Consider the following 53,025-nt stretch of genomic DNA (forward strand, 5'->3'; position numbering starts at 1 on the left):
GTCGCTGCGCTATTTCGGCAAGCGTGTTCTGCGGCTGCGGGCGACCCCGCACGCCATTGCGGCAGGGCTTGCCGCCGGCATTTTTTCCTCGTTCATTCCCATTCTCGGCGTGCATATCGCCGTGGCGCTGGCGATAGCCTGGATCATCGGCGGCAACATCGCCGCCGCCATCCTTGGCACGACGCTCGGCAATCCGCTGTTCCTGCCGTTTATCTGGGGCGCGACGCTGGAGGCCGGGCGGTTCATCCTGAGCGGCGGTCCCAGCGACGAGCCTTTCCCACACCACCTCGGCCATATGCTGCGGCATCTGGATTTCGCCGAATTGTGGGGCCCGATCGTCAAGCCGATGCTGATCGGTGCGATCCCCCTCGGTTTCATCGCCGCCCTTGTGGTCTATTTCCCGACCCGCTGGATCGTCGCCAGCTTCCAGAACCGCCGCAAGGCCGGTTATGCGCTGGAAAAGGTGGCCGAACCCTCATGATCATCGGGATCGGCAGTGACCTGATTGATATAAGACGCATTGAAAAGACATTGGAGCGGCATGGCCAGCGCTTCATCGATCGCGTCTACACGCCGGTCGAGCAGGCCCGCTCCGAACGGCGCAAGCTGCGCGCTGCTTCCTATGCCAAGCGTTTTGCCGCCAAGGAGGCCTGCGCCAAGGCGCTCGGGACGGGGCTGTCCGAAGGTGTTTTCTGGCGCGACATGGGGGTGATCAACCTTCCGAGCGGCGCGCCGACGATGCGGCTGACCAATGGTGCGGCCCGTCGGCTTGAGGCGATTCTGCCCGCCGGACATACCGCGCACATCCATGTGACGATCACCGACGATTTTCCGCTTGCGCAAGCATTCGTGATTATCGAAGCGCTGAAAATCGTGGAATAGCCGCAATCAAACGCCATTGAGCAGAGCTATGTAGCATTGCTCCCTGCAGATTCAGCGGTTAAGAGGGTGCAGCTTAGAAATTTGGAGATATGACGAGCGTGAGCGACAAATCTGTTGTGAAAAAATCTGGCGGTCTTGGCGAGACGATCAGCGTTGTCGTGCAGGCCCTGCTGCTCGCTCTGGTGATCCGGACCGTGCTGTTCCAGCCGTTCAACATTCCGTCCGGTTCGATGCGTCCGACCCTGCTTGAGGGCGATTATCTCTTCGTTTCGAAATTCTCCTACGGCTTCTCGAAATACTCCATTCCCTTTGCGCCGAACCTGTTTTCCGGGCGCATCTGGGCCAGCGAGCCGCAGCGCGGCGACATTGCCGTGTTCCGCAAACCCAACGATACATCGCTGGATTTCATCAAGCGCGTCGTCGGTCTTCCCGGTGACCGTGTGCAGATGCGTGGCGGCGTGCTTTACCTCAATGACGTCGCCGTGCCGCGCGTCAAGGTCGGCCAGATCAACAATCCCGATGTCACCGAAGTCAACCGCCCCGTGGATGTCTACCGCGAAACGCTGCCGAACGGCGTGACCTATGACACGCTCGATTTGACCCCCAACGGCCTCGGCGACGATACGCGTGAATTCGTTGTGCCTGCCGGCCATTATTTCATGATGGGTGACAATCGCGACAATTCCGCCGACAGCCGCTTTGACGTGGGCTACGTGCCCTTCGAAAACTTCATCGGCCGTGCCAACATCATCTTCTTCTCCATTGCCGGCAAGGCGAGCCCGCTGGAACTGTGGCGCTGGCCGTCGGAGCTGCGCTTTGACCGTCTGCTTCACAGCGTGAACGGAACCTCCTTCACCCCGAAGAGCCAATGAGCCGCCCATGACCCTGTCCGCTGACGCCGTTCGCAGACTGGAGGAGCAGACGAGCCACACATTTCGCGACCTCGCCCGCCTGGAGCGCGCGCTGACCCATGCCAGTGCCCGCCAGTCGGTCGGATCGGATTATGAACGGCTCGAATTCCTCGGCGATCGCGTTCTCGGGCTGGTCATTGCCGAAATGCTCTTCCGCGCCTATCCGACCGCGAGCGAAGGGGAATTGTCGCTGCGCCTGAACTCGCTGGTCAATGCCGATACATGCGCTGCTGTGGCCGATGAAATCGGCCTGCATGAATTCATCCGCACCGGTTCCGATGTGAAGGGACTGGCGGACAAGCGGCTGAAAAGCCTGCGTGCCGACGTGGTGGAATCGCTGATCGCAACGATTTATCTGGACGGCGGGCTGGAAGCGGCGCAACCTTTCATCCAGCGGTATTGGGATGCCCGCTCGCGCGAGATCAACTCGGCGCAGCGCGATCCCAAGACGGAATTGCAGGAATGGGCACACCAGCAGGATGGTGCCCAGCCCATATACAGCGTGGTCGAACGCACCGGCCCGGACCACGATCCACAATTTACGGTGAAGGTAGAGGTGAAGGGTTTTGCGCCAGCCACCGGCATGGGGCGCTCCAAGCGCATTGCCGAGCAGGAAGCGGCCGTTGCCCTGCTTTACCGGGAAGGCGTCCGTCAGAAGACGCAGGAAGAAGGACAGATATGACCGACCAGGACGTAACGCCGGAAACGGCCCAGCCCGAAGGCCCGACGCGTTCGGGCTTCATCGCCTTGATCGGCGCGCCGAATGCCGGCAAGTCGACGCTGGTCAACCAGCTGGTCGGCAGCAAGGTTTCGATCGTCACCCACAAGGTCCAGACCACGCGCGCGCTGGTGCGCGGCATCGTCATTCACGACCGCACGCAGATGGTGCTGGTCGATACCCCCGGTATTTTCAAGCCCAAGCGCCGGCTCGACCGCGCCATGGTGACGACAGCCTGGGGCGGCGCCAAGGATGCGGACCTCATTCTCGTGCTGATCGACGTGGAAGAGGGCATCAACGAAGAGGCGGAAGCCATTCTGGGTAGCCTGCACGAGAAGAAACGCAAGGTCATTCTCGTCCTTAACAAGGTCGACCGCATCGAAGCGCCGAAACTCCTGGAACTGGCGCAGCGCGCCAACGAGAAGGTGAATTTCGACAAGACGTTCATGATATCGGCCCTGAAGGGCTATGGCTGCAAGGATCTGTTGAAGTACCTCGCGGACAACCTGCCGGAAGGTCCGTGGTATTATCCGGAAGACCAGATTTCCGATATGCCGATGCGCATGCTGGCGGCGGAAATCACCCGGGAAAAGCTTTACCTGCGCCTGCACAATGAGTTGCCGTACTCGTCGACCATCGAGACCGAAAGCTGGGAGGAGAAGCCGGATGGTTCCGTCCGTATCCAGCAGGTGATCTATGTCGAGCGCGACAGCCAGAAGAAGATCGTGCTCGGCCACGAGGGGCAGGCGATCAAGGCCATCGGCCAGTCCGCCCGCAAGGAGCTGATGGAAATCCTCGAACAGAAGGTCCATCTGTTCCTGTTCGTCAAGGTGCGTGACAATTGGGGTAATGATCCCGAGCGTTACCGCGAAATGGGCCTTGAATTCCCGCACGGATAGCGCGAGTCTCGCCTCATGGAATGGCGGGATGAAGGAATCATACTCGGAACGAGGCGGCACGGGGAAACCAGTGCGATCCTCGAACTGATGACGCGCGCGCATGGCCGCCATATGGGGCTGGTGCGCGGCGGCCGCTCCCGCCGCATGCAGCCGCTGCTGCAGCCAGGCAACCGGGTGGATGTGATCTGGCGCGCGCGCATTGACGAGCATCTTGGCATGATGCAGGTCGAGCCGGTATCCTTTGCCGCCGCCCGGCTGATCGAACAGCCCGTCGGCCTCTATGCGCTGCAGCTGGCTGCCGCGCATCTGCGCCTCCTGCCGGAGCGTGATCCGCACCAGGGCCTTTTCGAGACACTCGCCATCATCCTCGAACATTGCGACGACCCGCTGATCTCGGGTGAATTGCTGCTGCGCTTCGAGGTGATGATGCTGGAGGAGCTGGGTTTCGGGCTCGACCTGAAACGCTGCGCGGCGACGGGCAGCGGCGACAACCTTGCCTATGTCTCGCCGAAATCCGGCCGGGCTGTATCGCGCGATGCCGGTGCGCCCTGGGCCGACAAACTTCTGGCGATGCCGCCATTCATGATCAGTTCGAAGGTGCGGGCGGCGTCGCTCGCCGAACTGACGGATGCTTTCCGTCTGACCAGTTTCTTCTTCACCCGTCACGTCTGGGAACCGCGGGCGCTGAAGGCGCCGGAGTCGCGCGACGGGTTTTTGACGGCGGTATCGCGCTCGATAGCAAGGACGGCAGGGCAGGGCCAGGCCGCACAGGAAAGGTCAGCACAATCATGAGTTCAGATACCATGCCTGCCATCGCGTTTCCCGGTGGCATCGGTACGCTGCCGCTTGCCGATCTGGCAAAGCGCAGCGGTCTCGACATCCTGCAGGCAATGCTGCGCGGGGAGTATCCCGCCCCGCCCATGGCCAAAACCCTGTCCTTCACCCTGCATGAGGTCGAGCCCAACCGGGTCGTCTTCACGGGCGTCCCGGCGCCGGAACATCTCAATCCGCTGGGCGGCATCCACGGCGGCTGGGTGGCGACACTGATGGATTCTGCGCTGGCCTGCTGCGTGATGACGACCCTGAAGCCGGGCGAAGCCTACACCACGGTGGAATTCAAGGTGAATCTGGTGCGGCCGCTGTCGCCCGATACCGGCCCTGTCTTCTGCGAGGGCAAGCTGGTGCATCGCGGCCGCACGCTGGCGACCTCGGAAGCCTTCCTGCGCGATGCCAACGGCAAGCTGCTGGCCCACGGCACCGAGACGTGCGCGATTTTCCCGCTCGAAAGTTTCATGCGCGGCGGCTGAGATGGCGAGGGACGCGGCTGTGCGGGCGATCCAACTCGTCGATCACGATCCGGAATGGGCGCGTGCTTTCGAAAACCAGCGCCAGCAGCTGCTGCAGACCATCGGCGCATACATTGACGAAGTTTATCACGTGGGGAGCACCTCCATAGCCGGGCTCTGCGCAAAACCGAAAATTGATATAGATTGTGTTCTCAGGGCAGAAGCCCTGCTGCCGCAGGCGGTCGAACGCATCAAATCTCAGGATGGTTACACCTTCCACGGCGACCCCTATCAGGATGGCATGTGGACGTTCACGCAGGGCCATGGTTCCTGGGGCACGCGCCTTTATCTTTGCGGGCCGGACAACCGGATTCACCGGGACAGGATGCTGTTCCGCGATTATTTGCGCAAAAATCCGGGGCGGGCGCAGGCTTATGGGAAACTGAAACGGCAACTAGCTGTCGATGCTGTCGGCGACTGGAAGCATTACACCGGCGGCAAAGCCGGGTTCGTTGCGGAAACCGTGCGGCTGGCTCTGCTGGATCAGAGCCGATAGCCTCATGGCGGCCTGATAAAACATATCGGCAAAGCGAATTATCGCGCGCTCGGCAAGCCGGTTCCCGACAGTCTCAGAACCTGGCGGATCAAGGCGTCGGCGTCAGCCCCGGCGTCCACTTGCCCGTCGATCATCAGCAATGCCAGCCCGTGGGTCAGCGACCATAGAAACAGGGCGGCTGCGGGAACCTCTTCTGCCGGCAGTCTTTTGTACAGGCCGGCTTTGACCTTTTCATAGGCGCGCTGGCGCAGCGCACGCACGGCCTCGCTTTCCCTCGAGGCACCGCGCAATCCTTCACCGAACATCAGGCGGTAAAGCGCCGGATTGGCGCGGGCAAAGGCGATATAGGCCTCGCCGGTCGGCGCCAGCATGCCCTTGGCATTGGTTGGGGCTGCTTCCAGCTGCTCGGCGAATTCCGTGAATCCCTGCTCGGCCAGCGACACGGCAATGGCATCGAGGCTGGCGAAGTGATGATAGGCCGAAGGCGCGGATACGCCGACCCGGCGGGCGATCTCACGCAAACTCAAGGCGCCGGGGCCGCGTTCCTCCAGCAGCCCGCGGGCGGCGGCAAGCAGTGCCCGGCGCAGATTGCCATGATGATAACCGGCGGGGTTTTGATCGTGTTCGTCCATGCGTATCCAGACTATCTTTACACTGTTAGGATTGTAGTTTATTTGAGATGAACTGACAATGAGAACGGATTTTGCCATGTCACATATCCCGGTCTACGTCTATTTTATCTTCATTGCATTGATGTGGGTCGGGGTTACGCGCTGCTTCCGACGCACGATCCGCATCCGGCGGCTTCTCATCATGCCCCTGTTGTTTGCGGCTCTCGGTTTTCGCGGGTTCTTCGGCCTGTTTCCGCATCCGGTGGATCGGGACATTCTCGCCGCGCTGCTGGGGCTCGTCATCGGGCTGGCGCTCGGCTGGCATCACGCCCGCCGCTGGACCATCGCAATCGACCGGCAGGCCGGACAGATCACCGTGCCGGGTGACATCATGATGTTCGCGATTATCCTTGGCAGCTTCGCCTTCGAATTCACCCTGCATTACGGCATCGAATCCCATGCTTCATGGGTTGCCGCTTGGCCGGTCCAGCCGATTGCCGCGGGTGTCTGGGCGTGGTTTCTCGGCATGACCGCAGGACGCAATGTCAATCTTGCGCTGCGGTATCGCGACCAGCAGGCAGTGCCGGTTCCAGAGGCATCTTGAACGCGCATTTTCGGGGTTTGCCGGCCTGAATGACCAAGCTTTTACCCTGTCTGTGAAAATCTGCCCAGGAACTGGGAAATTGCAGCGAAATCGCCGCGCACAAGTGTGAATTTCGGTCGAATTTTCGGAAAATCCGCTAGTTTTTCCCGCATATCCTGTCAAACATTGGCGCGACGCAAAAACAGCGTTTGGGGTATCGCAGCCGCAGGGTTGCTGGGGAGGTTTAAATGGACAGTTTCTTGGCGGGCCTGAAGGCTGCCGTCGACACGATGGGGCCGACGGTCCTCTTGCCGATCGTTATTTTCATCATTGCCGTGGTTCTTGGCGCCAAGGTGGGGCGCGCGTTCCGTGCAGCCGTCACCATCGGCGTTGCCTTTATCGGTATCAATCTGGTGCTCGGGCTGATGCTCACATCGATTGGCGATGTCGCCAAGGCGATCGTCACCAATACCGGCATTCAGCGTGATATCGTCGATGTGGGCTGGCCGTCGGCCGCTGCCATCGCCTTCGGATCGTCCGTCGGCCTGTGGGTGATCCCCATCGGTATCGCGGTCAATATCGTGCTGCTTTTGACGCGCATGACCCGCACGCTGAACGTCGACGTGTGGAATTTCTGGCACTTTGCCTTCATCGGCTCGCTCGCCGTCGCCGCCACCGACAGCCTGGCCTACGGCCTGATCGTCGCGGCGCTGATGGTCGCGCTCTGCCTGCTGTTTGCCGACTGGTCGGCCAAGGCCGTGCAGCAGTTCTATGGCATTCCCGGCATTTCCGTGCCGCATCTGGCCTCAGCGCAAATCCTGCCAATTGCCATTGTGCTGAACTGGATCATCGACCGGATTCCCGGCATCAACAAGATCGAGATCAACACCGAAACCTTCGAAAAGCGCTTCGGCGTCTTCGGCGAGCCGGTCATTCTCGGCTTGATCATCGGTCTCGTGCTCGGCGTGATCGCTTACTACAACGCCGGGGATTTCGGCGTGGTTCTCAGCAAGGTGCTGCAGACCGGCATGACCTTGGCTGCCGTGATGCTGCTGCTGCCGCGCATGGTCAAGATATTGATGGAAGGGCTTCTGCCGGTTTCCGATGCGGCGCAGGCTTTCGTCAAGAAGCGGACAGGCGACAGGGAATTGCTGGTCGGGCTTGATTCGGCAATTCTGATCGGCCATCCCGCGGCGATCTCTTCGTCACTGATCCTGGTGCCGATTGCCATCATCCTCTCGGTGATCCTGCCGGGCAACCGCGTCATTCTTTTTGCTGATCTCGCGGTCATTCCGTTCATCGTTGCCATGACAGCGCCGCTGTTGAAGGGGAATGTCTTCCGCATGGTCATCGTCGGCACCTTCACGCTGGCTGTCGGCTTCTATGTCGCCAACGCGCTGGCACCGCTGTTCACCAGCGCCGCCCAGTCGTCCGGCTTCAAGATGCCGGCCAATGCGGTGCAGATCACCAGCGTCGTCGACGGGTTCCTGTGGGTGTCCTATGCGGTGATCGCTGCGATCCGCGGTCTCGGCGCGGCGGGTCTTGGTGTCATTGCCATCGTCATCGCCGGTGCCTTCTGGGCCTATCACCGCAACACCGCTGCATGGGAACGTGCCGCCGGTGCCGATGAGAACGCCGACAAGACTGCCTGACAAGACGTATACTGGAGTAAGTGAATGGCGAAAGCCCTGATGAACTTTCTCGATCCCGGGGCGATTATCCTTGGGGTCGAGGCCGGGAATGATCAGGACGTGATCCGGATTCTTTCCGATCGTTTGCACAGCCTGGGTTATGTGAAGCCGAGCTTTGCCGCAGCGGTGCTTGCCCGCGAGGCGGCGCTGCCCACCGGCTTGCCGCTGGGGTTGGACAACAATGTTGCCATTCCCCATACGGACCCGGAACATGTGCTGAAACCGGGCCTCGCCATGGCGACGCTGTGCAGGCCGGTGGCCTTTTGCAATATGGAGGACCCGGAGGAAAAACTGCAGGTCAGCGTGGTTTTTCTGATGGCCCTCAACGACAAGGACCAGCAGATCGAAATGCTGCAGGAAATCGCCTTGACCATTCAGTCGGCGGACACGATCTCCGCCCTGATGCGATCCACCACTGTTGACGATGTGACCCGGCTTTTGGCCTGACGCGCCATCCGGGATGAAGAGGGACCAATGACCAAACAAAAGACTGTACTTTTCGCCTGCGGGACCGGTATCGCGACGTCGACCGTCGTCGCTCACGCGGTGGAGGACGCGCTGAAGGAACGCGGCATTACGTTCAATTCACGCCAGTGCAAGGCGACCGAGGTAGCCAGCCAGATCGATGATGTCGACCTTGTCGTCTCCACCACCCAGTTGCCGAAGGATCTCGGCAAGCCGGTGATCACGACGCTCGCCTTTCTCACCGGCATCGGCAAGGCCGAGGCACTCGACAAGATCGAGGCGGCATTGCGCGATTAACACTCCGCTTACCATATCGATGCAAATCGCCGCCGTCTGACCCGTCAGGCGGCGGTTTCTGTTTATAACCATCCTGCCGGGCAAAACCCGGCCCATTGCCGCCGCAGTGCCCCGTCAGTTGTCCCTCTGACCATTGATCCGAAGGAGTGCCCATGCGTATCGCGACGACCCTGTTTCTCTCCCTCGCCATGAGCTGCGCCGCCAATGCCGCCGATCTCATCACCTTTTGGGATACGCCGCAGCATGGCGGCAACAGTTTCAATCGCTTGCCGCCGGACCAGGCCTATTTCGACGCCTTGAAAAAATATGGCGCGAGCTGGGTGCGGCTCTCCTACGACAAGTGGAAGCCGGCCAAGCGGGATTTTCTCATCGGCGATGCCGACCACTATGAAGGCATTCCCGCAGCCGATCTTGCCACGCTGAAGGCAACGCTCGACCGCGCTGATAAGGCCGGCCTCAAGGTCGTCATCACGCCGCTGTCCCTGCCATCCATGCGCTGGTCGCAGAACAACAACGGCAAGTTCGATGACCGGCTCTGGCAGGACAAGGCAAAATGGCAGGAAGCCGCGCAGTTCTGGCGGGATCTGGCGACCGCCTTGAAGGATCATCCCGCCATTGCGGCCTACAATATCGTCAACGAGCCCGCGCCGGAAAAGATGGGCGGTATTGCCGAACATGCCGGTGTTGCGGACATGCAGGCCTGGTACGGCAAGCAGAAGGGCGGCGCGCGCGACCTGATCGCCTTCTACAACACGGTGATCGCCGAAATCCGCAAGGTCGATCCCGCAACGCCTGTCATGGCGGATGCGGGGTGGTATGCGGCTGCCGATGCCTTCAGCTACTGGCCGAAACCGCTCGATGACACGAAGGTCGTTTACAGCTTCCACATGTACGAGCCCTACGAAGCAACAAGCGCGCCGAATATCAAGCGGAAGAAGCCCTATGCCTATCCCGGCGAGGTTCCCTATGCCGGATCAACGGTGACATGGAATGCGCAGAAAGTTGCCGATTACCTCGCCAAGCCGGTCGACTGGGCAAAAGCGCATCATATCCCGCTCAACCGGCTGGTCGCAGGCGAGTATGGCTGCATGCGCATGCTTGCGGGTTGCAAGGCCTATCTCGAGGATGTCTTGACCGTGCTCGACAAAGACAGGCTGCACTGGGCCTTCTACAGCTTCCGTGAGGACAGCTGGGACGGCATGGACTACGAGCTCGGATCGGAAAAGGTGAACTGGAAGTACTGGGAAGCCATTGATTCGAACGAACCGGATCCGGTCAAGCGCAAGGCCACGCCGGAATTCGAACCCATCCGTAAGCGCCTGCAGCCGTAACGCAGCCTATTCGGCCGGTTGCAGGGCGGGGCGGTCCGCCTGGCGCTCTTCAATCGGCCAATGCACGATGGCGGCGAAAATCCCGAGGACGACACTCAGCCACCACACGGGGTTGTAGCTGCCGAAGTGATCGTAGAGATAACCGCCCAGCCAGACACCGAGGAAGGAGCCGACCTGGTGCGAAAAGAAGACGATGCCGCCGAGCATGCCGAGATAGCGCGTGCCGAACATGATGGCGACCAGCGCATTGGTCGGCGGTACGGTTGAAAGCCACATCAGCCCCATCACGATGGCAAACACCACCACGGATGCGCCGGTCTGCGGCAGCAGCAGGAATGCCGCCACCAGCACCGAGCGGCCGATATAGAGATAGGCGAGGAATTTCGGCTTGGAATAGCGCTGGCTGATGACGCCGGATGCCAGCGAACCGATCACGTTGAAAAAGCCGATCAGGGCCAGCGCCAGCACCGCATATTTGGCATCGATGCCGATATCGCTGATATAGGCGGGAAAGTGCGCGGTGATGAACGCCAGCTGGAAGCCGCAGACAAAAAAGCCTGTCGTCAGCAGCACATAGCTCCTGTGGGCGAGCGCTTCGCGCAGGGCTTCGCCCATGGATTGTTTGTACTGTGCCTCGCTGACGCGGCCGCTGGTGGAATTGCCGCGCAGCGGGATGGCGAGAAGCGGCACGATCAGCATGGCGATGCCGAGATAAACAAGCGCATCGGACCAGCCGAAACGCTCGATCAGCGCGAGACTGAGCGGCGAAAACACGAACATGCCGGCGGAACCCGCTGCGGTGCCGAGGCCGAAGACGAAGGTGCGTTTTTCGGCCGAAACATTGCGGGCAAATGCGGAAAGGATCGTTCCAAAGGAACCGGAGGCGATGCCGAGGCCGACAAGAAGGCCGCCGCCGATATAGAGCATGCCGGGTGAGGAAGCCCATGCCATCAGGATCAGCCCGGCGCTGTAGAGGATCGCCGACATCAGCAGGACCCGCCATGTGCCGAACTTGTCGGCGATGGCGCCGAAGAAGGGCTGGCCGATACCCCAGAACAGATTCTGCAAGGCGATGGCCATGCCGAATGTGGTGCGGTCCCAGCCCTTGTCATGCAGCAGCGGCAACTGGAAAAGACCCATGGCCGAGCGTGGGCCGAATGTCATGACCGCGATGAGACAACCGGCGGTGATGATCAGCCACGGTAAGCCCGCAGGCTTTGCTGTGCGCGATTGAATCATGGTCTCTCCCCTTAAATCCAGGAGAGAATTATCCTATTTGTACTCTCAATCAATTGAATAGATGTGAATTGGCACATCAACGCAATTGATACGTTATGGGTCCGTTCATTCCCCGCACATACAGACAAAGGCTTTCCCGATGCGATTTCTTCTGCCACTTCTGGCTTTGACCACCATTACCCTGGCCGGTTGCGCCAATTCGGGCCGGGTGAGCCCGCTGGTCTTTTGCGACCGGCCAACGGATATCAACGCGAAAATATTCACCGACTGCTCGCCGCGTCTGGGTGGCGACAGCCCGGCCAAACGCGACCGGCAGGACCGCAACTATTACCGCCACCGGGGAACCACGTACTAACCCTCTGAAATAAATCGGGGAAATGCCCTCAAGCCGGGCGTTTCCATCGGCTCGCACGTCATGCGTGACACAGGGAATACTCGCGCCGGATTGTCTTCGGCGCGTTCATTCCTCCCGCAATCTTTAGCCGATTGTTGAAAATCTGCCCCTTGAAGCGGCGGAAATATTGGCCTATGTATTCAGCGACGGCCTTGCCGTTTTTCTTTTGATCACAAATATGCTCATATTGAGTATAAATGATCGGCAGCAGGCAATCTGAGGAGGTTGCCCTTGGAGGAAAAGACGATGACCAGCACTGCGCGCACCGTAAACGGCCCTGTCTCCGGCCCATCCGCAGCGGAGCGTTTCGGCGTTCTCACCATGCCGGACCTGTCTTTCACCCCGGAAGTGGCGGCGGAAACCGAACACCTCTACCAGCGGGTTGCGCATCATATTCCCCGCATCGAATGGCCTGTCTACGCGCCCTATGTGGCGGCGATCAACCGGGTGAAGAAGCAGCGCAACGCCGTCATTCTCGCGCATAATTACCAGACGCCGGAAATTTTCCATTGCGTTGCCGACATTGTCGGCGACTCCCTGCAACTGGCCCGCGAGGCCACGCGTGTCGATGCCGAAATCATCGTCCAGTGCGGCGTGCATTTCATGGCCGAGACCTCGAAACTGCTGAACCCGCAGAAGACCGTTCTTATTCCGGATATGCGAGCCGGCTGTTCGCTGGCTGAATCCATCACCGGCGCCGATGTCCGTCTGCTGCGGGAAACCTATCCCGGCGTGCCGATCGTCACCTATGTCAACACCTCGGCCGAGGTGAAGGCGGAAAGCGATATCTGCTGCACCTCGGCCAATGCCGTAGAGGTGGTTGAAAGCTTTGGCGTTGACCGGGTTCTGTGCATTCCCGACGAATTCCTGGCGCAGAACGTCGCCGCCCAGACGGATGTCAAGATCCTCACCTGGAAGGGGCATTGCGAAGTGCATGAGCGCTTCACCGCCGATGAGCTTCTGGCTTACAGGATTGCCGATCCGGATATCCAGATCATTGCCCATCCGGAATGCCCGCCGGAAGTCGTGGCTATCGCCGATTATACCGGCTCCACCAGCGGCATGATCAATTACGTGAAGGACCGGAAGCCCGCAAAGGTGCTTCTCGTCACGGAATGCTCGATGGCGTCGAACATCGAGTCGGAGGTGCCCGGCGTGAAGTTCATCAAGCCGTGCAACCTGTGCCCGCACATGAAGCGCATCACGCTGCCGAACATTCTGGAAAGCCTCGTCTACATGCGTGAGGAAATTCACGTCGATCCGCTGGTTGCCGAACGTGCCCGTCTTGCCGTCGAGCGCATGGTGAACCTCAAGAACTGACCTTCAACCCAACGGCCCGGCTGGGCAACAGGGGGTAATTCCGATGAGCGTACCATTCTCCAAGGCCCCGGCGCCGGTTGAGCCGGTGATCATTATCGGTGGCGGTCTGGCTGGCCTGTTTTGCGCGCTGAAGCTTGCGCCGCGTCCCGTCACCATTCTCGCGGCGGCACCCATCGGCCGCGGTGCCTCCTCCGCCTGGGCGCAGGCGGGCATTGCCGCCGCCGTCTCCGAGGGCGATACGACGGACAAGCACGTCGCCGACACGATGGCCGCCGGTGATGGCATTGTGGACGAAAGCATTGCACGTTTGATGGCAACGGAAGCCGCTGCCCGCGTGCATGACCTGCTTGGCTATGGCGTGCCGTTCGACCGCGATCTCGAAGGCAAGCTGCAGGTGTCGCGTGAGGCGGCGCATTCGGAAAGCCGCATCGTCCGCGTGCGGGGCGACATGGCGGGCCGTGCCATCATGCAGGCGCTGGTGCACACCGTCGAGAACACCCCCTCCATCCGCGTGATGGAAGGCTATGTGGTGGAAGACATCACCACGGAAAAAGGCGCCGTGACCGGGGTGATTGCCCGCGCCGATGCGGGCCGGGGCGAGAAGATACGCCTTGCATCCCGTTCGGTCGTCATTGCCACGGGTGGCATCGGGCATCTCTATGCGGTCACCACCAATCCGTCCGAGGCGCGCGGCGAGGGCATCGGCATGGCGGCGCGCGCGGGTGCCATGATGGCCGATATGGAGTTCGTGCAGTTTCATCCGACGGCGCTTGACGTGCACAAGGACCCGGCGCCGCTGGCAACCGAAGCGCTGCGCGGCCATGGCGCGACACTGATCAACCGCGATGGCGAGCGCTTCATGCTGAAAATCGACAGCGATGGCGAACTTGCCCCGCGCGATGTGGTGGCGCGCGGCATCTATGCCGAAGTCATGGCGGGGCGGGGCGCCTGGCTCGACTGCACCACGGCGGTCGGCGCGGCGTTCCCCGACGAATTTCCGACGGTGTACCGCTATTGCCGCGACGCCGGCATTGATCCCGTGACCCAGCCCATCCCCGTTATTCCCGCCGCCCATTATTTCATGGGCGGTATCCTCACCGATGCCGACGGGCGCACCTCGATTGACGGCCTCTGGGCCTGCGGCGAATGCACCTCCACGGGTGCCCATGGCGCCAACCGCCTCGCATCCAATTCGCTGTTGGAGGCAGTCGTGTTCTCTGCCCGCATCGCTGCCAAAATCGGCAGGGACGGCGCAAAACCGGTCGATAACTGGTCGGCCGGATCGGTCGACCGCGATGACTTGCAGAGCGAAGGCGACAGTTCCGCCATGGCGACGCTGCGCAAGACCATGAGCGCCAGCTTCGGGGTGATCCGCAACGGCGAGGACATGCGCGCCGGGCTGAAGGCCATTCTCGCGCTTGAACAGACCAACCGCGATCCGGCATTCCGCAATGTGCTGGCCACCGCCAAGCTGGTGGCGGTCAGTGCCTTGCGTCGCGAGGAAAGCCGCGGCGGCCATTTCCGCACCGATTTTCCCGAAAAACGCCGGGAATGGCAGCACCGGACATTCCTGACACTGGACGATGCGCAGGCCTATGTCGGCGACATGATGGAACGCGCTTAGGCGCAGGCGGAGAGAGCAGATGAATATGTCTCAAAAAGCAACTGTAGCGCAAAAGGCGTTTCCCCCCTCATTGCCGGGACTGCTGATCGACGACGCCGTGCGCGCCGCCCTGCTTGAAGATCTCGGGCGCGCCGGTGATCTGACCACCAATGCCACGCTTCCCGAGGACGCGACCGCCAAGGCGGTTCTGTCCAGCCGCGAGGCCGGCGTGATCTGCGGCATGGAATTTGCCCGCAAGGCCTTCATCCTGATCAATCCCGACGTGACATTCACCGCCCTGGTCAAGGACGGCGTGCGGGTGAAACCCGGCGACATCATCGCCATTATCGAAGGCAATGCCCGCGCCATCCTGTCGGCCGAGCGCGTGGCGCTCAATTTCCTGATGCATCTGAGCGGCATCGCCAGCTATACCGCCCGCTTTGCCGACCTGATCGCCCATACCCATGCCAGGGTGTGTGACACGCGCAAGACCATTCCCGGAATGCGGACTTTCGCCAAATATGCGGTGAAGTGCGGCGGCGGTTCCAACCACCGTTTCGGTCTCGATGACGCGATCCTCATCAAGGACAACCACATTGCGGTTGCGGGCGGTGTCGCCAAGGCCATTCTGGCGGCGCGGGCCTATGCCGGACATCTCGTCAAGATCGAGGTGGAGGTGGATGGCCTCGACCAGTTCGATGAGGCATTGTCCGTCAATGCCGATGTGATTCTTCTTGATAATATGGGGCCGGAACTGCTTGAAAAGGCGGTGAAAATCAATGCAGGCCGCGCCAGGCTTGAAGCATCGGGCAATATTGCGTTTGATACGATCAAGGCCATCGCGGAAACCGGTGTTGACTACATCTCGACCTCGAAAATCACCATGGCAGCCCCAACGCTGGATATCGGACTGGACATAGAACTGAAATGAAAGTCATTGCCACCATCGCCGAGCTGCGCGCCGCCCTCAAGGCGGAACGATTGAAGGGCAAAAGCATCGGTCTTGTGCCGACCATGGGCTATCTGCACATCGGCCACATGACGCTGGTGCGCCAAGCGCGCGCCGCCTGCGATGTGACTGCCGTGTCGATCTTCGTTAATCCGACCCAGTTCGGTCCCAACGAGGACCTGTCGACCTATCCCCGGGACATGGCCGGCGATCTCGCCAAGCTGAAAGCCGAAGGCGTCGATTATGTCTTCACGCCGGAGGTGGCCGAAATCTACCGGGCCGGCGCCCACACCATCGTCGAAAACCCGGTTCTCTCGCGTATCCTCATCGGCAAGATCAGGCCCGGCCATTTCCGCGGCGTCAGCACGGTGGTGACGAAACTGTTCAACATCGTGCAGCCGGACCATGCCTTCTTCGGCGAGAAGGATTATCAGCAACTGACGATCATCCGCCGCATGGTCGCCGATCTGGACATGCCCATCGTCATCACCGGCGTGGCAACGGTGCGCGAAGCGGACGGCGTCGCATGCTCCTCGCGCAATGCCATGCTGACGCCGGAACATCGCAAGGCGGCGGCCATCCTGCCGCGCTCGCTCGATCTTGCCGATGCGATGGTGGCACAAGGGCAGCGTTCGGTGGCGGCCATCCGCAACGCGGTGCGCACGATGCTGGAAACGGAAAAACAGGGTGACGTCGAAGCTGTCGATATCCGCGACGCTCAGACGCTCGATCCTGTCTCGGGTAAATTCAAACAGCCCGTGGTCATCCTGCTCACGGTGCGCTTCGGCAAGGTGCGGCTGATCGACCAGCGCGTGATCGGCTGACAACAACGCGAGGGGAGCGCATCGAGATGAGCCAGGAAATCGTCATTCGCCGGGTCACGGCACCGGAAATCCGTGCACGCAAGGGCGGCGAACCCATCGTGGCGCTGACCTCCTATCACGCCAACACGGCCCGCATTGTCGACAATCACGCGGATATCCTGCTCGTCGGCGACAGTCTCGGCATGGTGCTCTACGCCATGGACTCCACGCTTGGCGTTTCGCTCGACATGATGATCATGCACGGCAAGGCTGTCGTGCGTGGCTCAAAACGCGGCATGGTTGTCGTCGACATGCCCTTCGGCAGCTATGAGGAAAGCCCCGCCGCGGCGTTCCGCAATGCGGCACGGGTGATGCAGAAAACCGGCTGCGGCGCCATCAAGATCGAAGGCGGCGTGCGCATGGCCGAGACCATACGCTTTCTCACCGAACGCGGCATTCCGGTGATGGCGCATATCGGCCTGACGCCACAGTCGATCAACACGCTGGGCGGTTTCAAGACGCAAGGGCGCGACACGGCGCTGTGGCCGCTGATCAAGGCGGATGCCAAGGCGGTCAGCGATGCGGGAGCTTTCTCCGTGGTGCTTGAGGGCATTGTCGAGCCGCTCGCCGCCGAGATTTCCCGCGAAATCCCAATTCCGACCATCGGCATTGGCGGGTCGAAAGAATGCGACGGGCAGATTCTCGTGCTGGAGGATATGCTGGGTTACAATCCCAAGCCGCCCAAATTCGTCAAGGTCTACGGCACGGTCGGCGCCGGTATCGATGCGGCGGTAAAGTCCTACGCGGATGATGTCCGTGCACGGGCATTTCCGGGTGACGAGAACGTATATCTCCTGAAGTAAACTCTGCTTACCTCTTCCGTTCCATATCCGCGCCCTGCCAATATTCCATGGTCGCCGACTTGTCATAGCCTTCGCCGGTCAGGCGGACGCTGACCCGGCCGGTTTCCGGATAGACAATCACGTCATGCGGGTTCTTCTCGCCGATGATGAGGAAGCGGCAGGGCTCGTTGCTGTGGTTGTAGAAGGAATGTCCGGCCTTCTGGCCGGCGGGAAAACAGACGTAATCGCCGGTTTTGACCGGATAGGTCTTGTCGCCGAGCTTCAGGGTCATTTCGCCCGCCACGATCAGCGCCTGCTCCTCCTCCAGCATGTGATAATGGTTGAGGCTGGACTCCATGCCCGGCGCCAGTTCCTCCATCGCAACGCCCACATGGCTGGCACCGCCGAAAGCAGAGAGATAGCGGAAGCGCGAGCCGTACCGGCTGCCTTCCGACCAGTCCTGCCACGGCACGCTTTCCACGGCGAACGGTTCCGAAATGCCTTCGGCGTTCACGGCACTGGGTTTGTCGGTCATATCCCCTCCCTATCCGCGCCCGCCGACCCGCAGGCCCGCGACGCTGCGCTCCTCCAGCACATTGTGCCGGAACCGGTAAAGCGCAGCGGGCCGGCCGCGCGCCTGTGTCTGTTCGGCTCCGGTCGGCTCGACCAGTTCCGTGCCTTCCACCAGACGACGGAAATTCTGCTTGTGCAGGTGGCGGCCGGAGATGGCTTCCACGGTTTCCTGCAGGGCGGTAAGCGTGAAGGTCGGCGGCATCAGTTCGAACACCACGGGACGGTACTTCAGCTTGGCGCGCAGGCGTGAAATCGCCGTCGCCAGAATGCGGCGATGGTCGAAACTCATGGGCAGGCCGAGATTGCCTGTGAGGGCAGGCGGATCGGCGCGCCCGTCGCGCACGGCCTCGGTGACGAGCCCCGCCTCGTACAGCAGTTCATAACGTTCCAGCACGCGTTCCTCGTCCCAGGCGATGCCCTCGTCGCCGAAGGCCAGCCGGAACCGGCTCAGGCGCGCATGCGAGTTGCCCTGTTCGGCCCACTGGCACAGCGCCGGGCGAATGGTGTCATCGATCATGGCGGGCTTGCCACCGCGCCAGTCTTCCCACGGCAGGAACGAATACCAGCTGCGCCAGCGTGCGCCGGATTTGCGCAAGGCTTCCCGGTTGTCATCGGTGATCCGGGTCAGTGCGAGATAACCGACGGAGACGATGTGCAGGTCACGGTCCTCGGCCGTCTTGTGCCGCCCGCGGTCGCCGAATGTGTAGAGCTGCTCGACATAGCCGAGGCGCAGCGGCGTCTGCTCCGCTACCCATTCGCGCAGGCCCGTCTCGAAGGTGCGGTGCGCCAGCGGATTGAACGGACCGAACGGCAGTTCATCGCGCTGCGCATCGTCGCTGGCCGGTGTCGTCAGGATCAGCGGATCATTGTCGGCAACCGCGGCAATGGCGGCGCTCAGGTTGATTTCGACGGCGTTGGGCGCACCGGTGGTTGTCATGGCTGGACCGCGAGCGGCAAGATGAAAGGGGTGCCTTCGAATGCGTCCTCGCCGCGGCCGATCGCCTTGATCGCGTCGACCATGCGCCCCTTGCGGCCAAGGATGTCGTCGCCGAGGGCAACCAGCCTGCTGTTGGGCGTGGCGGAAGGCGCGTTCCGGCGCAGGGTCTGGGCGAGCCAGACCTCGTCAAGCGCGGGGTTGAACGCCAGCGCGGTGATATAGGCCCCGGCGGTGGAGCGCGAGATACCGGCATAGCAGTGCACGAGCAGCGGCGCCTGCCGGTCCCAGTTGCGGCCGAAGGCGATCAGGCTATGCACGTGCTCGGCACCCGGCGGGGTCATGCCATCTGCCGGTTCGATGATATCGTTGAAGCCGAGAAACAGGTGGCGTGCTTCGGCGATTTCGGCGGGCCGTTCAACCGGGGTGCCCATATTGATCAGGGTCACCATGTCCCGTGCGCCGGACCGTGTTGCCGTTTCGGCAAGCCGGGAAAGGGGAGTGACGATGATATGCGGCATGGCTGGCCCTTATGTCTGGTGGCGTCGTGATTCCAATACAGCAAAACGCTGCAAAAAGGCATTCTGCGCATTCTGGGTGGCCATGGCCGTCAAGTCGAGACATTGCGGGTCGATTCCGCGCGGACGCCCGAAGAAAAGCACGGCCTCCTTCTCGGCAAAACCGGCAAGCCGCGTCGCCTCGAAATAGGCGGCGACGGCATCGGCGCGTTTGATCAGGCCGCGCAGACTTTGCGATACGCTTGGCGGCAGGGAAAAGCGCAGGTGGATAGCCTGCTGCAGGCGCAGCTCGACGCTCTTGTAATCGCCGCCCACCACCGCCTTGAACGGTGAAATCATGTCGCCGATCACATATTCCGGCGCATCGTGCAAAAGTGCTGCCAGCCGGTGCTCGGTGCTGGCGTCGGGAACGATCAGGCCGAAGATGTGCTCGACCAAGAGGGAATGCTGCGCCACCGAATAGGCGTGATCGCCGACGGTCTGGCCGTTCCAGCGCGCCACGCGTGACAGGCCCTGCGCGATATCCTCGATTTCGATGTCGAGCGGCGAGGGGTCAAGCAGGTCGAGCCTGCGGCCCGACAGCATGCGCTGCCATGCCCGCGTTTCGTTGGTCTGCTTGGTTTTGGCTGCTGCCGGTTTCGGCATGGATTCTCCCGCTCAGGCCCCTTCGGTCGTCACGGGAAATGTAAAGCGGTGTTCGGGCGGAATGGCAAGGGTAAGAACCGCATCTCCTGACAGGATCGGCGTGCCCGCATCCATGGCGTCCTTGACACGGTCGATGCGCACCAGCGCCAGCCCGGCATTGCCGACGACGCTGCCAAGCGTGCCGATCTCTCGCCCGCTCGCAGTGATGGCCGTACCCGTTTCAGGCAGGGCGGCATTGCCCGAGGCAATGAGAATACGCCGGCGCGCCGTGCCGCGGTGCTGCATGCGCGAGACCACCTCCTGGCCGATGAAACAGCCTTTCTTGAAGGACACACCCGATATTTGGTCGAGATTGACATCATGCGGGAACGCATCGCCAAGCGCATAGTCGAGCGGCGCTTCCGCCACGCCATGGGCAATGCGCAGCGCCGTCCATTGCGATTCATCCGCCGTTGGTGCGGTTTCCCCGCCATAACGGCGGCGGACATTCAAGCCATCGGGAAAGCGGCGGTCGTGCAAACCTGAATCATTGTCTGAAGCGCCTGATTCATTGTGCCACGAAACCCGGATAACCGATTCAGGCCGCAGGGTAATTTCCACCTTGGCACGCAGTTTGTAGAGCGTCAGCCTTTTCTGGAGATCGGCGACCGAGGTCTGCAGCGTATCGAGCACGAGACCTTCCGCTGACCGCGAGACAAGGAACTCGAACAGGATTTTGCCCTGCGGGCTCAGCAGCGCGCCGGGTTTGAGGTCGCCTTCGCTGAGGGTGTCGAGATCTGTGGTGATCAGGTTCTGCAGGAACTTTTCCGCATCGTCTCCGGTTATGTCGAGAATCGCTCTGCCGCTTAAGTTTGCCGATGGCATCATATCACCCTTGCCTTTGCTGTCCCCGTTACGTAAGCCGCAAGGGAAGGGTTCGCAAGGCAGGAATGGAAAGCAGATGGCACAGACGTTCGATACGATTTTCAGAAGCGGAATGGTTGTCAATCAGGATGGTGTCGGATTGCGCGACATCGGCATCACCAATGGCCGCATTGCCGCCATCGGCAATCTCGGCGGTGCTTCCGCCGGCGAGATCATCGATGCGACCGGCCTGCACATTCTGCCCGGCGTTGTCGACAGCCAGGTGCATTTCCGCGAGCCCGGCCTCGAGCACAAGGAAGATCTGGAAAGCGGTTCGCGCTCGGCCGTCCTCGGCGGCGTCACCGCCGTCTTCGAAATGCCCAATACCAAGCCTCTGACCACATCGGCGGAAACGCTGGAAGACAAGATAAGGCGCGGCAATCACCGCATGCATTGCGATTTCGCTTTCTGGGTTGGCGGCACGCGCGACAATGCGAAAGACGTGGCCGAATTGGAACGTCTGCCCGGCGCTGCAGGCATCAAGGTGTTCATGGGCTCGTCCACCGGCGATCTCCTGGTCGAGGATGACGAAGGCGTGGCTTCCATTCTGCGCAACACCCGCCGCCGCGCCGCCTTCCACTCCGAGGACGAGTTCCGCCTGCGCGAACGCGAAAGCTACCGCGTTGCCAATGATCCATCGTCGCATCCGGTCTGGCGCGATGAAATCGCCGCGCTCCAGTGCACGGAGCGGCTTGTGCGCATTGCGCGCCAAACCGGCGCGCGCATCCATGTGCTGCATATTTCCACGGCGGAAGAAATCGATTTCCTCGCCGGGCACAAGGATGTGGCCAGCTGCGAGGCCACCCCGCACCATCTGACGCTGGATGCCAGCCAGTATGCCACGCTGGGAACGCTCATCCAGATGAACCCGCCGGTGCGCGATGCGCGCCACCGCGATGGCGTCTGGAAGGGTATCGGGCAGGGCATTGTCGATGTGCTCGGCTCCGACCATGCGCCGCACACGCTGGAAGAAAAGGCAAAACCCTATCCGGCATCGCCATCGGGCATGACCGGCGTGCAGACGCTGGTGCCGATCATGCTGGATCATGTCAATGCCGGGCGCCTGTCAATCGAGCGGTTTGTCGACCTGAGCTCGCACGGCCCCAACCGCCTGTTCGGCATGGCGCGCAAGGGCCGCATTGCCGTTGGTTATGACGCGGATCTGACCATCGTCGACATGAAACGGCGCGAAACCATCACCAATGCGCAGGTTGGCTCCAAGGCGGGCTGGACGCCCTATGACGGCAAGATCGTCACCGGCTGGCCTGTCGGCACCATCGTGCGTGGCATCAAGGTCATGTGGGACGGCGAAATCGTCACGCCGTCGCAGGGCGAGCCGGTGCTGTTTGGCGAAGCGCTCGGTCAGGGCAGGTAAATCTGCGCCTTCATGAAGGTGACCGCCGATCCTGAAATGAGAACGCGGTCGCCTTTCAGTTCGCACAGAAGATGCCCGCCGCGGCTGGAGCGCTGGAAGGCGGAAAGGTTCGGCTTGCCCAGCTTCTGCGCCCAGTAGGGCACCAGCGTCGCGTGAATGGAGCCGGTGACCGGATCTTCCGGGATGCCGGCGAGCGGCGCAAAGTAACGCGAGACGAAATCGTGCTCATTGCCCTTTGCCGTGATCACCAGGCTTAAGGGATCGAGTTTCAGGATTGCGGGCAGATCGGGCACGAAGTTGAGAACCGCCTGTTCATCGGCAAGCTCGACGAACATGTTCTCGAAATTGCGGAACGCCTTGACCTCGCCTTTGCCGAAAATGGCCCGCAAAGGCGCTGGAATCTCGCTCAGGATCTCAGGCGGAAAACTTGGAAAATCAAGCTGATATCCGCCATTGCTGCGATCGACGCGCAAGGTGCCGACCTGCGTTTCAAACACCTGCTGACCGTCAATGCCCAGCTCATGCGCGAGCACGTGCGACGTTGCCAGCGTGGCATGGCCGCAGAACGGCGCCTCGTGCACCGGGGTAAACCAGCGCAGGTCCCATCCGCTGCCGTTGGGCCGCACGAATGCCGTCTCCGCCAGATTGTTCTCGGCGGCAATGTTCTGCATGGTTGCCTCGGGCAGCCAGTCGTCCAGCACCAGAACGGCGGCGGGATTGCCACGGAAAAGCGCGCTGGTGAAGGCATCGACCTGGTACATCGTGAATTCTGGCATGGGATGATTCCGTGGGGTGAGAGGTGCACCTATCGTGAGCGCGATGTTTTGGCAGGTCAATTCGGGCGTTGAAAAACAACGCCTTGCACAACGAAAACCTCTCCGAAAGTAGCATAGACACAGGTTGCTGCTCGTGTTTCCTTTGAAAACGGATTGATTTTGTCGATTTTCAACGGGGAAATAATCATGCGTGAATTGACTGCGGAAGAAATTGAATTTGTGTCAGGTGGCGGCGGCAATCTTGACAGCGATCATGGCATCTCCAAGGGGCAGTTATCGGGTGGATCCAAGAAATCGGGAGGCAGCAGCAAGAGCAGTTCGTCGCATAGTTCCGTTTCAAAGACGACGGCCAAATCAAGCGGATATTCCGGTACGCTGGTGGGGGTCACACGCGGCGTTGACGGCGTCAAGCTCGGAACGGATTGCCATTACAGCACGCCGGTGGGGAGTTTTACCGTATCAAGCAGTGGCTGGAACGACTGCGACAAGACGCATCCGGCTCCGCGCAGCGGGGGATTTGGCAGATGAGTGAAATGCGGCCTTTCTGACCTTTTGGGCATGATATCGTTTTACGCGGTTCAATTACGGGAATCGAAGCGGTGGTTTCCCGCGCCAGCTGATTGCGCGTGAGCGCGCGATTGATTATGTCTCCCGGACCAGTCGTCGCGTGCCGGCATCTGGGCTGGTTATGAGATTGAGTAGGGAGGCAAGATGCCAAACCGTCGTGATACGCTTCTGATGTCCGCTGCCGCCGCCCTTTCCATGGCCATCCTGGCGATGGCTGCCGGCGAGGCTGTTCCTGCGCCTGTCGGCAGTGTTGATGTGGCCAAACTCATGCAGCCGGGGCCGCTTGAGGACATGGTCCTTGGCAATGCCGATGCGCCCGTGACCATCGTTGAATACGCGTCCATGGCCTGCTCGCATTGCGCGGATTTCACCGCACAGACGCTGCCCGTCATCAAACAGCAATACATCAGCACCGGCAAGGCGAAGCTCATTTTTCGCGAATTGCCGCTGGAGCCGCGCTCCACGGGCATTTTCATGCTGGCGCGCTGCGTGACCAAGGAGCGCTATTATCCCTTCATCGAAACGCTGTTCGGGCATCAGCGGCAGTGGATCGAGACCAAGGATATCATGGGCTATCTGCAGCAGACGTCCAGGCTGGCGGGGCTGTCGGAGCAGGAATTCAAATCCTGCCTGGCCGACCAGGCGCTCCTCAACAAGGTGAACGCCGTCCGGGAACGCGCACTGAAGGAGTTCGGCGTCACCGGCACGCCGACATTTTTCGTCAATGGCAGGAAATATGTCGGCGCGCTTTCGGTGGCCCAGATGTCGGCGATCATCGATAGCGCGTTGAAAACCGCGCGGTAGGGCGCGCGGGGGATCGCCTCTGCTGACACAAGATCAATTGGCAACGGCGATGCGGCCCAGCTTCTCCGGGTTGCGCACGATGTAGATCGCCTTGATCTTTCCGTCCTCGATTTCGAGGGCGGTGGTTTGGAGCAGACCGTCGGCTTCGCGGGTGATATAGCCGGGAAGGCCGTCGATCAGTCCCTGACGCAACAGTGGCGGTTTGTGGTATTCCGCCCGGCGCGCAATACCGGCAAAGAAACGCGACACCTTGTCCTGTGTATAGACGGGATTGATCGCCGAAGGACGAATACCGCCGCCGTCGGTGTAGAGCGTGACATCGTCGGCGAGCAGCGCCTGCAGGGCCTGCATGTCGCCGCTGCGCGAGGCATTGAAGAAGGCCGTCGCAATATCCTTGCCATGGGCGTCGGACACGGGAAAACGCGGTTTTGCCTGCTGCACATGGGCGCGGGCGCGGCTGGCAAGCTGCCGGCAGGTTGCCGGATCGCGGCCGATGGCTTCCGATACCTGATTGAAATCCTGGCCGAACACATCATGCAGCAGGAAGGCCGCGCGTTCGAGCGGCGACAGCCGTTCCAGCGCCATCATCAGGGTGAGGGTGATATCGCTGTCGGTTTCCTCCTCGCTGGGGTCGAAGATCGGCTCGGGCAGCCAGCTTCCCACATAGGTCTCCCGCCGCACGCGCGCCGATTTCAGGTGATCGAGACAAAGCCGCGATATGGTGCGCACCAGGAAGGCTTCCGCGCTGCGCACCTGCGACCGGTCGGCCTGGTGCCAGCGGATGAAACCTTCCTGCACGATGTCTTCCGCCTCCGCGATTGAACCGAGCATGCGATAGGCAATGCGGATCAGCCGGGGCCGGAGGCGGTTGAACGTTTCGGTGGCGTCAGGCTGCACGGGCTTTGTCTACCGGATGGACGGAGCGGAAGCCGATGGAAATCCGGTTCCAGGCGTTGATGGTCACGATCAGCATGGTCAGTTTGACGATCTCCTCTTCGGTGAACTGCGTCTTGAGGGGCTCAAAGTCGCTGTCGTCCGCATGGGTTTGCGCAACCAGTGTCAGTGCCTCGGTCCAACCGAGCGCGGCGCGCTCACGGTCGCTATAAAGCGGCGATTCCCGCCAGGCATCAAGCAGCACCAGGCGCTGCACCGTCTCACCATGCTTGATCGCATCCTTCGAATGCATGTCGAGGCAGTAGGCGCAGCCATTGATCTGCGAGGCGCGCATCTTGACCAGTTCGATCAGGCTGTGTTCGAGGCCGCTTTTGACAACGGCGTCCTCCATGTCAAGCATTGGCTTCATGATGGCGTAGCTATAGGGAATCAATCGGGCTTTCATCAGTCATCTCCTTGTGCGGCATTGCGTTGCCTGCACACAAGACGAGATGGAAAGGCCGGATGTGACATGTACCGCAAATTTTTCGGATTATTTTTCAGCCGAGCGGAAAAGCCTGCGGCACAAGGATGCGGTGGGCGGTTTCCCGTGCGGCGGCATCGTCTTTGACAAAGGCAAAGGGAACGCCGAACGCATGGCCGAACGCCTGGGAGGCGAGCTTGATCGGCTTGGCCACCGGCCCCTTGTTCTCGATGACGATGGCGCCGGCACACCAGCGTGCCAGCTGGTCGCGAAAGCGTTTGAGCACCTGCGAGCGTTGCTTGCGCTGCTCGTGCGGCTCCTCCTGATGATCGTCGGGCGAATGATCGGCGATCATGACGAAGCGTTCGCCGCGGGCAAACAGCGCCCTGATCTGCGCTTCCGGGCTTTCGCTGCTGTCCTGGTCGGCACGCAAATAGACAAGCGGAAATTCCTTGAGATCAATGAGCATCGTTGTCTCCTACAGGTGCATGGCGACGAATTCCCTGAGTTTGGGATCGCGGATAGATAAGAAGTCAAACAGACCCAATGCAACCAGTGCGGGCAGCGCATCTAGAATGTCCTGTTCGGTCAGCTCACGCTCCTCGGCGGTTGCGCCGGGTTTCAGCCAGAGCCGTGCGTTGATGAGGAAGGCGCCGACCGTCCCCTTGCGCACGGCGACGTCGTTGACCTCCACCTGGTTGATATTGTCGGGCAAAATGTCCTGGGCACGCATCGTCGTCTCCTTGGCAAAAATCATGCGAGCAAACTAGCCACGACACGTTGGCGCTGCTATCGTATCTATGCCAATGAATACGGTGTTGAGGCCAAAATGAGCTATTTCATCACCCCGGAACAAGCCATGTCGTCCGAAGGCCCGATCATCATTGCGGGCAAGCAGGAGAGGAGTGCTCCACGGTTCGTTGCCGTCCACGCCCATGCGCGCGGCCAGTTGCTGGGGGCAAGCACCGGCCTGTTGACGATTGGAACGGAAGCGGGGCAATGGGTCGTTCCCGCCATCCACGCGGTGTGGATACCGCCGCATCACAAGCATTCGCTGCAGTCGCATGGGGCCTATTTCGGCTGGAGCGTCTACGTGGCGGAGCCGGAATGCGCGATGCTCCCCGTCATTCCCTGCACCCTGCGCAGTTCCGGACTGCTGCGCGAGGCGGTCAGTCGGGCGGCTGGCTGGAAGGGCGAGGTGCTTGATCAGGGACAGGAGCGGATTGCGCGCGTCATTCTCGATGAGATCGCCAGCCTGCCGCATGAGGATCTCGGGCTGCCGATGCCGGCGGATGCGCGGCTGGTGCGCATCGCCCATGCCTTTACCGGCAATCTGCTCGACGAGCGAAAAGCCGAGGATTGGGCCGACTGGGCGGGTATTCCCGCCCGGACGATGACGCGCAAATTCGTGGTTGAAACGGGTTTCACCTTTACCGAATGGCGCCAGCGCGCCCGGCTGATGCGGGCGCTGGAATTGCTGGCAGCGGGGCAGGCGGTCACCACAGTCGCGCTTGATGTCGGTTACAACAATATCAGCGCATTCATTGCCATGTTCCGGCGCGTGTTCGGGGTCACGCCCACGCGCTATTTCGCCAATGGTCCGGTCTAGTCGCCGTTGACGAAGAAGCGCCAGCGGCCCTTCGGCGTAATGCCGAGGCGGTAGAACACATAGGTGCCGAACTGCTTCATCTCGTCATAGTCCCCGGCGGTGACGATCTGGAACAGTTCCACGCGCTGCTTGGCATCGAGCTTGTCGAGCGGGTAGGCGAAGAAATACGGCCAGACGTAGAGCTCATCAGGGGTTCCGGCATCCAGATGGACATAGCCTGAATTGAGGATATCGATGGCGATGGCGAGGATTTCCTGTCCATCCGTGTCGCCGGCAAGGCTCTTCAGATAGGCAATCGGGTCGCCGTCCGTATCGGCGAGCGACAGCATCGTCATGTCGTCGCCCGAGCCGATCAGCGGGCGCAGGGATTCCAGCGAACCGGTCTTGGCGGCGGCAATGATAAGCTCGCGCATCTTCTGCACCGGGAAGGGCAGCTTGGTGACATCATATTCCACGTGCGGCGGCGGTGAGCCTTCCGGCACGTTCGGCAGGGCCGGATTGCTGCGCGGCGTACCAGCCGCATCGTTTTCCTTGGCAGCGGGTGCCTCGGGCGCCTTCTTTTCTTGCGCTGCGGCAGGGGCGGCGGGCTTTTCCGGTGTTGTCGTGGCGGGTTTGGTTTCGGAAGCGGCTGGAGGGGCCGTCGGGGCAGTGCCCGCCGGTGCCTTCTCCTCGGGCTTTGCCGGAGCCGTTTCAGTGGCCTTCGGCAGCTCTTCCTTCTTGATCTCGCTGAGCGCCAGCTGCACGGGCTTGTCCAGTCCGGCGGCATAGGCAGGAACAGCGCAGGCGCAAAGGACTGCCGCTAGAAAACCTGTTCTGGCGATCACGGAAGCGGAAGCGAGCTTGTCGAGCATGCAGGATCACCCGGTCGTTGAATTATTGCAGGACGCGATTCGAAGAGAATTCACCTGCAGAAATACGTTCGCGCAGCACTTCGAGCAAGGCCAGCGCGGACACTTCGCCGTTATCCCGGATCAATTCGGTCAGCGCGGTCGCAAATGCAGCTTCGGCCATGATCTCGGGCTCGATACCTTCAAGAGTGCCATCTGCCCAGACTTCATTCTGATATTCGATCGCAACCAGCTTTTTTTCTTCTGCAACCAACTTATCAAGGTCCGCCGATGTCATGTTCATGATTATACCATCCTTGGCCGAAGCCAATTCTTAAACTGCCGCTAAACAATACCATACGTTTTGCTTAAAATGCGGTCCTTTGGCTTCAACAGTTAAAGCCTGGTTAATTTCCATAGCCCGATATGATCTCCGAAGAAAGCCTTTCTCCTTCGGTCTGGTAGCGGTCAATCGCCGCAATCGCCTGGCTCGTGCACGCCGTATAGGTCTCGGTAAACGTCCGGTAGCCGCGGTTGAAACTGGCCACCAGCCGTGCCCGGCGGGCAGGGTCCGGATTCTCCGCCGCCAGCAGCGAATCCATCCGGTCGCGCCACTGGCTGCTTTTTTCGCCACAGATGTTGCGCAGCGAATGAATGGAGCCGAGAATTTCCGCCAGCCGGATCAGCTTTGTTTCATACAATGGGTCCACCGCGTGGGCGGGACCCGCGCTGACGATCGCCAACAGAAATGCTGATATCAATGCTCTGCGGCGCACGTCTTGACCCTGTGGCGGTGGAATCCCCTGCAGACGGTTGTGGCTGGAAAGCAAGGCGTCTTCAAGGCGCAATGCGGCAATACCCTCAACTTTTGAAGGTTCGCGCCAGGGCGTGGGCCATGTCTAGCACGCTGGCGGTGACATCGAAGCCGGCCATTTCCTCGACTTTCAGCCAGTGGACTGCCGCCGCGTCGTCGGCGGCAATGGCCTCGCCCCGGGGATCGTGCGCCAGGAAAACCGCGAGGCGATAGAGCCGGGGGGTGGGAAATTCCGGGGTCGAATAATCGAAGACAACCGTGTCGAGATAGGACACTTCAGTCGCGCGGATGCCGGTTTCTTCGAACAGTTCGCGGATGGCGGCGCTATCAGGCGCTTCTCCATCTTCACGCCGCCCGCCGGGGAAGGCCAGCCAGCCCTTGGCGGGTTCGCGCCCGCGCTCCACCAGGAGGAAAGCCTCGTTGCGGATACAGACGGCTGAAACGCCGTCAACATCGGGGGAAAGCGGAATCTGTGCCATATGTCAGGGGTATGTCGCGGTGGGAGCTTTGACAAGAGCGTGGTTCGACATCTTGCAAACTCCACCTTGACCCGGCATCGAAAAACCGGATGATCGCCGTTCCAATTCAAATAGGCTCTCATTGCATGTGCGGACGTTTTGCCCTCCTCGGAACCCCGGAAGAGATTGAAGCCCTGATGGGGCTGATGGATGTCGAGGCCTTTCCGGCCCGCTATAACATCGCGCCGACACAGCCGGTGCTGATGATCGTCTCGGGCGAAACGCCGCCGCCCGGCAGCAACCGCCCCGACCGGCGGGCTTTGCTGGTCCGCTGGGGGTTCATTCCCGGCTGGGTCAAGGACACCGCCAATTATCCGCTGATGATCAATGCCCGCTCGGAAACCGCCATCGACAAGGCATCCTTCAAGACCGCCATGCGGCATCGCCGCGCGCTCATCCCCGCGTCGGGCTTTTACGAATGGCGCCGCGACGGCAAGAACAAGTCGCAGGCGTTCTGGATCCGTCCCAAGCATGGCGGCGTCATCGCCTTTGCCGGCCTGTATGAGCCATGGGCCAATGCGGAAGGCTCGGAAATGGACACGGGCGCCATCCTCACCACCAGCGCCAATGAAACGCTGCGCCCCATCCATGACCGCATGCCCGTCGTCATCGAACCCAAGGATTTCAGCCGCTGGCTCGACTGCAAGACCCAGGAGCCGCGCCATGTCGCCGATCTGCTGAAACCGGCCCAGGCGGACTTTTTCGAGGCGATACCGGTATCCGACAAGGTCAACAAGGTTGCCAATATGGGCCCGGACATTCAGGAACGGGTGGCCGAAGGGGCTTTTGAGGTCAAAAAACCGCTCCGGCAGAAGCCGCCGGAGTCCGACGATCAGATGAAGCTGTTCTGACCGTCCATCCAAGCCTCTCCTTCAGATTTCAGGATTTTCCCATGTTTTCCGCCGCTCTGTCCGGTTTCCTTCTCGGTGCCTCGTTGATCATCGCCATCGGCGCGCAGAATGCCTTCATTCTGCGCCAGGGGCTTTTGCGGGAGCATGTTTTCATCCTGTCCCTGATCTGCGCGCTGTCCGATGCGCTGCTGATCACCGCCGGTGTTGCCGGTCTCGGCACGCTGATTGCCCAGTCCCCCAAGCTGATCTCGATGGTCACGCTTGGCGGTGCGGCGTTCCTGTTCTGGTATGCATCGGTGGCGTTTCGCCGGGCGCTCAAGCCGGAGGCCATGCAGGCGGCGCGCTCGGGCGGGGGCTCGCTGAAGGCGGCCATTGCCACGGTTCTGGCGCTGACCTTCCTCAATCCGCATGTCTATCTGGATACGGTGGTTCTGCTGGGCGGCCTGTCGGCGCGTTTTGAAGGCGCCAACCGCGCGGCCTATGGCGCCGGAGCGGCGGTCGCCTCGTTCGTCTGGTTCTTCGGTCTCGGCTATGGCGCGAGACTGCTGCAGCCGGTTTTTGCCAAGCCGGCCGCATGGCGTGTCCTGGACGTCCTCATCGGCCTTGTCATGGCCGGGATCGCCCTCAGTCTGTTAGTCCGTTTCCTGCACGGTTGAAACGGTCAGCAGCGGCCGCTGGCGCGGCTTGGTCAAAACGGCGGCCTGAACGGCGGCCGGGCCAATCGCACGGTATTGTGCGGCCAGATGATCGGCGAAAACGGTGTCGCGGGCTTTGGCCGCTACGGAAGTGTTGGTCATGTGTCCGGTCCTGTGTCGCGGGGACAATTCCCCTCTGTTCTGGGGTGCAGGAATCCCGGTCAATTCCGCCGGAAAAAAGGCACATTCCGGGAGGATTTTGGGCTTTCCGGTTAATTTCGATTAACCAGTTCAAACCCGATAAATTTGCCACACCCGGCGGCTGGCAAGTTGCGCTTGACCTTGCGCCCCGGCTCAATCATAAATGCAATCATGAAAACGTCGTCCGTAACGATTATTACCTGTCGGATTATTATCAGCTAGCGCTTCGCTGGCCCCGGCCGTTTTCGTCTCAAAATTCGCTCCAAAGATGTGAAACGCACCGGTCGCCAGACCAGCGCCGTGATATGCGTTTTTACCGTTGCAACCCGAATTTGAGATCAAAGACATGCCGCAGACCCTGAGCCTCTACAACACGCTCACCCGCACGAAGGAAGACTTTGTGCCGATCGATCCGAAAAACGTGCGCATGTATGTCTGCGGTCCGACCGTCTACGACTATGCCCATATCGGCAACGCCCGCCCGGTGATCGTCTTCGACGTCCTGTTCCGGCTGCTGCGTCATCTCCATGGCGAGGCGCAGGTGTCCTATGTGCGCAACATCACCGACGTGGATGACAAGATCAACGCCCGTGCGGCGCGCGACTATCCCGGCCTGCCGCTCAACGAGGCGATCCGGATCGTCACCGACAAGACGAATGCGCAGTTTCAGGCGGATGTGACGGCGCTCGGCAATCTCGAGCCGTCGGACCAGCCGCGCGCCACGGATTACATCAAGGAAATGGTGGCGATGATCGACCGGCTCGTCGAGCAGGGCGTCGCCTATGTCGCCGACGGCCATGTGCTGTTTTCCCCTTCGGCGATGAATGCCCGCAAGGGCCCGCGCTACGGGCTGCTTGCCCGCCGTTCGGCCGATGACATGCTTGCCGGCGCCCGCGTTGACGTGGCGTCCTACAAGCGCGACGAGATGGATTTTGTCCTGTGGAAGCCGTCCAAGGCGGATGAACCCGGCTGGCCGTCGCCCGCGGGCATCGAAGGGCTTGGCCGCCCCGGCTGGCATATCGAGTGCTCTGCCATGGCGATGGCCAAGCTGCTCGAGCCCTTCGGCGGCGGTCTCATGTGCGACGATCCGATGAAGAACATTTTCGATATCCATGCCGGCGGCATCGATCTGGTGTTCCCGCACCATGAGAACGAGATCGCCCAGTCTTGCTGCGCGCTGGGGACCGAGCGCATGGCCAATATCTGGATGCACAACGGTTTCCTGCAGGTCGAAGGCCAGAAAATGGCCAAGAGCGCCGGCAACTTCTTCACCATCAACGAGCTGTTGCAGACGACAACCTTCGGCGGCCGCAAATGGCCGGGCGCGGTGCTGCGCCTCGCCATGCTGATGACCAATTACCGCGAGCCGATCGACTTCACCGTCAGCCGGCTCGAGGAAGCGGAGAACATCCTGCTCAAGGCGCGCGAATATGTCGGCGATGCGCCGGTTGGCACGATCCCGGATGACGCGATCACCATCCTGTCGGACGATCTGGCAACGCCAAGCCTGATCAATTGGCTGGCATCGATCCGCAAATCCGGTTCGGTCAGCCCGGCGGATTACCACGCGGCATTTGCCCTGCTGGGCGTGGATGTGGCGGGTCAAACTGCCGCCAGCCTGTCCGACGCCTTCAAGGCGGAACTCGATGCCAAGATCAGCGAGCGGTTGTCGCTGCTTGCGGCGAAAAGCTTTGCCGAGGCGGACCGCATCCGCAATGAGCTTTTGGAGCAGGGCATCCAGCTGAAGGACGGCAAGGACCCGCAGACCGGCGAGCGCGTGACAACCTGGGAGGTGAAACGGTGACATCGGCGCTGTTTCACCCCCCTCTGTCCTGCCGGACATCTCCCCCACAAGGGGGGAGATCACATCGACATCGATGTTCACCCACAATGTTCAAACTCTCAGATTGTACCACGGCACCCATGAAAGCTGATCTCCCCCCTTGTGGGGGAGATGTCCGGCAGGACAGAGGGGGGTGAGTACCATGCCGTCACATACACCTGTTCCCCGCAAAATTCGGAGCAATGCCAAGGCAATGCGCCGGGCATTGACGGACGCGGAACTGAAGCTCTGGAATGCGGTTCGTGCGCACCGGCTGATGGGGCTAAGCTTTAAAAGACAGATGCCCGTTGCCGGTTACATCGTTGATTTTGCTTGTCCTTCACATCGCGTGATTGTTGAGCTTGATGGCGCGCAGCATGCTGAAGATGATCATCTGATCTATGATCTGGGCAGAACCCGCCGGCTGGAAGCCGATGGCTGGGTCGTCCTGCGTTTCTGGAATGACGATGTCCTGCGGGATGTCGAGGGCGTGTGTCAGCACATTGTCCGTGTTGCGCTGAAGGGGAGCCACAGCCATGAGTCTTGATAACAGGCCCGTCTATAGCGGCGGCTGTCAGTGCGGCGCGGTGCGGTTCCGCGTTGAAGGTGCGCTGACCGATACCTCCATCTGTCATTGCCGCATGTGCCAGAAGGCTTTCGGCAATTTTTATGCGCCGCTGGTTTCCACCAGGACGGCGCACCTGGAGTGGACGCGCGGCGCGCCAAAGCGCTTCCGCTCGTCCAATCACGTCCAGCGCGGCTTCTGCGCCGCTTGCGGCACGCCCCTGACCTACGAGGCGCCCGACGGCGTCGCGCTGGCCATCGGCGCCTTCGATCATCCGGAGGAACTGGCGCCGCTCGTGCAATGGGGCATCGAAGACAAGCTGCCCTATGTCGATGAACTCAATCGGTTGCCTGGCCACAGGTCCGATGGCGATCCTGAATCAATCGAGTTTTTAAAGACAATGGTTTCCAACCAGCATCCCGATCATGATACGGATGCATGGCCGTTGGGAGTGGCGGGCAAGTGACAAAAGAACGCGTTTATCTCTTCGACACGACGTTGCGCGACGGGCAGCAGACGCCGGGCATCGATTTTTCGGTCGAAGACAAGAAAGTCATTGCCGATATGCTCGATGAGTTCGGCCTCGACTATGTCGAGGGCGGCTATCCCGGCGCCAATCCGACCGACACGGCCTTCTTTGCGGAAAAGCGCACCAAACGGGCAAAGTTTGCCGCTTTCGGCATGACCAAGCGCGCCGGTGTCTCCGTGTCCAATGATCCGGGGCTGGCGGCGCTGATCGGCTCTTCGGCCGATGTCGTCTGTTTTGTCGGCAAGAGCTGGGACTACCATGTCCGTGTCGCGCTCGGCTGTACCAACGAGGAGAACCTCGAATCCATCGATGCCTCCGTCCGGGCGGCGGTCGAGGCGGGCAAGGAAGCCATCGTCGATTGCGAGCATTTCTTCGACGGCTACAAGGCCAATCCGGACTATGCCATGGCCTGCGCCAGGACCGCCTATGAGGCCGGCGCGCGCTGGGTGGTGCTGTGCGACACCAATGGCGGCACGCAGCCCGGTGAAGTCAGCGCGATCGTCCGCGCCGTCACCAAAGCTATCCCCGGCGATCACCTCGGCATCCATGCCCACAACGACACGGAGCAGGCGGTCGCCAATTCGCTCGCTGCCGTCGATGCGGGCGTGCGTCATATCCAGGGCACGCTCAACGGCATCGGCGAGCGCTGCGGCAATGCCAATCTGATCACCATCATCCCGACACTGGCGCTCAAGCCCGCCTGGTCGGACCGCTTCGAAACCGGCATCAGCGCCGAAAAGCTCAAGGGCCTGTCGCGCCTGTCGCGCAGTTTCGATGAGCTGCTTAACCGTGCGCCCAATGCGCAGGGCGCCTTTGTCGGCGCGTCGGCCTTTGCCACCAAGGCGGGCATTCACGCCTCGGCACTGATCAAGGAACCGGCGACCTACGAACACATACCGCCGGAGACTGTCGGTAACCGCCGCAAGGTCATGGTGTCCGATCAGGGCGGAAAATCCAACTTTATCAATGAGCTGGAGCGGCGCGGCATTCCCGTTGCAAAAAACGATCCGCGCCTCGATACGCTGATCGCACTGGTCAAGGAGCATGAGGCTGAGGGTTATGCCTATGAGGGCGCCGATGCCAGTTTCGAGCTGCTGGCCCGCCGGACGCTCGGTACGGTGCCGGAATTCTTCAAGGTCGAATCCTTCCGCTGCATGGTCGAACGCCGCTTCGATGCCAACGGCAATATCAAGACCGTTTCCGAAGCGGTGGTCCGCGTCGAGGTTGATGGCGAGCAGCGCATGTCCGTGGCGGAAGGGCATGGCCCGGTCAATGCGCTCGATCTGGCTTTGCGCAAGGACATGGGGCGCTACCAGCACGAGATCGACGATCTGGTGCTGGCGGATTTCAAGGTGCGTATCCTCAATGGCGGCACGGAAGCCATCACCCGGGTTCTGGTCGAATCGACGGATTCCAGCAATGTGCGCTGGTGGACGGTGGGCGTTTCCGACAATATCATCGATGCCTCGTTTCAGGCGCTGATGGACTCAATCGTCTACAAATTGATGAAAAATCGCGATCTTGCTGGCAAAATCGCTGCCGAGTGAGCCGATTTTCTCGATTATTGGATGAAATTGATCCCAAATCATCAAGGGCGTTGATGGGATGATCAGCCGAATTCGATAGACGTTTCCGGCCTGTAGTCGTAGAGCATCGCCGCATGAGTGAACAGATCAATCAAAGCGGCCTTGGGGCTGGGACAATCGCAGCTGAAGCAGGGCCGGGAATGTCCGACGGCAGGAAAGGCTTTATCTTTGCGCTTTCCGCCTATCTGCTGTGGGGCATCCTGCCGTTCTATCTGAAAGCCGTGGCTTACATGCCGGCGCTGGAGGTGGTGGCGCACCGCATCGTCTGGTCGGTTCCCATTGCCGGTGCCGTGCTGTGGTGGCTGGGCCGTTTCGACGATCTGAGAACCGCGCTGACAACGCCGCGCATGCTGGCCATGGCCACCTTGACGGCGACGCTGATCACCATCAACTGGGGCACCTATGTCTGGGCCATCGGCGCCGGACACGCCATCGACACGGCGCTCGGCTATTACATCAATCCGCTGGTGAACGTGGTGCTCGGCAGTATTTTCCTGTCGGAAAAGCTGACGCGCCCGCAGATGGTGGCGGTCGGCCTTGCGGCCTGCGCGGTTGTGCTCCTGACCATTTCATCCGGCGGCCTGCCGTGGATTTCGCTGGTTCTCGCCTTCAGCTTCGGTTTCTACGGCTTCTTCCGCAAAACGCTGCCCATCGGCCCGACGCAAGGTTTCATGCTGGAAGTGCTGATCCTGTCCATTCCCTCGCTTGGCTTCATTGCCTGGACCGTGGCGCAGGGCACGAGCCATTTCGTCAATGGCGGCAGCCATGATATCGGACTTCTCCTGTTTGCCGGTCCGGCCACGGCCATTCCGCTTATTCTCTACGCTTTTGGCGCAAAACTCCTGCGTTATACCACTATCGGCCTGATGCAGTATCTCGCGCCGACCATCGTGTTCCTGTGCGCCATCTTCGTGTTCAAGGAGCCGTTCTCCAACAGCCAGTTCATTGCCTTCGCGCTGATCTGGGCGGCGCTAGCGATCTACACCTGGTCGATGCTGCATGAATCGCGCAAGGCGAAGCTTTCCTAACGCCCTGATCCGCCGATCCTGCGGACGATCAGGTAGACCATGGCTGAAATGATCACGGCGAGCAGCGCCACCACCCAGAAGCCATGTGCGCTGTTGGCAAAGGGCAGGCCCGGCGTGTTCATGCCGAACAGCCCGGTAATGACGTTGCTCGGCAACAGCACGGCGGTCATGACGGAGAGCACGTAGAGAAAACGGTTGGACTGATCGGTCATCTTGGCCAGCAGTTCATCCTGCAGCAGCCTTGCGCGCTGCTGCAGCTGTTCGCCTTCCGCATGCAGCGTTGCCGCGCGGATCGACAGGCCTTCGATCAGATCGTCCAGATCTTCCGGCAGGGCGCGCCGGTCCGCATGGTCGATATGGCGGAACAGGCTGGTCGCAGCCGTGAGATAGCGGTGAAACACCACGATCTGGCGGCGCACCGGCACCAGCCGTTCGCGCTCGCCCTGCCATTTTTCGCTGACGATGTGGTCCTCGATGGAATCGAGCGTTTCCGAAAGCCGGTTGATCTCGGCCTTGAGCAGGTCGAGAAAACGCCGGAAAATCGCGTTGAACAGCGCTATCGGAGAGGCGGGCTTGGTCTTGCCGCGGATGATCGACTGGCGCACGTCATCCACCGATTGCAGCGGGTGCCTGCGGCCACTGATAAACAGGTTCCTGTCGAAGGCAAAGCGGAAATAGCCGAGCTCGCGCGGATCGCCGTAGTGCTCGTGCTGCAGATCCGGCAGTTCGCCGAACAGCCAGCCGTCTTCGAAGCTGATCTGGCATTGATCGCCGGAGGAGAGAAAGGCCTCGCGCACGCTGTCCGGCAGGCTCTTGTCCGCTTCGAGGCTGCGCCGGGCACGCGCATCGGCCAGCGCATAACTCTTCCAGGTCCATGCCTTGTCCGTTGCGGCGGCGGGCTCGGACAGCAAGGCACCGTCGCTGCCGAAGCGGTAGGATATGACAAAGTCGTCCTGGGGGAGAAGCTTGGCGTCGGGGGCGGGATCTAAGCTCAGCGTTTGAACCATGAAATCCCGCTCCTTCCGGCTACAGCCGCTCGATGATCGCTTCGTCGCCGTCCCGGTCGCCTCTTGCGGCTGCTTTGAGGATCGCCGGAACGATATCTTCCGGGCGTTCTACCACAAGCGGATTGACCAAATGTGACGTATGCACGAAGCCTTCCGCCTTCATGTGATCGATGAGGGCAAGCATCGGATTCCAGAACCCGTTGATGTTGGCAAACACCATCGGCTTGCGGTGGCGCCCGAGCTGCGCCCAGGTCATGATCTCGACGATCTCCTCCACCGTGCCGATGCCGCCGGGCAGGGTGACGAAGGCGTCGGAGCGCTCGAACATCTTGTGCTTGCGCTCGTGCATATCCTCGGTGACGACCAGTTCCGACAGCTGGCCGAGCGCATGCTCGGTCGCTTCCTTGTTCATCAGGAACTTCGGAATGATGCCGGTGACCTTGCCGCCCGCCGACATGACACCGTCGGCCACGGCGCCCATGATGCCCTTCGTGCCGCCGCCGTACACCAGCTCAAGCCCGTTTTCGGCAATGGATTTGCCCAGCATCCTGCCGCTCTGTTTGTAAATCGGATCGCGGCCCGGAGACGAGCCGCAGTAAACGCAGATGGATTGAATCTTGCTCATTTGAAAAGTGGTGCCTTCTGTGCGGTGAAACGTCAAGCCGCTGCGGATGCGACAAAAGCCTCGAATTGCGAATCTGGTAGAATAATCACAAAGAATGAGGCTGAATCTAAACGGTTTTCTTGTGGCGAGCCGGAAAAGGCGCTAGAGCAAAAAGAACAAAAGGGTTGGGGATCGATGGTCAAGAACAAGTTTGCACTATTGGGGTTTGGCGTTGTTGTCGCCGTGGGGCTGGCTGCTGCCTATCTGGGGTTCGTTCCGGGTAAGCCGACTTCCAATGCGCCGGCCGTAACGGCGAGCGGAAACGCACCTGCGCCAGCCGCGCAAACGCCCGCCGCAAAACCGGCCGAACAGCCGCAAGCTGCAGTTCCCGCTGCGCCTTCGGCCGACACGACAGCACCGGCTGCCGCGCCAGCCGCAGGCACGGTGACGCCGCAGGTTGAAGCAGCCGAGGGCAAGCCGGGTGCTCCAACCTTCGATGTGCTGCGCGTTGACCCCAAGGGGACGATCGTTCTGGCGGGTAAGGCTGCCAACAATGCCAAGGTGGACCTTCTGGCGCGCGGCGATATTCTTGGAACCACCAAGGCGTCGCCCAATGGCGACTTCGTCATCGTCCTCGATGATCCCCTGAAGCCCGGCGATTACCAGCTGGTCCTGCGCTCGACGGCACCCGATGGTAGCGCCATGACATCGCTGGAAACCGCCATCGTCTCCATCCCCGAAACCAAATCGGGGCAGGTCCTGGCGCTTGTCGAACAATCCGGCCAGCCGAGCCGGCTGATCACCGTGCCGGAAGCTCCGGCAGGTCAGGCGGCTTCCAACCAGCCGGCGGCAGCAGCGGCTCCCACCGGCGACAAGCCTGCCAAACAGCCCGCCGCCAAGGCCCGCATCGTTGTCGAAGCGGTGGAGATCGAAGGCAGCAAACTGTTCATCGCCGGCATTGCCGATGCCGGCTACACGGTCAAGGTCTATGCCAATGACAATCTCATCGGCTCGACCAAGACGGGCGCCGATGGCCACTTTCTCGTGCAGACAACCCGCGACCTGCCCGTGGGCGACTATATCATCCGTGCGGACATGGTGGAAAAAGATGGCGTGACCGTCATTGCCCGCGCCGCCGTGCCGTTCAAGCGCGAGGCAGGCCAGCGCGTGTCAGCCGTCGCGCCATCCGCAACGCCCGCACCGGCTGCAACGCCGCAGGCTTCGACCGAAGCAGCCCCGGCTGCCGGCAGTGAACAGGCGTCGGGCACCGATACGGCCAAGCCGCTTCGCAATGTCGATGGTTCGGTCATCATCCGGCGCGGCGACAATCTGTGGACGATTTCGCGCCGGACCTACGGTGCGGGTATGCGCTATACGACGATCTATCTGGCCAACAAGGAGCAGATCCAGAACCCGAACAGGATTTTCCCCGGACAGGTCTTTTCATTGCCGGAAAAGGACAAGCCGGCGCCGCAATAGCGTAAGGACGGACGGGTGGCATTCGCGATCAAAGCCGAGATTCGCGATCCGCAGGCGGAAATGTTCGCATTCACCGCGCAGAAGACCATGTATGGCGGCAAGCATATCGCAGCCGGTGACACGGTCTTTCTCTTCGCCAGCGAGAACGAGGGCGGGCAGGGACTTGTCGCGCGCGGTGTCGTCATCTCAGCCGAAGCCGTCGCCAGGACGAGCGGCGTCATCAGGCAAACGCCGCGTGTCAGCGTTGTGATTCGGCGCAATGCCCTTGCCGTGCGGCCGCTGGGCAGGCGGGACCTCAAGCATCTGACCGACTGGAAAGATGGTGAGCCCGGTACGGAACTCAACTTCAAGTTCTACCGCCAGGCAACCGACAAGATCGTTGGAATTTCGGATCGCACGGCGGCATTTCTCGACGGCTTTTTCTGATGCTTGAGCGTCGTATATGCTCCAAAACCGCACCCGCATGGCATGGATGACCTGCTTTAACCCTTGCATTGGAAAATTATATCGTCTATCGCCGATGAACGATGAAATGCAGCAACCGATTTCAACAGGCGATGTCAGATGCGGAAACGGCGCGGATTCTCACCGCGCTCGCCCATCCCGCGCGCCTGCGCATAGTCCGGCAGCTGGCCGGACTGAACGCCTCCTGCTGCAAGGATATTGTCGCAACGCTTGATCTGGCGCAGTCGACCGTATCGCAGCATCTGAAAATACTGGTCGATGCCGGTCTGGTGAATTACCGCCAGTCCGGCCAGAGTTCCCATTACAGCATCAATCCGGACGCCTTTGCCGATGTCGCCGCCCTTGTCGGCGATATGGCCAATCTCTGCTGTCCGCCCGATACCATTGTGCCGGCAGCGCGGGTAGCCGCTGCGGCCATCAAGGAATAGCCGTGGCTGAAAAAACTGTCTCCGCCGAGTCTGGCAAAACGCTGCAGACCATCCGCAATCTTTGGACCTATATGTGGCCGGATGAACGTCCCGACCTGAAGATGCGGGTCGTCTGGGCCTCGTTCTACCTGCTGATTTCCAAGGTCATCCTCATTCTGGTGCCCTATTTCTTCAAATGGGCAACCAATGCCTTGAACGGCAAGTTCGTGCCGTCCGATCTCTTGCCGCTCATTCTCGTCGGCCCGTTGATGCTGGTGGCCGCCTACAATGCCGCGCGCATCATTCAGGCGGGGTTGAACCAGCTGCGCGATGCGCTGTTTGCCAGTGTCGGGCAATATGCCGTGCGCAAGCTTGCCTACCGGACATTCGTGCACATGCACAATCTGTCCCTGCGCTTCCACGTCGAGCGGCGCACCGGCGGCCTGTCGCGCATCATCGAGCGCGGCACCAAGGGCATTGAAACCATCGTCCGCTTCACCATCCTCAACACCGCGCCGACGATCATCGAATTCCTGCTGACCGCCGTGATTTTCGCGTTTGCCTATGGTCTGTCCTATCTCGCCGTGGTCGTGGCGACGGTCTGGCTCTACACCTGGTTCACCATCCGTGCCAGCGATTGGCGGATCAGCATCCGCCGCGACATGAACGATTCCGACACGGACGCCAACACCAAGGCCATCGACTCGCTCCTGAACTTCGAAACCGTCAAATATTTCGGCAACGAGCAGATGGAGGCCAGCCGCTTCGATGCGGCCATGGCGCGCTACGAGATTTCCGCGACCCGCATCTGGACGTCGCTCGGCTGGCTGAATTTCGGCCAGTCGGTGATTTTCGGCATCGGCATGGCGGTCATGATGATCATGTCGGGCAGGGAGGTGCTGGCCGGCACGCAGACCCTCGGCGATTTCGTCTTCATCAATGCCATGCTCATGCAGCTTTCCATTCCGCTCAATTTCATCGGCTTCATCTACCGCGAAGTGCGGCAGGGCTTGACCGATATCGAACAGATGTTCGACCTTCTCGATGTCGAGCAGGAGGTGACCGACAAGCCCGGTGCCAAGCCGTTGGTGATCGAGCGCGGCGCCGTGCGCTTTGACAATGTGAAGTTCGCCTACGATCCCCAGCGTCCGATCCTCAAAGGGGTGAGCTTCGAAGTTCCCGCCGGCAAGACCGTCGCCATTGTCGGCCCGTCGGGTGCCGGCAAATCCACCCTGTCGCGCCTGCTTTACCGCTTCTACGATATCCAAGGCGGTTCGATCAGCATTGACGGCCAGGATATCCGCGACGTGACGCAGGAAAGCCTGCGGGCGGTGATCGGCATGGTGCCGCAGGATACGGTGCTGTTCAACGATACCATCGCCTACAACGTCCGCTATGGCCGCATCACGGCGACGGAAGAGGAAGTGCGCAACGCGGCGGAACTCGCCCAGATCGGCAGTTTCATCCAGAGCCTGCCGGAAGGCTACAACGCCATGGTCGGTGAGCGCGGCCTGAAACTCTCCGGCGGCGAAAAGCAGCGCGTTGCCATTGCCCGCACCATTTTGAAGGCGCCGCCGATCCTGATCCTCGACGAGGCCACCTCGGCGCTCGACAGCGCCACCGAACATGAAATCCAGGCATCGCTCGATCTGGTCAGCCGCGACCGCACCACGCTGGTGATCGCCCACCGCCTGTCGACGATCATCGGTGCCGACGAGATCATCGTGCTCAAGGATGGCGTGATTGCCGAACGCGGCAGGCATACGGCGCTTTTGGCCGAAAACGGCCTCTATGCCTCCATGTGGAACCGCCAGCGCGAGGCAACCGAGGCCGAAGAACGCCTGCGCAAGGTGCGCGAGGAGGACGATCTCGGCGTGGTTGTCCGGGGCAAGCCCGCCTTGGATGTCGCCGTCGAGCCGTGAAAAGTCGCAGCCGGAAAAAATTGAATGCGGAAGAATTCTGCTGATGACCGGTGCAAGCCGGGTTGAAAGGTTTGCCCCCGCTGCCAATCTCCGATAAGTAACGCGAAATTCCGGCGCGGCGTGTATGCTGCCCGGCGAACATCCGGCGCTGTCAGGAACAAAGCAATGAGCCTTGTCGATTCCATCCGCAACACTCTGGTCCCCATCCATCGGGAAGGCTATCCGTTCATCGCCGGTTTTGCCGGCGTGACCGTGGTTCTCGGCTATTTCTGGGAACCGCTGTTCTGGATCGGCCTCATCCTCACCGCCTGGTGCATCTATTTCTATCGCGATCCGCAGCGCGTCACCCCGACCGACGACCGGCTGGTGATCAGCCCGGCCGATGGCATCGTATCGGCCGTCGGGCCTGCCGTGCCGCCGCGCGAACTCAACCTCGGCGACCGCGAAATGACCCGCATTTCCGTGTTCATGAACGTGTTTTCCTGCCATATCAACCGCGCCCCGGTGCGCGGCCGCATCACCACCATTGTCCACAAGCCGGGCAAGTTCCTCAATGCGGAACTCGACAAGGCGAGCGCCGAGAACGAGCGCAACGGCCTGGTGATTGACAGCCCCAATGGCCGGGTTGCCGTGGTGCAGATTGCCGGTCTCGTCGCCCGCCGTATCGTCTGCTGGGTGGATGAAAACAACTCCATTTCCATCGGCGAACGCTTTGGCCTGATCCGTTTCGGCTCGCGCCTCGACGTCTACCTGCCGGAAGGTTTTGCACCGCGCGTTGCCGTCGGCCAGACGGCCGTTGGCGGCGAGAGCGTGCTGGCGGAATTCGGCGGCGAGCCCAGCGCCCCGCTGGTCCGTATCAGCTGAGGCGCGCGGCATGAACGAACCCGAGACCGATCCGCTGTTCGATGAAAAGCCGCAGGTGCAGGAACCCACGGGTTCGCGCATCCCCATGCGCTACCTCGTGCCGAATGTCATTACGGTTCTGGCCATCTGCGCCGGTTTGACCGGTATCCGGCTGGCCTTCGAGAACCGCTTCGAACTGGCGGTATCGATGGTGCTTCTCGCCGCGTTCCTCGACGGCATTGACGGGCGCATCGCCCGCATGATGAAGGGGTCGACAAAATTCGGCGCGCAGATGGATTCGCTTGCCGATATCGTCAATTTCGGCGTGGCGCCCGCGCTGGTGCTCTATGCCTACATGCTGGATCAGGCCCGCTCTTTCGGCTGGATCGCCGCGCTGCTCTATTGCATTGCCTGCTGCCTGCGCCTCGCCCGCTTCAATGTAATGCTTGATGTGATCGGCAAACCGGCGTGGCAGGGCAATTTTTTCACCGGCGTTCCCGCCCCGGCGGGGGCCATGCTGGTGATGCTGCCGGTCTATCTAGGCTTTCTCGGCCTCGCGCCGACAAGGCCACTGGCCTTTGCCGGCGCAGCCTATACCGTCTGCGTGGCGATCCTGATGATCAGCCGCCTGCCGGTGTTCAGCGGCAAGGCGGCCGGAACAAAACTCCGCTCGGACTGGGTGATGCCGAGCTTCCTGTTCATCGTGGTCTATGTGGCATTCCTGATGAGCTATACGTGGCAGACGCTGACGCTGACCACCATCGGCTTTTTCCTGAGCCTGCCGTTCAGCGCCCGCGCGTGGAAGCGGCACGAGGCGGCAGATGCTGCCGCTGCTGCTGAATCTGTCGCCGGTTCCGAGACCCCGGCGTCCTGAGCGGATTGCAGGCGCCATCATGCGTGGTTCGACAAGCTCACCATGAGGGAAAGTGAGGATTGCAGAGAGCTATGTTCTGCAACGTTGCCAAATTGGCTTTGCGCCAAACCAACTCCCTCATGGTGAGCTTGTCGAACCACGCACAACGACTTTGCAGCGCATCTATTGCGCTTTGAGCGTCCGGTTGAACGCGTCTGTGATCATATCGATCAGCTGTGCATGAATGGCGCTGCGGGATCGTCCGCCGCCATCGTCGCACAGCGGTTCTGTTACGCCCTCAGCCTTCAGTTTGTCCGATGCACCGGCCTTGCACGCGGCAAACATGCTGAAATGGTCGGCATCTTCAATGTTTGCGTAGCGCGCACCCGGAATGATGTCAGCCATCCACGACGCCTGCAGCGTGCGGGGAATGTCGCCTTTTCGACCGAGGTTCACGAGGTCAACGGGGATTGCGATGCCTGCAACACTTTCCGCTGTGAGCGTGTCCGACATGGCCGGGTCGATTGCAACTGCCGAGCGAATACGGTTGTCCCTATAGTCCAAGCCTGCCGGCTGCACATCCATCCTGTGCAGATCAACGCCGCTCTGTGCGAGCCATTCGCACAGGGAGTGGTTGCGCAGATCGGTATCGCAATAGGCCGCGAGGCGTTGCCGGTCCATGCGGGCGCCTGCCACCGCAAGGGCGGTGTAGCCACCCATGGAAAGGCCAAGCGCGCCGACGTTTTTCCAGTCGATCCGGTTGCGGAAAACCGTTCCGGTTTTCAACGCATCCAGGGTCGCGGTGAAATCCGCTGGCCGCAGCCAAAGCTTCATCGTCTCGCTTGCCGATTTGTTTCCGCTCTGATTTCCCGGGTGGTTTGGCGCGGCGACAATATATCCCTGCCGCGCCAAGGGGGCGGCAATCCAGCCCGTGGCTTGCGCATTGCCGGCAATGCCGGTGCCGTGGGAGAGCAGGATGAGAGGAAATTTTCTCTCAACGGGAGGTGCATCGCGCATGCTGGCGGTCCCTTTGAAAAGTGGGGTATCGCCCAGCAGGACTTCTTCGCCGCCGGTCCGTGCCGGATACCAGACCGTCACATCGAGATCGGTGCCGCGTTCCTTCGAGGGAACGGTGATTTGCCGAACGCCGGCCATGTTATCGGCATGGGCCATGTGCGGGGTGGCCAGAGCAGAAATCGCGGCAGCACAAAGCATGATATGCAGTTTCATGTTCTATCTCCTTCTTGAGAATTGGAATGCTGGGGATTGTCTGGGTTAGCTGGGACAATCCGCCGACCTGCATCAGGGTTGTTTTGTGTCCGTCAGATGCTTCCGGAAGAATGCGAGCACATCCGCGTTGAACTGTTTGTGGAAGGCGACGCGGTCGAAGCCCTCGGCATCGCTGCACAGTTCCGTATCTCCTGAGTCAGCCACGAGCTTGGCGAATTCGGCGCTGCATGGCGGCAGGAACGAGAAGTGGCCGGACTTCGGCACCAGGCGGTATTCAGGTTTGCCTGCCAGATATCTGGCAACCGAGGCGGCATCGGCAGGCGACAGGCCGTCACCGCCATATTCCGAACCCCAGATCTGAACGGGAACAGTCACGCGTCCCAAACTCTCCGGGGTGAACAGGTTGCCGCCGGCGGGGTCGGCAATAACAGCCGCGATGATGCGCGGATCGGCGGTAAGCGGCGGAATATCACCTGCCCGGATTTGCGCGCAGAAGCGATTGCCGGGATAGACAGGGCAATTATCGAGCAGCTTTTTCCAGTCGGGATTGCCGCCGATCATACCAAGACCGGTGAACCCGCCCCGGGAGAATCCGAAGAAGCCGATGCGGGCGGCATCGATGCGCGACCCGTCGGACCACGAGGTGAGGATGAAGTCCAGCAGCCTTGTCATGTCCTGCGGACGCTGGGTCATGGACGCAATATCGCCCGGATCGCGCGTTCTGGATCGTCCGCCATCCCTCGGATGGTTGATGGCCGCGACGACAAAACCCGCATCGGCCATTTGTTCGGCAAGCGTATGGAAATTGCCGTACCAGCCGCCGACACCGTGCGAAATCACGATGAGCGGCAGCTTTTGGCCCATCAGCGGGCAATCCTTCACCCCTGTTGAATGATCGAAGCCAATGTCGACCTGCGTCGGATTGCCGGCGCAGGGGTACCAGACGGCGCTCTCCAATGACGGGCCATGATTGTCCTGCGGCACGTCAATGAATGTCAGTCCGGCGGCCGGTGCCGTCTGCACGGAGCTTAAGGCGAGGAAGGCAGACAATACTATGAATCTGGGAATGTTCATGGGTGATTTCCTTGTTTCAAGTGATAGGGATTAGCGGATCGTCACGCGCGCATAGTCGCTTTTGATGCTGATCGCGGGTTTGGCGCCGGGTGTGCTGTCCCGCTTGCTGTCGACGAGGGATGCCTTGGCATCCACGGCGTAGCTGATGGGAACGTCCTTGCCGAAGCTGAACGAGGCGTCGAGCGCGCGGGAATCGAGCCGTATAGTCTCGCAGCCGCTGACGCGGGCAAAGCGCAGGTCGCTGCGCACGGCGTCACCCGAAATATCGAGGCTCGCCGCGTGCCCATCCAGCGCAAAATCCGCCGCATGGCCCTTGATGCGCACGGCACCGTAGTCACCGGTCAGCCGGGCCTGCAGCGCCGCCTGTTCGATGCTGACATCGCTGCCGGCAGGCAGGCTGGCGCGGATCAGCACTTCGCAGTCGGAAAGGCTGAGCAGCGGTGCATTGACCACGTGGATGCGCAGCGTGCGTTCCCTGACCTCCATGGTGGTGCGGGTGGCGCATTGATCGGCGAACCAGCTCGAATACCAGCCGGAGAACCAGCCGGACCGGGTGCTGGTGACGCGGGCCTGATAGGGCGGGCCATCGCCCGCAGTGAACACGATGCTGCTGGCTTCCCCCGTAATCGTGACGCTGTTGACCGCACCGATATCGAGCGGCGGCTTGACCTCGCCGGCGGCGCTGGGGGTTACGGTTCCGAAGAGAAGCAGAATGGCGGTGATAAGGCTCAGCATGATGGGCTCCTGTGGGTTGGCATGACAACCAGAGGAGGGCACTATCGGCTGAAATTCGACCTTGATCACAATTCAGGTCGTCCGCGATCGCGTTTCAGGACATAGTGGGCTTCGTCCACTCGTCCCGGTCGCAGGTTCCATGCTGTTTGTTCCATTGCCTTTTGTCGTCGCCGTCCTGCTTGTCGTCCTTCTCGTCCAGATGATCCGGCGCAGCGATGGCAATGACAGGAATCCGTTCTTTCTCGTCCTGGTGTCGGTCTATGCCCTGCAATCGGTGGTGATCGGGGTGCGCTGGGGCTACGATGTGCTGGAGGTCCTGCCGGTCCAGGCCGTGCTCGCCGTCATCATCGCCACGCTGGCATGGCTGAGTTTCGAAGGCCTGCGCAGCGAGCGGCCGCCGGCAGAGCGTCCGTGGCTCCTGCTGCACCTGTTGCCGACGCTTGTGGTGATCGGCCTTATCGCTTTTTGGCCCGCACCGATCTCGCTGGTTATCATCCTGGTGTTCGCGGGCTATGGCATTGCCCTCTGCCGCCTCGCGTGGGCCGGTCCGGATGCATTGGGTTCATCCCGGCTCGACGGTGTCATCAGCGCCTACCGGGCGCTGCAGGTGACGGCCTTTGCCGTTTCCAGTTCCGCGCTGACCGACATCGTCATCAGCTGGGATTTTGCCCAGTCGGGCGGCAGCCATTCCGCCCGCATCGTTGCCATCGGCAATGTCCTGGCCCTGCTCGTCCTCGGGAGCGCGGCCACGGTCGCGGGAACCAGCCGCCCGGAGGAACGGGACGAAACCGCCACGGAGGAGGGCGCGTCGCCGGTGCTGCCCAGCGCCGAAGACACGGACATCGCCGCCGCGCTCGATCGGCTGATGCAGGCGCGGGAACTCTACCGGGATGTCGATCTCAACCTCAACCGCCTGGCGCGCAAGATGGGCCTGCCGGCCCGGCAGGTGTCGATAGCCGTCAACCGGGTCAAGGCGATGAGCGTCTCGCACTATGTCAATGATTACCGGGTGAGGGAGGCTTGCCGCCTGCTGGCGGATACGGATCGTGCGGTCACCGGCATCATGTTTGATGCCGGGTTTCAGACAAAATCCAACTTCAACCGCGAGTTCCTGCGCGTCACCGGCATGAGCCCGAAAGCGTGGCGCGCCAATGCGCTCTCCGCAGGCAAAACCGGCGCTGCGGTTATCCGCCTCGCCGGATGATCAGCTTTCAGCTCGGGTCGTTGTAGCCCAGCAGCTTGCCGGCGCGCACGTCGTAGAGCTTGCCAGTGGCGTCGATCCTCGGATCGAGGATGAGCGCGATCTTGGCGGCCACATCCGCCGCAGTCGGCAGTGTGTCGGGGTCTTCGCCCGGTACGGCCTGCGCCCGCATCGCGGTGCGTGTCGCGCCGGGATTGACCGAATTGATGCGCAGTTTTGTCTGGCGCGCTTCCTCGGCCCAGCTGCGGCCCATCACCTCGACAGCGGCTTTGGATGCCGCATAGGGCCCCCAATAGGCACGGGCGGAGTGGGCAACGCCGGAGGATAGCAGCACCGCACGGCCCGCCTCGGAAAGTCTTAGCAGCGGGTCGGTGCTGCGGATCAGCCGCCAGACGCTGGTCACATTGATGTTCATCAGCTTGTCGAAGACTTTTGCCTCGACATGGCCGATCGGCGAAATCGTGCCGAGGATACCGGCATTGGCGATGAGAATGTCGAGCCTGCCCCAGCGCTCATGGATGGAACCGCCGAGCCGGTCGATGGCGGGCATGTCGGTCAGGTCCAGCGGCACCAGCGTCGCTGTGCCGCCCGCAGCCTTGATTTCGTCGTCCAGCTCTTCCAGCCCGCCCACCGTGCGGGCAACGGCAATCACATGCGCGCCGCGCGCTGCCAGGTCTTTGGCAAGGAAATAACCGATGCCGCGGGATGCGCCGGTGACAAGCGCAAGCTTGCCGTCCAGCCGGAAACTGCCGTCAGAAATCATGAATGGGAACTCAACCGTTAGCCGTTGTTTGCGAGAAGCGAGAACTGGCGCACATTGCTGATGCCGTCCCGGTCAACCAGCCGGGTCGGGTAATCGCCAGTGAAGTAGTGGTCGGTGAACAGCGGCGCCTGTGCGTCGCGCGGTGCCCCGCTGACCGCCCTGTACAGCCCGTCGATCGACAGGAATTCCAGCGAATCCGCGCCGATATATTTGCACATGGAGGCAAGGGTCGCATGCTGGTTGGCCAGCAGCTTGTCCGCATCCGGCGTGTCGATGCCGTAGAAATCCGGATGATAGATCATCGGGCTGGCGACACGGATATGCACTTCGCGCGCCCCGGCATCGCGGATCATCTGCACGATCTTGACTGACGTCGTGCCGCGCACGATGGAATCGTCGACCAGAACCACGCGCTTGCCTTCGATCACGGCGCGGTTGGCCGAATGCTTCAGCTTGACACCGAAGGCACGGATCGACTGGGTCGGCTCGATGAAGGTACGGCCGACATAATGGTTGCGGATGATGCCGAGCTCGAACGGAATGCCGCTCGCCTGGGCAAAGCCGATGGCCGCAGGCGTGCCGCCGTCGGGAACCGGGACGACGACGTCGGCGTCCAGCGGTGCTTCCTTGGCCAGGTTGATGCCCATGTTCTTGCGGGCGGTATAGACGTTGCGGCCGCCGACAACGGAATCCGGGCGGGCAAAGTAGACATATTCGAACAGGCAGATGCGTTCCGGCTTCGGTGACTGCGGCTTGAAGGCCTCGATGCTGATCGTGCCGTCGCTCTGGATTTCGCAGACCACGACTTCGCCGTTCTCGATGTCACGCACGAACTTCGCGCCGATGATGTCGAGCGCGCAGCTTTCGGAGGCAAAGATCGGCTTGCCGTCGAGATCACCCATGACGAGCGGCCGGATGCCGATCGGATCGCGCGCGGCGATCAGCTTGGTGCGGGTGAGGGCGAGCATGGCATAGCCGCCTTCCATCTGGCGGATCGCATCGACGAAACGGTCGCTCGACGATGTGCTGCGCGAACGGGCGATGAGATGCAGCACCACTTCCGTGTCGGAATTGGACTGGCAGATCGCGCCGTCGGCGATCAGCTTGCGGCGCATGGTCAGGCCGTTGGTGAAATTGCCGTTATGGGCAATGGCGATGCCGCCGATTTCCAGTTCGGCGAACAGCGGCTGCACGTTGCGCAGCGCCGGATCGCCTGTCGTGGAATAGCGCACATGGCCGATGGCGCGGTCGCCGGGCAGCTGCGCCAGCGTGGCGGGGTTGGTGTAATGGTCGCCGACAAGGCCCATGCGGCGCTCCGAGCAGAACTGCTTGCCGTCATAGGAGACGATACCCGCCGCTTCCTGCCCGCGATGCTGCAGGGCGTGCAGACCCAGCGCCGTCAGCGTGGCGGCATCGGGATGCCCCAAAATGCCAAACACACCGCACTCTTCATGCAGTGTGTCGTCGTCAAGGGACATGAGAGGGGTCTCATCACGAAAAATGTCGGTCATTACCGCAAGCCTTTCGCCGCAGATTCAACTGTAAGATCTGTCATTCCATTATGCCACACTATGTGGGGTATTACCACGCAAACGCCAAGTTAACCGTTTGTCGCACCCGGCAGCCCGTCAGGGCTTCGGTGTCGTGCCTTCCGGCGGGATGTCTTCCTTGGGTTCAGGTGCCGTCGTTGCGTCCGGAGTATGGCTCGAGCCGGGCTTCAAACGCTTCAGAATGGTTGATTCCGGGTCTTCCGGCAAAAGGCTGATCAGCTTTGCGCCGAGTGAGTCGATCATCGGCTTGGACTTGGCCTGCGCCACCCAGGCGGGCTGGTTGTCCGTGACGAGCCAGTTGAAGAACAGCATCGCGACAACCACCAGAAGAACGCCGCGCGCCGCACCGAAGAGGAAGCCGAGCGTGCGGTCGAGCGCGCCGATACGGCTGTCGATGATGAAATCGGCAATCTTCATGGTGATGACGGAAACGATGATCAGCGTCACGATGAAGACGATACCGGCGGCCGCGATCTGGGCGATGGTCTCATTGCTGATATAGGGGGCAAGGAAGGGGACGACCGGCTTGTAGAAGAGATAGGCGGCGGCGGCCGCCGCTGCCCATGACACGACGGACAGCACTTCGCGCGAAAAGCCGCGCACCATGGCGAGGACCGCCGAAACGAGGGTGATGCCCAAAAGAATTCCGTCTAGCAACGTAATAGGCATTTACATGTATCCCCAATCCAATTCCGACCTGCACGCCCTCTCGGGAGGACTGTGCCGCGTCAGTCGTCGCGTTTCGTTTTACCGGGTCCCGACGCCGCAATCCGGGCCACAAGGTCCGGCAGCGAAGCGGTCTCGGTCAGATGGGCATTGCGTCCCTTCGGCACGTCGTTGCTTCCCTTGGGAAGAACAGCCTGCTTGAACCCAAGCTTCTCTGCTTCCTTCAGCCGCTGCACCGCATGCGCCACCGGGCGAACGGCGCCAGACAAGCTGACTTCGCCGAAATAGACGCAATCGGCCGGAAGGGCAATACCGGCAATGGAGGAAACCAGTGCAGATGCAACCGCAAGATCGGCTGCAGGCTCGGAAATCCGGTATCCGCCCGCCACATTCAGGTAAACATCGTGCTGGCCGAACCGCACGCCGCAATGGGCTTCAAGCACCGCCAGAATCATCGAAAGGCGGCCGCCGTCCCAGCCGACGACGGCGCGGCGCGGTGTGCCGAGCGTCGAGGGCGCCACCAGCGCCTGAATTTCCACAAGCACCGGCCGGGTGCCTTCCATCCCGGCAAAAACCGCGGCGCCCGGCGATTTGTCATTGCGTTCGCCGAGAAAAAGTTCCGACGGATTGGCCACTTCGCGCAATCCGCGGTCGGACATTTCAAACACGCCGATCTCGTCGGTCGGGCCGAAACGGTTCTTCACCGTGCGCAGGATGCGGTAGTGGTGGCCGCCTTCGCCTTCGAAATACAGCACCGCATCCACCATGTGCTCGACGACGCGCGGTCCGGCGATCTGGCCGTCCTTGGTGACGTGGCCGACCAGAACCACGGCGGCGCCGGTCTGCTTGGCAAAGCGGATCATCGCCTGGGCCCCGGCGCGCACCTGCGTGACCGTGCCGGGGGCCGAATCGGCGGCATCCGTCCACAGGGTCTGGATCGAATCGATGATGATGAGATCGGGCCGCTTGGAATCGGAAATGGTGGCGAGAATGTCCTCGACATTGGTTTCAGCGGCCAGAAGCACATCGGTGTCGGCGGCATGCAGGCGCTGCGCGCGCAGGCGGATCTGCGCCACCGCTTCTTCGCCCGAGACATAGATGACCTTGTGGCCCTGCCGCGCCAGTGCCGCCGCCGCCTGGGTCAGCAGGGTGGATTTGCCGATGCCGGGATCGCCGCCCACCAGAATGGCCGAACCGCGCACGAAACCGCCGCCGGTGACCCGGTCAAGCTCGCCGATGCCGGAGTGGATGCGCGGCGCATCCTCGATCTCGCCGGACAGCGAGGTGAGGGCGACGGCGCGCCCCTTGCGGCCCGACAGCTTGCCGGGACCGCTGCCGATGCCGCCCGCCGTGCCTTCCTCGACCAGCGTGTTCCACTCGCCGCAGGAATCGCACTTGCCGGCCCAGCG

General features: G+C 61.3%; 63 protein-coding genes (2 of these 63 running past the window's edge). 37 read left to right on the forward strand and 26 right to left on the reverse strand.

What is annotated here, in order from left to right:
* The 8 genes from ACP7B1_RS16560 to ACP7B1_RS16595 form a co-directional block, all read left to right on the forward strand.
* Positions 1-481, forward strand: the 3' portion of a protein-coding gene (locus ACP7B1_RS16560; protein WP_346306465.1) for a DUF2062 domain-containing protein. Its footprint begins 80 nt before the window's first position; only the last 481 of its 561 coding nucleotides appear in the window; its start codon lies off the left edge, out of view; its stop codon occupies positions 479-481.
* A complete protein-coding gene (gene acpS, locus ACP7B1_RS16565) occupies positions 478-882 on the forward strand; it encodes a holo-ACP synthase (RefSeq protein ID WP_223611301.1) in 405 nt (134 codons plus the stop codon). Before ACP7B1_RS16560 ends, acpS begins: the two co-directional genes overlap by 4 nt.
* 89 nt (positions 883-971) lie before the next feature.
* A complete protein-coding gene (gene lepB, locus ACP7B1_RS16570; RefSeq protein WP_288194245.1) occupies positions 972-1,754 on the forward strand; it encodes a signal peptidase I in 783 nt (260 codons plus the stop codon).
* 7 nt (positions 1,755-1,761) lie between these two features.
* Positions 1,762-2,475, forward strand: coding sequence for a ribonuclease III (gene rnc / locus ACP7B1_RS16575; protein ID WP_346306466.1), 714 nt, complete (start codon positions 1,762-1,764; stop codon positions 2,473-2,475).
* Positions 2,472-3,410, forward strand: coding sequence for a GTPase Era (gene era, locus ACP7B1_RS16580; RefSeq protein WP_346306467.1), 939 nt, complete (start codon positions 2,472-2,474; stop codon positions 3,408-3,410). The genes rnc and era overlap by 4 nt, the downstream gene beginning before the upstream one ends.
* A gap of 15 nt (positions 3,411-3,425) precedes the next feature.
* Positions 3,426-4,202 carry a DNA repair protein RecO gene (gene recO, locus ACP7B1_RS16585; protein WP_346306468.1) on the forward strand — a complete coding sequence of 259 codons (777 nt, stop codon included), beginning with the start codon at positions 3,426-3,428 and terminating at the stop codon, positions 4,200-4,202.
* Entirely contained in the window at positions 4,199-4,717 is a 519-nt protein-coding gene (locus ACP7B1_RS16590) for a PaaI family thioesterase (protein WP_346306469.1), read from the forward strand. The genes recO and ACP7B1_RS16590 overlap by 4 nt, the downstream gene beginning before the upstream one ends.
* 1 nt (position 4,718) lies before the next feature.
* Positions 4,719-5,252 carry a GrpB family protein gene (locus ACP7B1_RS16595; protein WP_346306470.1) on the forward strand — a complete coding sequence of 178 codons (534 nt, stop codon included), beginning with the start codon at positions 4,719-4,721 and terminating at the stop codon, positions 5,250-5,252.
* A 38-nt stretch (positions 5,253-5,290) separates the two neighbouring features.
* Here the strand turns inward: ACP7B1_RS16595 and ACP7B1_RS16600 are convergent, their stop codons facing one another.
* Positions 5,291-5,884, reverse strand: a complete 594-nt coding sequence (locus ACP7B1_RS16600; RefSeq protein WP_346306471.1) for a TetR/AcrR family transcriptional regulator — start codon at positions 5,882-5,884, stop codon at positions 5,291-5,293.
* Positions 5,885-5,960: 76 nt separating this feature from the next.
* On the opposite strand from ACP7B1_RS16600, the gene ACP7B1_RS16605 reads away from it, so the two are divergent.
* The 5 genes from ACP7B1_RS16605 (at position 5,961) to ACP7B1_RS16625 (ending at position 10,230) form a co-directional block, all read left to right on the forward strand.
* The gene (locus ACP7B1_RS16605; RefSeq protein ID WP_346306472.1) at positions 5,961-6,467 is read left to right on the forward strand and encodes a DUF6622 family protein; all 507 of its coding nucleotides are present in this window, start codon (positions 5,961-5,963) and stop codon (positions 6,465-6,467) included.
* Positions 6,468-6,694: 227 nt separating this feature from the next.
* Complete coding sequence (locus tag ACP7B1_RS16610; protein ID WP_223611293.1) at positions 6,695-8,098, forward strand: PTS galactitol transporter subunit IIC; 1,404 nt, start codon at positions 6,695-6,697, stop codon at positions 8,096-8,098.
* A 24-nt stretch (positions 8,099-8,122) separates the two neighbouring features.
* A complete protein-coding gene (locus ACP7B1_RS16615) occupies positions 8,123-8,584 on the forward strand; it encodes a PTS sugar transporter subunit IIA (protein ID WP_346306473.1) in 462 nt (153 codons plus the stop codon).
* 27 nt (positions 8,585-8,611) lie between these two features.
* Positions 8,612-8,899, forward strand: coding sequence for a PTS sugar transporter subunit IIB (locus ACP7B1_RS16620; protein WP_346306474.1), 288 nt, complete (start codon positions 8,612-8,614; stop codon positions 8,897-8,899).
* A gap of 152 nt (positions 8,900-9,051) precedes the next feature.
* Positions 9,052-10,230 carry a glycoside hydrolase family 5 protein gene (locus ACP7B1_RS16625; RefSeq protein WP_346306475.1) on the forward strand — a complete coding sequence of 393 codons (1,179 nt, stop codon included), beginning with the start codon at positions 9,052-9,054 and terminating at the stop codon, positions 10,228-10,230.
* A gap of 6 nt (positions 10,231-10,236) precedes the next feature.
* On the opposite strand, the gene ACP7B1_RS16630 is transcribed toward ACP7B1_RS16625, so the two are convergent.
* Positions 10,237-11,469, reverse strand: a complete 1,233-nt coding sequence (locus tag ACP7B1_RS16630; protein WP_346306476.1) for an MFS transporter — start codon at positions 11,467-11,469, stop codon at positions 10,237-10,239.
* 139 nt (positions 11,470-11,608) lie between these two features.
* Here ACP7B1_RS16630 and ACP7B1_RS16635 point away from each other — a divergent pair, with 139 nt between their 5' ends.
* The 6 genes from ACP7B1_RS16635 to panB all read left to right on the forward strand — a co-directional run bounded on the left by ACP7B1_RS16635 (position 11,609) and on the right by panB (position 17,401).
* Positions 11,609-11,824 carry a hypothetical protein gene (locus ACP7B1_RS16635; protein WP_163600290.1) on the forward strand — a complete coding sequence of 72 codons (216 nt, stop codon included), beginning with the start codon at positions 11,609-11,611 and terminating at the stop codon, positions 11,822-11,824.
* A 285-nt stretch (positions 11,825-12,109) separates the two neighbouring features.
* Entirely contained in the window at positions 12,110-13,183 is a 1,074-nt protein-coding gene (nadA, locus tag ACP7B1_RS16640; RefSeq protein ID WP_403171538.1) for a quinolinate synthase NadA, read from the forward strand.
* 43 nt (positions 13,184-13,226) lie between these two features.
* Positions 13,227-14,807 carry an L-aspartate oxidase gene (locus ACP7B1_RS16645; RefSeq protein ID WP_403171545.1) on the forward strand — a complete coding sequence of 527 codons (1,581 nt, stop codon included), beginning with the start codon at positions 13,227-13,229 and terminating at the stop codon, positions 14,805-14,807.
* A gap of 25 nt (positions 14,808-14,832) precedes the next feature.
* Positions 14,833-15,717, forward strand: coding sequence for a carboxylating nicotinate-nucleotide diphosphorylase (gene nadC / locus ACP7B1_RS16650; protein ID WP_346306879.1), 885 nt, complete (start codon positions 14,833-14,835; stop codon positions 15,715-15,717).
* Positions 15,714-16,559 (forward strand): pantoate--beta-alanine ligase, encoded by an 846-nt coding sequence (panC, locus tag ACP7B1_RS16655; protein ID WP_346306878.1) that lies wholly within the window; start codon positions 15,714-15,716, stop codon positions 16,557-16,559. The genes nadC and panC overlap by 4 nt, the downstream gene beginning before the upstream one ends.
* Positions 16,560-16,585: 26 nt before the next feature.
* On the forward strand, positions 16,586-17,401 hold the full coding sequence (panB, locus tag ACP7B1_RS16660; RefSeq protein ID WP_346306877.1) for a 3-methyl-2-oxobutanoate hydroxymethyltransferase: 816 nt from the start codon (positions 16,586-16,588) through the stop codon (positions 17,399-17,401).
* 7 nt (positions 17,402-17,408) lie between these two features.
* Here panB and ACP7B1_RS16665 read toward each other — a convergent pair whose 3' ends face one another.
* The 5 genes from ACP7B1_RS16665 to ACP7B1_RS16685 are packed head-to-tail and all read right to left on the reverse strand — an operon-like array spanning position 17,409 to position 20,914.
* Complete coding sequence (locus ACP7B1_RS16665) at positions 17,409-17,915, reverse strand: cupin domain-containing protein (RefSeq protein ID WP_346306876.1); 507 nt, start codon at positions 17,913-17,915, stop codon at positions 17,409-17,411.
* 9 nt (positions 17,916-17,924) lie between these two features.
* A complete protein-coding gene (locus tag ACP7B1_RS16670; RefSeq protein ID WP_223611280.1) occupies positions 17,925-18,890 on the reverse strand; it encodes an NUDIX hydrolase in 966 nt (321 codons plus the stop codon).
* Positions 18,887-19,408: a tyrosine phosphatase family protein gene (locus ACP7B1_RS16675; RefSeq protein ID WP_346306875.1), complete on the reverse strand. Its 522-nt coding sequence runs from the start codon at positions 19,406-19,408 to the stop codon at positions 18,887-18,889. The genes ACP7B1_RS16670 and ACP7B1_RS16675 overlap by 4 nt, the downstream gene beginning before the upstream one ends.
* A gap of 9 nt (positions 19,409-19,417) precedes the next feature.
* Positions 19,418-20,050, reverse strand: coding sequence for an HD family hydrolase (locus ACP7B1_RS16680; protein ID WP_346306874.1), 633 nt, complete (start codon positions 20,048-20,050; stop codon positions 19,418-19,420).
* Between the two features lie 12 nt (positions 20,051-20,062).
* Positions 20,063-20,914 (reverse strand): YgfZ/GcvT domain-containing protein, encoded by an 852-nt coding sequence (locus ACP7B1_RS16685; RefSeq protein ID WP_426137165.1) that lies wholly within the window; start codon positions 20,912-20,914, stop codon positions 20,063-20,065.
* Positions 20,915-20,990: 76 nt separating this feature from the next.
* Between ACP7B1_RS16685 and ACP7B1_RS16690 the strand changes: the two genes are divergently transcribed.
* A complete protein-coding gene (locus ACP7B1_RS16690) occupies positions 20,991-22,328 on the forward strand; it encodes a dihydroorotase (protein ID WP_346306873.1) in 1,338 nt (445 codons plus the stop codon).
* Here ACP7B1_RS16690 and ACP7B1_RS16695 read toward each other — a convergent pair.
* The gene (locus tag ACP7B1_RS16695) at positions 22,316-23,104 is read right to left on the reverse strand and encodes a PhzF family phenazine biosynthesis protein (protein ID WP_346306872.1); all 789 of its coding nucleotides are present in this window, start codon (positions 23,102-23,104) and stop codon (positions 22,316-22,318) included. The genes ACP7B1_RS16690 and ACP7B1_RS16695 overlap by 13 nt on opposite strands.
* A 186-nt stretch (positions 23,105-23,290) precedes the next feature.
* Here ACP7B1_RS16695 and ACP7B1_RS16700 point away from each other — a divergent pair, with 186 nt between their 5' ends.
* Both ACP7B1_RS16700 and ACP7B1_RS16705 read left to right on the forward strand, forming a co-directional pair.
* Entirely contained in the window at positions 23,291-23,632 is a 342-nt protein-coding gene (locus tag ACP7B1_RS16700) for a hypothetical protein (RefSeq protein ID WP_346306871.1), read from the forward strand.
* A 183-nt stretch (positions 23,633-23,815) separates the two neighbouring features.
* Entirely contained in the window at positions 23,816-24,475 is a 660-nt protein-coding gene (locus ACP7B1_RS16705) for a DsbA family protein (RefSeq protein ID WP_346306870.1), read from the forward strand.
* A 33-nt stretch (positions 24,476-24,508) separates the two neighbouring features.
* Here the strand turns inward: ACP7B1_RS16705 and ACP7B1_RS16710 are convergent, their stop codons facing one another.
* From ACP7B1_RS16710 to ACP7B1_RS16725, 4 genes are all read right to left on the reverse strand, one after another.
* On the reverse strand, positions 24,509-25,306 hold the full coding sequence (locus tag ACP7B1_RS16710) for a sigma-70 family RNA polymerase sigma factor (protein ID WP_426137166.1): 798 nt from the start codon (positions 25,304-25,306) through the stop codon (positions 24,509-24,511).
* Positions 25,307-25,361: 55 nt separating this feature from the next.
* Positions 25,362-25,814, reverse strand: coding sequence for a carboxymuconolactone decarboxylase family protein (locus ACP7B1_RS16715; RefSeq protein ID WP_346308179.1), 453 nt, complete (start codon positions 25,812-25,814; stop codon positions 25,362-25,364).
* A gap of 94 nt (positions 25,815-25,908) precedes the next feature.
* The gene (locus tag ACP7B1_RS16720) at positions 25,909-26,301 is read right to left on the reverse strand and encodes a hypothetical protein (RefSeq protein WP_346308178.1); all 393 of its coding nucleotides are present in this window, start codon (positions 26,299-26,301) and stop codon (positions 25,909-25,911) included.
* A 9-nt stretch (positions 26,302-26,310) separates the two neighbouring features.
* A complete protein-coding gene (locus ACP7B1_RS16725; protein ID WP_346308177.1) occupies positions 26,311-26,565 on the reverse strand; it encodes a hypothetical protein in 255 nt (84 codons plus the stop codon).
* A 96-nt stretch (positions 26,566-26,661) separates the two neighbouring features.
* Here ACP7B1_RS16725 and ACP7B1_RS16730 point away from each other — a divergent pair, with 96 nt between their 5' ends.
* A complete protein-coding gene (locus ACP7B1_RS16730) occupies positions 26,662-27,441 on the forward strand; it encodes a helix-turn-helix transcriptional regulator (protein WP_346308176.1) in 780 nt (259 codons plus the stop codon).
* Here ACP7B1_RS16730 and ACP7B1_RS16735 read toward each other — a convergent pair.
* From ACP7B1_RS16735 to ACP7B1_RS16750, 4 genes are all read right to left on the reverse strand, one after another.
* Positions 27,438-28,292, reverse strand: a complete 855-nt coding sequence (locus ACP7B1_RS16735) for a hypothetical protein (RefSeq protein ID WP_346308175.1) — start codon at positions 28,290-28,292, stop codon at positions 27,438-27,440. The two genes, ACP7B1_RS16730 and ACP7B1_RS16735, sit on opposite strands and share 4 nt — an antisense overlap.
* Before the next feature lie 22 nt (positions 28,293-28,314).
* Positions 28,315-28,572, reverse strand: coding sequence for a hypothetical protein (locus ACP7B1_RS16740; RefSeq protein WP_105736147.1), 258 nt, complete (start codon positions 28,570-28,572; stop codon positions 28,315-28,317).
* A gap of 103 nt (positions 28,573-28,675) precedes the next feature.
* A complete protein-coding gene (locus tag ACP7B1_RS16745; protein WP_403171754.1) occupies positions 28,676-29,044 on the reverse strand; it encodes a TIGR02301 family protein in 369 nt (122 codons plus the stop codon).
* Between the two features lie 85 nt (positions 29,045-29,129).
* Positions 29,130-29,561 (reverse strand): NUDIX hydrolase, encoded by a 432-nt coding sequence (locus ACP7B1_RS16750; protein WP_346308174.1) that lies wholly within the window; start codon positions 29,559-29,561, stop codon positions 29,130-29,132.
* A 125-nt stretch (positions 29,562-29,686) separates the two neighbouring features.
* Here ACP7B1_RS16750 and ACP7B1_RS16755 point away from each other — a divergent pair, with 125 nt between their 5' ends.
* Both ACP7B1_RS16755 and ACP7B1_RS16760 read left to right on the forward strand, forming a co-directional pair.
* Positions 29,687-30,451 carry an SOS response-associated peptidase gene (locus tag ACP7B1_RS16755; protein WP_346308173.1) on the forward strand — a complete coding sequence of 255 codons (765 nt, stop codon included), beginning with the start codon at positions 29,687-29,689 and terminating at the stop codon, positions 30,449-30,451.
* Positions 30,452-30,492: 41 nt separating this feature from the next.
* Positions 30,493-31,107 (forward strand): LysE/ArgO family amino acid transporter, encoded by a 615-nt coding sequence (locus tag ACP7B1_RS16760; RefSeq protein WP_346308172.1) that lies wholly within the window; start codon positions 30,493-30,495, stop codon positions 31,105-31,107.
* On the opposite strand, the gene ACP7B1_RS16765 is transcribed toward ACP7B1_RS16760, so the two are convergent.
* Entirely contained in the window at positions 31,084-31,248 is a 165-nt protein-coding gene (locus tag ACP7B1_RS16765; RefSeq protein WP_158531317.1) for a hypothetical protein, read from the reverse strand. The two genes, ACP7B1_RS16760 and ACP7B1_RS16765, sit on opposite strands and share 24 nt — an antisense overlap.
* Before the next feature lie 385 nt (positions 31,249-31,633).
* Here ACP7B1_RS16765 and cysS point away from each other — a divergent pair, with 385 nt between their 5' ends.
* The 5 genes from cysS (at position 31,634) to rarD (ending at position 36,817) form a co-directional block, all read left to right on the forward strand.
* Positions 31,634-33,091, forward strand: coding sequence for a cysteine--tRNA ligase (cysS, locus tag ACP7B1_RS16770; protein ID WP_346308171.1), 1,458 nt, complete (start codon positions 31,634-31,636; stop codon positions 33,089-33,091).
* Between the two features lie 181 nt (positions 33,092-33,272).
* A complete protein-coding gene (locus ACP7B1_RS16775; RefSeq protein ID WP_346307976.1) occupies positions 33,273-33,656 on the forward strand; it encodes an endonuclease domain-containing protein in 384 nt (127 codons plus the stop codon).
* Complete coding sequence (locus ACP7B1_RS16780) at positions 33,646-34,140, forward strand: GFA family protein (RefSeq protein ID WP_346307970.1); 495 nt, start codon at positions 33,646-33,648, stop codon at positions 34,138-34,140. The genes ACP7B1_RS16775 and ACP7B1_RS16780 overlap by 11 nt, the downstream gene beginning before the upstream one ends.
* Positions 34,113-35,750 (forward strand): citramalate synthase, encoded by a 1,638-nt coding sequence (gene cimA / locus ACP7B1_RS16785; protein WP_346307971.1) that lies wholly within the window; start codon positions 34,113-34,115, stop codon positions 35,748-35,750. Before ACP7B1_RS16780 ends, cimA begins: the two co-directional genes overlap by 28 nt.
* A 113-nt stretch (positions 35,751-35,863) precedes the next feature.
* Positions 35,864-36,817 (forward strand): EamA family transporter RarD, encoded by a 954-nt coding sequence (gene rarD, locus ACP7B1_RS16790; RefSeq protein ID WP_403171853.1) that lies wholly within the window; start codon positions 35,864-35,866, stop codon positions 36,815-36,817.
* On the opposite strand, the gene ACP7B1_RS16795 is transcribed toward rarD, so the two are convergent.
* Both ACP7B1_RS16795 and ACP7B1_RS16800 read right to left on the reverse strand, forming a co-directional pair.
* Positions 36,814-37,824: a CorA family divalent cation transporter gene (locus ACP7B1_RS16795; RefSeq protein ID WP_346307972.1), complete on the reverse strand. Its 1,011-nt coding sequence runs from the start codon at positions 37,822-37,824 to the stop codon at positions 36,814-36,816. The genes rarD and ACP7B1_RS16795 overlap by 4 nt on opposite strands.
* 19 nt (positions 37,825-37,843) lie before the next feature.
* Positions 37,844-38,449 (reverse strand): TIGR00730 family Rossman fold protein, encoded by a 606-nt coding sequence (locus tag ACP7B1_RS16800; RefSeq protein ID WP_223611260.1) that lies wholly within the window; start codon positions 38,447-38,449, stop codon positions 37,844-37,846.
* Between the two features lie 174 nt (positions 38,450-38,623).
* Here ACP7B1_RS16800 and ACP7B1_RS16805 point away from each other — a divergent pair, with 174 nt between their 5' ends.
* The 6 genes from ACP7B1_RS16805 to pssA all read left to right on the forward strand — a co-directional run bounded on the left by ACP7B1_RS16805 (position 38,624) and on the right by pssA (position 44,418).
* The gene (locus ACP7B1_RS16805) at positions 38,624-39,907 is read left to right on the forward strand and encodes a LysM peptidoglycan-binding domain-containing protein (RefSeq protein WP_346307973.1); all 1,284 of its coding nucleotides are present in this window, start codon (positions 38,624-38,626) and stop codon (positions 39,905-39,907) included.
* Between the two features lie 15 nt (positions 39,908-39,922).
* Positions 39,923-40,333, forward strand: a complete 411-nt coding sequence (locus ACP7B1_RS16810) for a hypothetical protein (protein ID WP_346307974.1) — start codon at positions 39,923-39,925, stop codon at positions 40,331-40,333.
* A 131-nt stretch (positions 40,334-40,464) separates the two neighbouring features.
* Positions 40,465-40,800 carry an ArsR/SmtB family transcription factor gene (locus tag ACP7B1_RS16815; RefSeq protein ID WP_223611257.1) on the forward strand — a complete coding sequence of 112 codons (336 nt, stop codon included), beginning with the start codon at positions 40,465-40,467 and terminating at the stop codon, positions 40,798-40,800.
* Between the two features lie 2 nt (positions 40,801-40,802).
* The gene (locus ACP7B1_RS16820) at positions 40,803-42,701 is read left to right on the forward strand and encodes an ABCB family ABC transporter ATP-binding protein/permease (protein ID WP_426137133.1); all 1,899 of its coding nucleotides are present in this window, start codon (positions 40,803-40,805) and stop codon (positions 42,699-42,701) included.
* A gap of 165 nt (positions 42,702-42,866) precedes the next feature.
* Positions 42,867-43,565, forward strand: a complete 699-nt coding sequence (locus ACP7B1_RS16825) for a phosphatidylserine decarboxylase (protein ID WP_403171991.1) — start codon at positions 42,867-42,869, stop codon at positions 43,563-43,565.
* An 85-nt stretch (positions 43,566-43,650) separates the two neighbouring features.
* Positions 43,651-44,418: a CDP-diacylglycerol--serine O-phosphatidyltransferase gene (gene pssA, locus ACP7B1_RS16830; RefSeq protein ID WP_403177519.1), complete on the forward strand. Its 768-nt coding sequence runs from the start codon at positions 43,651-43,653 to the stop codon at positions 44,416-44,418.
* Between the two features lie 162 nt (positions 44,419-44,580).
* Here the strand turns inward: pssA and ACP7B1_RS16835 are convergent, their stop codons facing one another.
* From ACP7B1_RS16835 to ACP7B1_RS16845, 3 genes are all read right to left on the reverse strand, one after another.
* Complete coding sequence (locus ACP7B1_RS16835; protein ID WP_346304880.1) at positions 44,581-45,627, reverse strand: alpha/beta hydrolase family protein; 1,047 nt, start codon at positions 45,625-45,627, stop codon at positions 44,581-44,583.
* A 72-nt stretch (positions 45,628-45,699) separates the two neighbouring features.
* Entirely contained in the window at positions 45,700-46,701 is a 1,002-nt protein-coding gene (locus tag ACP7B1_RS16840) for an alpha/beta hydrolase family protein (protein WP_346304879.1), read from the reverse strand.
* 30 nt (positions 46,702-46,731) lie between these two features.
* Positions 46,732-47,436: a hypothetical protein gene (locus ACP7B1_RS16845; RefSeq protein WP_346304878.1), complete on the reverse strand. Its 705-nt coding sequence runs from the start codon at positions 47,434-47,436 to the stop codon at positions 46,732-46,734.
* A gap of 139 nt (positions 47,437-47,575) precedes the next feature.
* On the opposite strand from ACP7B1_RS16845, the gene ACP7B1_RS16850 reads away from it, so the two are divergent.
* Positions 47,576-48,640 carry an AraC family transcriptional regulator gene (locus ACP7B1_RS16850; protein WP_346304877.1) on the forward strand — a complete coding sequence of 355 codons (1,065 nt, stop codon included), beginning with the start codon at positions 47,576-47,578 and terminating at the stop codon, positions 48,638-48,640.
* 7 nt (positions 48,641-48,647) lie between these two features.
* Here the strand turns inward: ACP7B1_RS16850 and ACP7B1_RS16855 are convergent, their stop codons facing one another.
* From ACP7B1_RS16855 to radA, 4 genes are all read right to left on the reverse strand, one after another.
* Entirely contained in the window at positions 48,648-49,400 is a 753-nt protein-coding gene (locus ACP7B1_RS16855) for an SDR family NAD(P)-dependent oxidoreductase (protein WP_346304876.1), read from the reverse strand.
* A gap of 17 nt (positions 49,401-49,417) precedes the next feature.
* Positions 49,418-50,911 (reverse strand): amidophosphoribosyltransferase, encoded by a 1,494-nt coding sequence (gene purF / locus ACP7B1_RS16860; RefSeq protein ID WP_403172051.1) that lies wholly within the window; start codon positions 50,909-50,911, stop codon positions 49,418-49,420.
* Positions 50,912-51,028: 117 nt separating this feature from the next.
* Positions 51,029-51,619 (reverse strand): CvpA family protein, encoded by a 591-nt coding sequence (locus ACP7B1_RS16865; protein WP_105735815.1) that lies wholly within the window; start codon positions 51,617-51,619, stop codon positions 51,029-51,031.
* 59 nt (positions 51,620-51,678) lie between these two features.
* Positions 51,679-53,025, reverse strand: the 3' portion of a protein-coding gene (gene radA, locus ACP7B1_RS16870) for a DNA repair protein RadA (RefSeq protein ID WP_346304874.1). Its footprint extends 54 nt past the window's final position; 1,347 of the gene's 1,401 nt are visible here — the last part of the coding sequence; its start codon lies beyond the right edge, outside the window; the stop codon is at positions 51,679-51,681.

The sequence above is a fragment of the Phyllobacterium sp. SL163 genome, assembly GCF_049896885.1.
Taxonomy (GTDB): Bacteria; Pseudomonadota; Alphaproteobacteria; order Rhizobiales; family Rhizobiaceae; genus Phyllobacterium; species Phyllobacterium calauticae.

What these genes read in the sequence shown, in the direction of transcription:
- ACP7B1_RS16595 (WP_346306470.1), top strand. Translation starts at nt 4,719, where the DNA reads ATGGCGAGGGACGCGGCTGTGCGGGCGATCCAACTCGTCGATCACGAT.
- ACP7B1_RS16730 (WP_346308176.1), top strand. Translation starts at nt 26,662, where the DNA reads ATGAGCTATTTCATCACCCCGGAACAAGCCATGTCGTCCGAAGGCCCG.
- ACP7B1_RS16845 (WP_346304878.1), bottom strand. Translation starts at nt 47,436, where the DNA reads ATGCTGAGCCTTATCACCGCCATTCTGCTTCTCTTCGGAACCGTAACC.
- ACP7B1_RS16795 (WP_346307972.1), bottom strand. Translation starts at nt 37,824, where the DNA reads ATGGTTCAAACGCTGAGCTTAGATCCCGCCCCCGACGCCAAGCTTCTC.
- ACP7B1_RS16710 (WP_426137166.1), bottom strand. Translation starts at nt 25,306, where the DNA reads ATGCTCGGTTCAATCGCGGAGGCGGAAGACATCGTGCAGGAAGGTTTC.
- era (WP_346306467.1), top strand. Translation starts at nt 2,472, where the DNA reads ATGACCGACCAGGACGTAACGCCGGAAACGGCCCAGCCCGAAGGCCCG.
- cimA (WP_346307971.1), top strand. Translation starts at nt 34,113, where the DNA reads ATGGCCGTTGGGAGTGGCGGGCAAGTGACAAAAGAACGCGTTTATCTC.
- ACP7B1_RS16775 (WP_346307976.1), top strand. Translation starts at nt 33,273, where the DNA reads ATGCCGTCACATACACCTGTTCCCCGCAAAATTCGGAGCAATGCCAAG.
- ACP7B1_RS16610 (WP_223611293.1), top strand. Translation starts at nt 6,695, where the DNA reads ATGGACAGTTTCTTGGCGGGCCTGAAGGCTGCCGTCGACACGATGGGG.
- ACP7B1_RS16695 (WP_346306872.1), bottom strand. Translation starts at nt 23,104, where the DNA reads ATGCCAGAATTCACGATGTACCAGGTCGATGCCTTCACCAGCGCGCTT.
- ACP7B1_RS16645 (WP_403171545.1), top strand. Translation starts at nt 13,227, where the DNA reads ATGAGCGTACCATTCTCCAAGGCCCCGGCGCCGGTTGAGCCGGTGATC.
- ACP7B1_RS16725 (WP_346308177.1), bottom strand. Translation starts at nt 26,565, where the DNA reads ATGCGTGCCCAGGACATTTTGCCCGACAATATCAACCAGGTGGAGGTC.
- nadC (WP_346306879.1), top strand. Translation starts at nt 14,833, where the DNA reads ATGTCTCAAAAAGCAACTGTAGCGCAAAAGGCGTTTCCCCCCTCATTG.
- pssA (WP_403177519.1), top strand. Translation starts at nt 43,651, where the DNA reads ATGCGCTACCTCGTGCCGAATGTCATTACGGTTCTGGCCATCTGCGCC.
- ACP7B1_RS16620 (WP_346306474.1), top strand. Translation starts at nt 8,612, where the DNA reads ATGACCAAACAAAAGACTGTACTTTTCGCCTGCGGGACCGGTATCGCG.
- ACP7B1_RS16780 (WP_346307970.1), top strand. Translation starts at nt 33,646, where the DNA reads ATGAGTCTTGATAACAGGCCCGTCTATAGCGGCGGCTGTCAGTGCGGC.
- purF (WP_403172051.1), bottom strand. Translation starts at nt 50,911, where the DNA reads ATGACCGACATTTTTCGTGATGAGACCCCTCTCATGTCCCTTGACGAC.
- ACP7B1_RS16805 (WP_346307973.1), top strand. Translation starts at nt 38,624, where the DNA reads ATGGTCAAGAACAAGTTTGCACTATTGGGGTTTGGCGTTGTTGTCGCC.
- ACP7B1_RS16800 (WP_223611260.1), bottom strand. Translation starts at nt 38,449, where the DNA reads ATGAGCAAGATTCAATCCATCTGCGTTTACTGCGGCTCGTCTCCGGGC.
- ACP7B1_RS16680 (WP_346306874.1), bottom strand. Translation starts at nt 20,050, where the DNA reads ATGCCGAAACCGGCAGCAGCCAAAACCAAGCAGACCAACGAAACGCGG.
- panB (WP_346306877.1), top strand. Translation starts at nt 16,586, where the DNA reads ATGAGCCAGGAAATCGTCATTCGCCGGGTCACGGCACCGGAAATCCGT.
- nadA (WP_403171538.1), top strand. Translation starts at nt 12,110, where the DNA reads ATGACCAGCACTGCGCGCACCGTAAACGGCCCTGTCTCCGGCCCATCC.
- ACP7B1_RS16740 (WP_105736147.1), bottom strand. Translation starts at nt 28,572, where the DNA reads ATGAACATGACATCGGCGGACCTTGATAAGTTGGTTGCAGAAGAAAAA.
- ACP7B1_RS16600 (WP_346306471.1), bottom strand. Translation starts at nt 5,884, where the DNA reads ATGGACGAACACGATCAAAACCCCGCCGGTTATCATCATGGCAATCTG.
- ACP7B1_RS16675 (WP_346306875.1), bottom strand. Translation starts at nt 19,408, where the DNA reads ATGCCGCATATCATCGTCACTCCCCTTTCCCGGCTTGCCGAAACGGCA.
- ACP7B1_RS16840 (WP_346304879.1), bottom strand. Translation starts at nt 46,701, where the DNA reads ATGAACATTCCCAGATTCATAGTATTGTCTGCCTTCCTCGCCTTAAGC.
- ACP7B1_RS16765 (WP_158531317.1), bottom strand. Translation starts at nt 31,248, where the DNA reads ATGACCAACACTTCCGTAGCGGCCAAAGCCCGCGACACCGTTTTCGCC.
- ACP7B1_RS16625 (WP_346306475.1), top strand. Translation starts at nt 9,052, where the DNA reads ATGCGTATCGCGACGACCCTGTTTCTCTCCCTCGCCATGAGCTGCGCC.
- ACP7B1_RS16720 (WP_346308178.1), bottom strand. Translation starts at nt 26,301, where the DNA reads ATGCTCATTGATCTCAAGGAATTTCCGCTTGTCTATTTGCGTGCCGAC.
- ACP7B1_RS16865 (WP_105735815.1), bottom strand. Translation starts at nt 51,619, where the DNA reads ATGCCTATTACGTTGCTAGACGGAATTCTTTTGGGCATCACCCTCGTT.
- cysS (WP_346308171.1), top strand. Translation starts at nt 31,634, where the DNA reads ATGCCGCAGACCCTGAGCCTCTACAACACGCTCACCCGCACGAAGGAA.
- ACP7B1_RS16755 (WP_346308173.1), top strand. Translation starts at nt 29,687, where the DNA reads ATGTGCGGACGTTTTGCCCTCCTCGGAACCCCGGAAGAGATTGAAGCC.
- ACP7B1_RS16750 (WP_346308174.1), bottom strand. Translation starts at nt 29,561, where the DNA reads ATGGCACAGATTCCGCTTTCCCCCGATGTTGACGGCGTTTCAGCCGTC.
- lepB (WP_288194245.1), top strand. Translation starts at nt 972, where the DNA reads ATGACGAGCGTGAGCGACAAATCTGTTGTGAAAAAATCTGGCGGTCTT.
- ACP7B1_RS16670 (WP_223611280.1), bottom strand. Translation starts at nt 18,890, where the DNA reads ATGACAACCACCGGTGCGCCCAACGCCGTCGAAATCAACCTGAGCGCC.
- ACP7B1_RS16635 (WP_163600290.1), top strand. Translation starts at nt 11,609, where the DNA reads ATGCGATTTCTTCTGCCACTTCTGGCTTTGACCACCATTACCCTGGCC.
- ACP7B1_RS16700 (WP_346306871.1), top strand. Translation starts at nt 23,291, where the DNA reads ATGCGTGAATTGACTGCGGAAGAAATTGAATTTGTGTCAGGTGGCGGC.
- ACP7B1_RS16835 (WP_346304880.1), bottom strand. Translation starts at nt 45,627, where the DNA reads ATGAAACTGCATATCATGCTTTGTGCTGCCGCGATTTCTGCTCTGGCC.
- ACP7B1_RS16605 (WP_346306472.1), top strand. Translation starts at nt 5,961, where the DNA reads ATGTCACATATCCCGGTCTACGTCTATTTTATCTTCATTGCATTGATG.
- ACP7B1_RS16855 (WP_346304876.1), bottom strand. Translation starts at nt 49,400, where the DNA reads ATGATTTCTGACGGCAGTTTCCGGCTGGACGGCAAGCTTGCGCTTGTC.
- panC (WP_346306878.1), top strand. Translation starts at nt 15,714, where the DNA reads ATGAAAGTCATTGCCACCATCGCCGAGCTGCGCGCCGCCCTCAAGGCG.
- ACP7B1_RS16850 (WP_346304877.1), top strand. Translation starts at nt 47,576, where the DNA reads ATGCTGTTTGTTCCATTGCCTTTTGTCGTCGCCGTCCTGCTTGTCGTC.
- ACP7B1_RS16705 (WP_346306870.1), top strand. Translation starts at nt 23,816, where the DNA reads ATGCCAAACCGTCGTGATACGCTTCTGATGTCCGCTGCCGCCGCCCTT.
- acpS (WP_223611301.1), top strand. Translation starts at nt 478, where the DNA reads ATGATCATCGGGATCGGCAGTGACCTGATTGATATAAGACGCATTGAA.
- ACP7B1_RS16665 (WP_346306876.1), bottom strand. Translation starts at nt 17,915, where the DNA reads ATGACCGACAAACCCAGTGCCGTGAACGCCGAAGGCATTTCGGAACCG.
- ACP7B1_RS16590 (WP_346306469.1), top strand. Translation starts at nt 4,199, where the DNA reads ATGAGTTCAGATACCATGCCTGCCATCGCGTTTCCCGGTGGCATCGGT.
- ACP7B1_RS16715 (WP_346308179.1), bottom strand. Translation starts at nt 25,814, where the DNA reads ATGAAAGCCCGATTGATTCCCTATAGCTACGCCATCATGAAGCCAATG.
- ACP7B1_RS16615 (WP_346306473.1), top strand. Translation starts at nt 8,123, where the DNA reads ATGGCGAAAGCCCTGATGAACTTTCTCGATCCCGGGGCGATTATCCTT.
- ACP7B1_RS16685 (WP_426137165.1), bottom strand. Translation starts at nt 20,914, where the DNA reads ATGCCATCGGCAAACTTAAGCGGCAGAGCGATTCTCGACATAACCGGA.
- rnc (WP_346306466.1), top strand. Translation starts at nt 1,762, where the DNA reads ATGACCCTGTCCGCTGACGCCGTTCGCAGACTGGAGGAGCAGACGAGC.
- recO (WP_346306468.1), top strand. Translation starts at nt 3,426, where the DNA reads ATGGAATGGCGGGATGAAGGAATCATACTCGGAACGAGGCGGCACGGG.
- ACP7B1_RS16825 (WP_403171991.1), top strand. Translation starts at nt 42,867, where the DNA reads ATGAGCCTTGTCGATTCCATCCGCAACACTCTGGTCCCCATCCATCGG.
- ACP7B1_RS16760 (WP_346308172.1), top strand. Translation starts at nt 30,493, where the DNA reads ATGTTTTCCGCCGCTCTGTCCGGTTTCCTTCTCGGTGCCTCGTTGATC.
- ACP7B1_RS16630 (WP_346306476.1), bottom strand. Translation starts at nt 11,469, where the DNA reads ATGATTCAATCGCGCACAGCAAAGCCTGCGGGCTTACCGTGGCTGATC.
- ACP7B1_RS16735 (WP_346308175.1), bottom strand. Translation starts at nt 28,292, where the DNA reads ATGCTCGACAAGCTCGCTTCCGCTTCCGTGATCGCCAGAACAGGTTTT.
- ACP7B1_RS16815 (WP_223611257.1), top strand. Translation starts at nt 40,465, where the DNA reads ATGTCAGATGCGGAAACGGCGCGGATTCTCACCGCGCTCGCCCATCCC.
- rarD (WP_403171853.1), top strand. Translation starts at nt 35,864, where the DNA reads ATGAGTGAACAGATCAATCAAAGCGGCCTTGGGGCTGGGACAATCGCA.
- ACP7B1_RS16690 (WP_346306873.1), top strand. Translation starts at nt 20,991, where the DNA reads ATGGCACAGACGTTCGATACGATTTTCAGAAGCGGAATGGTTGTCAAT.